Source organism: Clostridium sp. TJA085, assembly GCF_058310235.1.
In genome coordinates this window covers 865,073-922,743 of the sequence record NZ_JBZEEZ010000001.1, presented here as the reverse complement: position 1 = coordinate 922,743, position 57,671 = coordinate 865,073, and the positions used below count along the sequence as shown (strand labels likewise).

53 protein-coding genes, 1 pseudogene and 1 riboswitch (2 of these 55 running past the window's edge) are annotated in these 57,671 nt (G+C 25.7%); of the genes and pseudogenes, 46 read left to right on the top strand and 8 right to left on the bottom strand.

The window, feature by feature from the left end:
- The 3 genes from AC4FQW_RS04795 to AC4FQW_RS04785 all read left to right on the top strand — a co-directional run.
- Positions 1 to 151 carry the 3' end of an ECF transporter S component gene (locus tag AC4FQW_RS04795; RefSeq protein ID WP_303129292.1) on the top strand. Its footprint begins 377 nt before the window's first position, so the window shows 151 of its 528 coding nt (coding positions 378-528); its start codon lies beyond the left edge, outside the window; its stop codon occupies positions 149 to 151.
- A 20-nt stretch (positions 152 to 171) separates the two neighbouring features.
- The gene (locus AC4FQW_RS04790; protein WP_491147555.1) at positions 172 to 996 is read left to right on the top strand and encodes a pyridoxamine kinase; all 825 of its coding nucleotides are present in this window, start codon (positions 172 to 174) and stop codon (positions 994 to 996) included.
- Between the two features lie 134 nt (positions 997 to 1,130).
- Complete coding sequence (locus tag AC4FQW_RS04785; RefSeq protein WP_491147553.1) at positions 1,131 to 1,511, top strand: hypothetical protein; 381 nt, start codon at positions 1,131 to 1,133, stop codon at positions 1,509 to 1,511.
- Between the two features lie 78 nt (positions 1,512 to 1,589).
- Here the strand turns inward: AC4FQW_RS04785 and AC4FQW_RS04780 are convergent, their stop codons facing one another.
- Genes AC4FQW_RS04780 through AC4FQW_RS04770 form a run of 3 tightly spaced genes read right to left on the bottom strand, consistent with a single transcriptional unit; the run spans position 1,590 to position 3,627 of the window.
- On the bottom strand, positions 1,590 to 2,090 hold the full coding sequence (locus AC4FQW_RS04780; protein ID WP_491147551.1) for a hypothetical protein: 501 nt from the start codon (positions 2,088 to 2,090) through the stop codon (positions 1,590 to 1,592).
- Positions 2,091 to 2,112: 22 nt separating this feature from the next.
- Positions 2,113 to 2,727, bottom strand: coding sequence for a J domain-containing protein (locus AC4FQW_RS04775; RefSeq protein ID WP_491147549.1), 615 nt, complete (start codon positions 2,725 to 2,727; stop codon positions 2,113 to 2,115).
- Complete coding sequence (locus AC4FQW_RS04770; RefSeq protein WP_491147548.1) at positions 2,728 to 3,627, bottom strand: DUF5685 family protein; 900 nt, start codon at positions 3,625 to 3,627, stop codon at positions 2,728 to 2,730.
- Between the two features lie 299 nt (positions 3,628 to 3,926).
- On the opposite strand from AC4FQW_RS04770, the gene AC4FQW_RS04765 reads away from it, so the two are divergent.
- The 18 genes from AC4FQW_RS04765 to dhaM all read left to right on the top strand — a co-directional run bounded on the left by AC4FQW_RS04765 (position 3,927) and on the right by dhaM (position 28,096).
- On the top strand, positions 3,927 to 5,987 hold the full coding sequence (locus AC4FQW_RS04765; RefSeq protein WP_491147546.1) for an efflux RND transporter permease subunit: 2,061 nt from the start codon (positions 3,927 to 3,929) through the stop codon (positions 5,985 to 5,987).
- Between the two features lie 26 nt (positions 5,988 to 6,013).
- Complete coding sequence (locus AC4FQW_RS04760) at positions 6,014 to 8,623, top strand: hypothetical protein (RefSeq protein WP_491147544.1); 2,610 nt, start codon at positions 6,014 to 6,016, stop codon at positions 8,621 to 8,623.
- A gap of 302 nt (positions 8,624 to 8,925) precedes the next feature.
- Complete coding sequence (locus AC4FQW_RS04755; protein ID WP_491147542.1) at positions 8,926 to 12,684, top strand: phosphoribosylformylglycinamidine synthase; 3,759 nt, start codon at positions 8,926 to 8,928, stop codon at positions 12,682 to 12,684.
- Positions 12,685 to 12,700: 16 nt separating this feature from the next.
- Entirely contained in the window at positions 12,701 to 13,180 is a 480-nt protein-coding gene (purE, locus tag AC4FQW_RS04750; RefSeq protein ID WP_303129276.1) for a 5-(carboxyamino)imidazole ribonucleotide mutase, read from the top strand.
- Positions 13,180 to 13,887 carry a phosphoribosylaminoimidazolesuccinocarboxamide synthase gene (gene purC, locus AC4FQW_RS04745; protein ID WP_491147540.1) on the top strand — a complete coding sequence of 236 codons (708 nt, stop codon included), beginning with the start codon at positions 13,180 to 13,182 and terminating at the stop codon, positions 13,885 to 13,887. The genes purE and purC overlap by 1 nt, the downstream gene beginning before the upstream one ends.
- Positions 13,888 to 13,913: 26 nt before the next feature.
- Positions 13,914 to 15,353: an amidophosphoribosyltransferase gene (gene purF / locus AC4FQW_RS04740; RefSeq protein WP_491147538.1), complete on the top strand. Its 1,440-nt coding sequence runs from the start codon at positions 13,914 to 13,916 to the stop codon at positions 15,351 to 15,353.
- A gap of 10 nt (positions 15,354 to 15,363) precedes the next feature.
- Positions 15,364 to 16,365: a phosphoribosylformylglycinamidine cyclo-ligase gene (gene purM / locus AC4FQW_RS04735; protein ID WP_303129272.1), complete on the top strand. Its 1,002-nt coding sequence runs from the start codon at positions 15,364 to 15,366 to the stop codon at positions 16,363 to 16,365.
- Complete coding sequence (purN, locus tag AC4FQW_RS04730; protein WP_491147536.1) at positions 16,353 to 16,976, top strand: phosphoribosylglycinamide formyltransferase; 624 nt, start codon at positions 16,353 to 16,355, stop codon at positions 16,974 to 16,976. The genes purM and purN overlap by 13 nt, the downstream gene beginning before the upstream one ends.
- Before the next feature lie 4 nt (positions 16,977 to 16,980).
- Positions 16,981 to 18,483 carry a bifunctional phosphoribosylaminoimidazolecarboxamide formyltransferase/IMP cyclohydrolase gene (gene purH / locus AC4FQW_RS04725; protein ID WP_491147534.1) on the top strand — a complete coding sequence of 501 codons (1,503 nt, stop codon included), beginning with the start codon at positions 16,981 to 16,983 and terminating at the stop codon, positions 18,481 to 18,483.
- A 39-nt stretch (positions 18,484 to 18,522) separates the two neighbouring features.
- Complete coding sequence (purD, locus tag AC4FQW_RS04720) at positions 18,523 to 19,770, top strand: phosphoribosylamine--glycine ligase (RefSeq protein WP_491147532.1); 1,248 nt, start codon at positions 18,523 to 18,525, stop codon at positions 19,768 to 19,770.
- Between the two features lie 57 nt (positions 19,771 to 19,827).
- Positions 19,828 to 19,919: riboswitch (cyclic di-GMP riboswitch) on the top strand.
- A gap of 338 nt (positions 19,920 to 20,257) precedes the next feature.
- Positions 20,258 to 22,009 carry a sensor domain-containing protein gene (locus tag AC4FQW_RS04715; protein ID WP_491147531.1) on the top strand — a complete coding sequence of 584 codons (1,752 nt, stop codon included), beginning with the start codon at positions 20,258 to 20,260 and terminating at the stop codon, positions 22,007 to 22,009.
- Between the two features lie 184 nt (positions 22,010 to 22,193).
- Entirely contained in the window at positions 22,194 to 23,366 is a 1,173-nt protein-coding gene (locus tag AC4FQW_RS04710; RefSeq protein ID WP_491147530.1) for a class I SAM-dependent methyltransferase, read from the top strand.
- A 100-nt stretch (positions 23,367 to 23,466) separates the two neighbouring features.
- The gene (locus tag AC4FQW_RS04705) at positions 23,467 to 24,039 is read left to right on the top strand and encodes a hypothetical protein (RefSeq protein ID WP_303129265.1); all 573 of its coding nucleotides are present in this window, start codon (positions 23,467 to 23,469) and stop codon (positions 24,037 to 24,039) included.
- A gap of 218 nt (positions 24,040 to 24,257) precedes the next feature.
- A complete protein-coding gene (locus tag AC4FQW_RS04700; RefSeq protein WP_491147528.1) occupies positions 24,258 to 24,455 on the top strand; it encodes a hypothetical protein in 198 nt (65 codons plus the stop codon).
- A 122-nt stretch (positions 24,456 to 24,577) separates the two neighbouring features.
- A complete protein-coding gene (locus AC4FQW_RS04695) occupies positions 24,578 to 25,858 on the top strand; it encodes an L-cysteine desulfidase family protein (RefSeq protein ID WP_491147526.1) in 1,281 nt (426 codons plus the stop codon).
- A gap of 94 nt (positions 25,859 to 25,952) precedes the next feature.
- Positions 25,953 to 26,951 carry a dihydroxyacetone kinase subunit DhaK gene (dhaK, locus tag AC4FQW_RS04690; RefSeq protein ID WP_491147524.1) on the top strand — a complete coding sequence of 333 codons (999 nt, stop codon included), beginning with the start codon at positions 25,953 to 25,955 and terminating at the stop codon, positions 26,949 to 26,951.
- 60 nt (positions 26,952 to 27,011) lie between these two features.
- The gene (dhaL, locus tag AC4FQW_RS04685; RefSeq protein ID WP_491147523.1) at positions 27,012 to 27,632 is read left to right on the top strand and encodes a dihydroxyacetone kinase subunit DhaL; all 621 of its coding nucleotides are present in this window, start codon (positions 27,012 to 27,014) and stop codon (positions 27,630 to 27,632) included.
- 71 nt (positions 27,633 to 27,703) lie between these two features.
- Positions 27,704 to 28,096 (top strand): dihydroxyacetone kinase phosphoryl donor subunit DhaM, encoded by a 393-nt coding sequence (gene dhaM, locus AC4FQW_RS04680; RefSeq protein WP_303129255.1) that lies wholly within the window; start codon positions 27,704 to 27,706, stop codon positions 28,094 to 28,096.
- 33 nt (positions 28,097 to 28,129) lie between these two features.
- On the opposite strand, the gene AC4FQW_RS04675 is transcribed toward dhaM, so the two are convergent.
- Positions 28,130 to 29,587: a cation:proton antiporter gene (locus AC4FQW_RS04675; protein WP_491147522.1), complete on the bottom strand. Its 1,458-nt coding sequence runs from the start codon at positions 29,585 to 29,587 to the stop codon at positions 28,130 to 28,132.
- Between the two features lie 599 nt (positions 29,588 to 30,186).
- Between AC4FQW_RS04675 and AC4FQW_RS04670 the strand changes: the two genes are divergently transcribed.
- From AC4FQW_RS04670 to AC4FQW_RS04635, 8 genes are all read left to right on the top strand, one after another.
- Positions 30,187 to 31,389, top strand: coding sequence for a YgeY family selenium metabolism-linked hydrolase (locus AC4FQW_RS04670; protein WP_491147520.1), 1,203 nt, complete (start codon positions 30,187 to 30,189; stop codon positions 31,387 to 31,389).
- A gap of 73 nt (positions 31,390 to 31,462) precedes the next feature.
- Positions 31,463 to 32,656 carry a knotted carbamoyltransferase YgeW gene (ygeW, locus tag AC4FQW_RS04665; RefSeq protein ID WP_303130700.1) on the top strand — a complete coding sequence of 398 codons (1,194 nt, stop codon included), beginning with the start codon at positions 31,463 to 31,465 and terminating at the stop codon, positions 32,654 to 32,656.
- 109 nt (positions 32,657 to 32,765) lie between these two features.
- Positions 32,766 to 33,698, top strand: coding sequence for a carbamate kinase (gene arcC / locus AC4FQW_RS04660; protein WP_491147517.1), 933 nt, complete (start codon positions 32,766 to 32,768; stop codon positions 33,696 to 33,698).
- A 66-nt stretch (positions 33,699 to 33,764) separates the two neighbouring features.
- Positions 33,765 to 35,156, top strand: a complete 1,392-nt coding sequence (locus AC4FQW_RS04655; protein WP_303130697.1) for a uracil-xanthine permease family protein — start codon at positions 33,765 to 33,767, stop codon at positions 35,154 to 35,156.
- 102 nt (positions 35,157 to 35,258) lie between these two features.
- The gene (locus AC4FQW_RS04650) at positions 35,259 to 35,792 is read left to right on the top strand and encodes a nucleoside-triphosphatase (protein ID WP_491147515.1); all 534 of its coding nucleotides are present in this window, start codon (positions 35,259 to 35,261) and stop codon (positions 35,790 to 35,792) included.
- A gap of 8 nt (positions 35,793 to 35,800) precedes the next feature.
- The gene (locus AC4FQW_RS04645; protein WP_491147513.1) at positions 35,801 to 36,832 is read left to right on the top strand and encodes an ABC transporter substrate-binding protein; all 1,032 of its coding nucleotides are present in this window, start codon (positions 35,801 to 35,803) and stop codon (positions 36,830 to 36,832) included.
- Positions 36,832 to 37,809, top strand: a complete 978-nt coding sequence (locus AC4FQW_RS04640) for a FecCD family ABC transporter permease (RefSeq protein WP_491147511.1) — start codon at positions 36,832 to 36,834, stop codon at positions 37,807 to 37,809. Before AC4FQW_RS04645 ends, AC4FQW_RS04640 begins: the two co-directional genes overlap by 1 nt.
- Positions 37,772 to 38,584: an ABC transporter ATP-binding protein gene (locus AC4FQW_RS04635; protein ID WP_368410189.1), complete on the top strand. Its 813-nt coding sequence runs from the start codon at positions 37,772 to 37,774 to the stop codon at positions 38,582 to 38,584. Before AC4FQW_RS04640 ends, AC4FQW_RS04635 begins: the two co-directional genes overlap by 38 nt.
- A 45-nt stretch (positions 38,585 to 38,629) precedes the next feature.
- On the opposite strand, the gene AC4FQW_RS04630 is transcribed toward AC4FQW_RS04635, so the two are convergent.
- Complete coding sequence (locus tag AC4FQW_RS04630) at positions 38,630 to 39,730, bottom strand: amidase domain-containing protein (protein ID WP_491148156.1); 1,101 nt, start codon at positions 39,728 to 39,730, stop codon at positions 38,630 to 38,632.
- Positions 39,707 to 40,603, bottom strand: a pseudogene (locus tag AC4FQW_RS04625) (M15 family metallopeptidase); the annotation flags it as partial. The pseudogene AC4FQW_RS04625 and the gene AC4FQW_RS04630, both read right to left, overlap by 24 nt.
- Positions 40,604 to 40,719: 116 nt before the next feature.
- Here AC4FQW_RS04625 and AC4FQW_RS04620 point away from each other — a divergent pair.
- The 6 genes from AC4FQW_RS04620 to AC4FQW_RS04595 all read left to right on the top strand — a co-directional run bounded on the left by AC4FQW_RS04620 (position 40,720) and on the right by AC4FQW_RS04595 (position 45,644).
- Positions 40,720 to 41,064, top strand: a complete 345-nt coding sequence (locus tag AC4FQW_RS04620) for a hypothetical protein (RefSeq protein WP_491147509.1) — start codon at positions 40,720 to 40,722, stop codon at positions 41,062 to 41,064.
- An 85-nt stretch (positions 41,065 to 41,149) separates the two neighbouring features.
- Positions 41,150 to 41,692 carry a DUF5662 family protein gene (locus AC4FQW_RS04615; RefSeq protein ID WP_491147507.1) on the top strand — a complete coding sequence of 181 codons (543 nt, stop codon included), beginning with the start codon at positions 41,150 to 41,152 and terminating at the stop codon, positions 41,690 to 41,692.
- A gap of 274 nt (positions 41,693 to 41,966) precedes the next feature.
- The gene (locus tag AC4FQW_RS04610; RefSeq protein ID WP_303130685.1) at positions 41,967 to 43,028 is read left to right on the top strand and encodes an exonuclease/endonuclease/phosphatase family protein; all 1,062 of its coding nucleotides are present in this window, start codon (positions 41,967 to 41,969) and stop codon (positions 43,026 to 43,028) included.
- A 26-nt stretch (positions 43,029 to 43,054) separates the two neighbouring features.
- A complete protein-coding gene (locus tag AC4FQW_RS04605; protein ID WP_491147505.1) occupies positions 43,055 to 43,759 on the top strand; it encodes a hypothetical protein in 705 nt (234 codons plus the stop codon).
- Between the two features lie 69 nt (positions 43,760 to 43,828).
- Positions 43,829 to 44,284, top strand: coding sequence for a peroxiredoxin (locus tag AC4FQW_RS04600; protein ID WP_303130683.1), 456 nt, complete (start codon positions 43,829 to 43,831; stop codon positions 44,282 to 44,284).
- 271 nt (positions 44,285 to 44,555) lie between these two features.
- Entirely contained in the window at positions 44,556 to 45,644 is a 1,089-nt protein-coding gene (locus AC4FQW_RS04595; RefSeq protein ID WP_491147504.1) for a ribose-phosphate pyrophosphokinase, read from the top strand.
- 359 nt (positions 45,645 to 46,003) lie between these two features.
- On the opposite strand, the gene AC4FQW_RS04590 is transcribed toward AC4FQW_RS04595, so the two are convergent.
- Entirely contained in the window at positions 46,004 to 46,426 is a 423-nt protein-coding gene (locus tag AC4FQW_RS04590) for a hypothetical protein (protein ID WP_491147503.1), read from the bottom strand.
- Between the two features lie 273 nt (positions 46,427 to 46,699).
- On the opposite strand from AC4FQW_RS04590, the gene AC4FQW_RS04585 reads away from it, so the two are divergent.
- The 7 genes from AC4FQW_RS04585 (at position 46,700) to AC4FQW_RS04555 (ending at position 52,710) form a co-directional block, all read left to right on the top strand.
- Positions 46,700 to 47,179 (top strand): hypothetical protein, encoded by a 480-nt coding sequence (locus tag AC4FQW_RS04585; protein ID WP_491147502.1) that lies wholly within the window; start codon positions 46,700 to 46,702, stop codon positions 47,177 to 47,179.
- 10 nt (positions 47,180 to 47,189) lie between these two features.
- Entirely contained in the window at positions 47,190 to 47,867 is a 678-nt protein-coding gene (locus AC4FQW_RS04580; protein WP_491147501.1) for a cytochrome c biogenesis CcdA family protein, read from the top strand.
- A 13-nt stretch (positions 47,868 to 47,880) separates the two neighbouring features.
- Positions 47,881 to 48,468: a TlpA family protein disulfide reductase gene (locus AC4FQW_RS04575; protein WP_491147500.1), complete on the top strand. Its 588-nt coding sequence runs from the start codon at positions 47,881 to 47,883 to the stop codon at positions 48,466 to 48,468.
- An 81-nt stretch (positions 48,469 to 48,549) separates the two neighbouring features.
- Complete coding sequence (locus AC4FQW_RS04570; protein ID WP_491147498.1) at positions 48,550 to 49,233, top strand: response regulator transcription factor; 684 nt, start codon at positions 48,550 to 48,552, stop codon at positions 49,231 to 49,233.
- A 3-nt stretch (positions 49,234 to 49,236) separates the two neighbouring features.
- Positions 49,237 to 50,628 carry a HAMP domain-containing sensor histidine kinase gene (locus AC4FQW_RS04565; protein WP_491147496.1) on the top strand — a complete coding sequence of 464 codons (1,392 nt, stop codon included), beginning with the start codon at positions 49,237 to 49,239 and terminating at the stop codon, positions 50,626 to 50,628.
- 189 nt (positions 50,629 to 50,817) lie between these two features.
- Positions 50,818 to 51,786: an alpha/beta fold hydrolase gene (locus AC4FQW_RS04560; protein ID WP_491147494.1), complete on the top strand. Its 969-nt coding sequence runs from the start codon at positions 50,818 to 50,820 to the stop codon at positions 51,784 to 51,786.
- A gap of 135 nt (positions 51,787 to 51,921) precedes the next feature.
- Positions 51,922 to 52,710 carry a histidinol-phosphatase gene (locus AC4FQW_RS04555; RefSeq protein WP_491147493.1) on the top strand — a complete coding sequence of 263 codons (789 nt, stop codon included), beginning with the start codon at positions 51,922 to 51,924 and terminating at the stop codon, positions 52,708 to 52,710.
- Positions 52,711 to 52,747: 37 nt separating this feature from the next.
- On the opposite strand, the gene AC4FQW_RS04550 is transcribed toward AC4FQW_RS04555, so the two are convergent.
- On the bottom strand, positions 52,748 to 53,527 hold the full coding sequence (locus AC4FQW_RS04550) for a M15 family metallopeptidase (RefSeq protein ID WP_491147491.1): 780 nt from the start codon (positions 53,525 to 53,527) through the stop codon (positions 52,748 to 52,750).
- 504 nt (positions 53,528 to 54,031) lie between these two features.
- On the opposite strand from AC4FQW_RS04550, the gene AC4FQW_RS04545 reads away from it, so the two are divergent.
- From AC4FQW_RS04545 to AC4FQW_RS04530, 4 genes are all read left to right on the top strand, one after another.
- On the top strand, positions 54,032 to 55,360 hold the full coding sequence (locus AC4FQW_RS04545) for an ABC transporter substrate-binding protein (protein WP_491147489.1): 1,329 nt from the start codon (positions 54,032 to 54,034) through the stop codon (positions 55,358 to 55,360).
- Positions 55,361 to 55,433: 73 nt separating this feature from the next.
- Positions 55,434 to 56,345 carry a carbohydrate ABC transporter permease gene (locus tag AC4FQW_RS04540; protein WP_491147487.1) on the top strand — a complete coding sequence of 304 codons (912 nt, stop codon included), beginning with the start codon at positions 55,434 to 55,436 and terminating at the stop codon, positions 56,343 to 56,345.
- Between the two features lie 18 nt (positions 56,346 to 56,363).
- Positions 56,364 to 57,227 carry a carbohydrate ABC transporter permease gene (locus tag AC4FQW_RS04535; protein WP_303128158.1) on the top strand — a complete coding sequence of 288 codons (864 nt, stop codon included), beginning with the start codon at positions 56,364 to 56,366 and terminating at the stop codon, positions 57,225 to 57,227.
- A gap of 282 nt (positions 57,228 to 57,509) precedes the next feature.
- Positions 57,510 to 57,671, top strand: the beginning of a protein-coding gene (locus tag AC4FQW_RS04530; RefSeq protein WP_303128156.1) for an ABC transporter ATP-binding protein. It continues 948 nt past the right edge of the window; the window shows 162 of its 1,110 coding nt (coding positions 1-162); it begins with the start codon at positions 57,510 to 57,512; its stop codon lies beyond the right edge, outside the window.

The following is a 57,671-nucleotide window of genomic DNA, read 5'->3' as shown; positions in this document are numbered from 1 at the left end:
TTTTAATTGGATAATATTTAAGGGATGGCAAGGAGCTGTAACATCACTTCTAACATCAATAACAACAACTACCATAGGAGTAGCTATTGCAATACCTTTATCAATAGCTATAAAATCAGCTAGTAAAATATTTATAAAGCAAATGAATTAATCGGAACGGAGAGATAAATTTTGAAGAAACCTATAAATAGAGCTTTAGTAATACACAGCCTATGTTCTATTGGCAAAGCATCTATTACAAACATATTACCTATAATGAGTATTAGGGGAATAGAGGTTTGTCCTATTCCGACTGTAGTATTATCAAGCCATACAGGTGGTTTTAAAAGTATAGCAAAAATCGATAGTAAAAATTTTATTAAGCAATCACTAGAGAGCATGAATAAAAATAAAATAAATTTTGATTTAACTTTAATAGGTTATTTAGGTAATAAAGAAAAAATAGAACAAGTAGAATTATTTTTAAAAGAAAAAAAGGATGGATTAGTTATATTAGATACTATATTTGGAGATAATAATACTCTTTATAATGGGTTTAATAATGATTATGTAGAAAAGCTAAAGAGGATTTTAAAATATAGTGATTTAATTACACCAAATTTTACAGAAGCACTATATTTGACAGGAAGAAAAGAAAAAGATTTTTTAAATTTTCAAGAAGAAGATATAAAGGATATTTTAAAAGATTTAAGAAAAATTGGAGCTAAAAATATAGTTATAACTTCGGTTCCTTGCAATGATAAAATAGGAATTGCTATTTTAGAAGGAGAAAATTTAAGCATTATAAAGCATGAAAGATTAGAAAAATCTTATCCAGGAACAGGTGACATATTTACAGCAACTTTATGTACTGAATTACTAAATAAAAACACATTAGAAGATGGAGTTAAGAATTCAGCAGATTTTGTAAAAGGGTGTATAGAATATAGTATTAAATATGACTATGAAGCTAAAGAAGGTGTTTTGTTAGAAAAACAGCTTTATAAGTTATTATGATTTTTATAAAGATATACAATAATCAAAATTGTATATCTTTTTTTATATATTTGATTAAATTATTGCAATATATACAAAATAATTGGTATCATAATTATAAGCGAAAATATTTAAAGTTACAGGAGAATTTAATTATGGAAGAATTAAGAAAAATAGTTGCGGATTATATATTACCTACATTAGGTATAATTATGTTGCTTATATATATTTTTGCTTTTAGAAATGAATTAAGCGTTATTTTTTGGAGTATATTTATTATTGATAGAGTAATTGCATTTCTTTTTGAAGGTAAATTTCAAGGATGTATAGATAGTATAGATAATTTATCAAATCAGTTAAATAGGGATAGTACTATTTCTTTAAATAAAGTCACAATTTTATTAATTGGATATGCAGGAATCGGTTTAGTTATTTTAACATATATTTTATTTGTATATACAAGATTATTTGTAATAATAATTTTAGGAGAGGTAATTGATATTATACTTAAAAAAATATTAAATTCAATTAATTAAAAATGAAGTTTACATGATTAAATATAAATTTTTTGAATAACATTAAGCACTATTATAAAATAATAGTGCTTTGTTTTTTTACTTATTATGAAATTTAGAAATATAAAACGTTATTATTAATGTTAAGGCATAATCAAATATAAGAAATGCAATTTGAGCTAATATAATAAGAATCCATATAGGAATATTTAAATTTATAGGTGCTATAAATTTTGTGAATAAAATATAGCCTAAAATTAGCATTATATTTGAAAATGATAATTTTAATAATATTTCTAATGGCATATTTCTTAGTTTTTCAATATAAAACTTAACTAAACCATAAATTCCAAAGTAAAGTATAAAAGGAATCATTATATCTAATGGAACTAAAAAGAACCCTATTATAGATGAAGCTATATAAACAAAGATTCCAACCTGTACATTACTTCTAATAATTGCTATAGGAACAAAACAAGATGAAATTGTAAGAATAGCAAAAGTATTTATTGGTATAAGAATATTAATAAATAATACAATTATAGTTAATGAAGTTAGTATACCACCTAATGCTAAATCTTTAGCTTTTAAATTTTTCATAATAATAAGCCTCCAAAACTTATTAACAGCAACCTATAAGATCGCCACCAAAACATTCACAAAGACTATCTAAACACCAAAGGTTTAAACAACAATTGCAAGCATCTGCATTACCTGCACCAGATGTTCTGTATGGATTTCCATAATTACTAGCTCTCATGTTTATTTGATTTAATACTTGCCTGTATTCAAAGTTATTAGGATCCATATTTACAGCTGTTTGTAGATAATTAACAGCTGAATCATACCATCCTTTTTGAAGATGACATACTCCCATTAAGAAGTTCCATTCAGCATTTCTGTTAGATATTGAATTTAATTTATTTTCAGCTAAAGGTATGTTTCTACTTTGTATAAGTCTTCTAATTTCTTGAAAAGTATATATATCATTGTTACTTTGATTATTATAAGATGAATTGTTATAATTACTATTTGTATTATAGCTTGAATTATTATTTCCTTTTGTTAACATATCATAAGCTGCATTTATTTCTGTAAGCTTTTCTTGTGCTAAATCTTTTAGGGGATTATCACCATATTGATCTGGATGATATTGTTTTACAAGCTTTCTATATGCACTTTTAATTTCCTCTTGTGATGCTCCTTCTTTTAAGCCAAGTACTTCATAAGGATTCATTTAAATTTCACTACCTTTCTTTTTACACTTACATTTATTTGTTATATTAATGTATTTATCCATCATACCTAGGTCAATTATATTTTCTAAAATCTCTCTATTTTTATTAAGAGGAAGTTTAGATAAAATTTCTCTACAAGTATATGCTGAATTAAAAATACTAAATTCAATTCTTTTTTTTATTTCTTTTAGTAATTCATCATAAGTTAAGTTATTTTTGTTGTATAAAAAATTTATTGGATTAAATTTTTTTTCTTTCATATCTTTTTCTAAATCATCTAAAGCATCTATTAAATATATCCACTTACCTAAAGAATAGCCAAAAGTATAAAGATTTTCCCTTAAAGTTAATGAATCTTCTTTAAACTTATAAGGAAATTCTTTAAGAATAATACCTACAATTTTACTGAAAGGGTCACATATTTCATCTATAGAAACAAAGTTTCTATCATTTTCAAGTTTTGTGAGGTATTTTAAATTTTCCTCAATAGATAAGTTTATTTTTTTTATAGAAGATGGAAATTTTTTATGATAAGGTTTCATAATATTAAGGAAAAATTTACTCTTTAATGAATTATCATCATAAACATCATCTAATAATTTATAATAAACTAAAGCTACATTCATAGTAGCTGCATAGTTTAACGCAGTATTATTTAATAAAATTGGCTTTTTTTTTGTAGGATGAGCCATACATCTTTTTAATTTTAAATCTAATTTTTCATTCATTAATCCATCTAAAAGTAGTGCCAAGAAAGTCATATCATAATTTAAAGATACTCTAGGAATGTTTCCATAAAGATTTTTAATGCTTAAACAAACTCCGCAATAATAACTTTTAAATTGATTATATTCTCTAATTTTTAATTCTGGTTTTAGAGGAGTTACATAACCAAACAATAAAAACGCTCCTTTAAAAATATTTATTATATTTACTATTATTAATTTATAAATTTTATAAAGCAATATAGCTAATATAGATACTTCAAGTTAAATATTAAACTTAAAATTTAATATTATAAAGTTATTATACAATAAGTTTAATATTTAAAACAGTATTTATAATTCACAGAAAATTTAAATGGAAATTTTAAGTTTATTTAAAACTTTATAAAATTTTAATCAAAATATTTGGATGTTAATACATATAATGGTATAATAAAAATAAATGACTAATAGTCATATAAGGGGGGATAATATTGAAGAATTTTGGGAAGTGGATTTCTAATCACACAAAAACAGTTTTAATAGTAACTGCAGTATTAATAATTCCAGCTATTTTTGGTTTTATAAATACGAAAATAAATTATGATATTTTAAGTTACTTACCACAGAATTTAGATTCTACAAAAGGGCAAAAAGTACTTGATGATGTTTATTCAGATGCTGCAACTTCAATGCTTATAATTGAAGGCATGCCAAATAAGGATGTAGTAAAACTTAAGGAAAAAATTAAAAATATTGAAGGTGTAGAAAATGCTATTTGGATAGATGATGCACTAGACATATCAGTTCCTAAAGATATGTTACCAGATGATGTTAAAAAACAAATGTTTAATGGTGATTCAACTATGGTCATTATAAAATATAATGATTCAGTTGCATCAGAAAATACATTAAATGCAATTGAAAAAATAAAATCAGTAACAAATAACCAGTGCTTTTTAAGTGGTATGTCAGCGATTCTTAAAGATACAAAAGATTTAGCTGATAAAGAAACACCGTTTTATGTAATATTGGCAGTAATAATTTCTTTAGTAGTTTTATTAATTTCTATGGAATCTACATTTGTACCTATAATATTTTTAGTATCAATAGGAATTGGAATACTATTTAATCTTGGTACTAATATAATATTTGGTGAAATTTCCTATATAACTAAAGCTTTGGTGGCTGTACTTCAACTTGGAGTTACTATGGATTACTCAATATTTTTAATGCATAGGTATGAAGAAGAACTTACAAGGTTTGAGAATAGAAAGCAAGCTATGGCAGAAGCAATTCAAACAACAATGCTTTCAATATCAGGATCATCATTAACTACAATAGCTGGTTTCTTAGCTTTATGTGCTATGGATTTAACTCTTGGAAGAGATATTGGTTTAGTTATGGCTAAGGGTGTTGTAATTGGAGTTATATGTTCAGTAACAGTATTACCTGCATTAATCCTTACTTTTGATAAATTAATTCACAAATATAAACATAAAACTATAATTCCTAATTTTGATAATTTATCAAAAGTTGTAACAACTCACTATAAAGTTTTTATAGCAATATTTTTTATACTTTTAGTTCCAGCTATATATGGTTCAAATAATGCAAAGGTTTATTATAATTTAGATGAAACTTTGCCAAAGGATATGCCATCTATAGTAGCAACAAATAAATTAAAAGATAAGTTTAATATGATGACAACACATTTTATTTTAGTTAATGAAAATGTAAAACCATATAAGGTTAAAGAAATAACAAAGAAAATAGAGGATGTTAAAGGAATAACATCAGTAATATCTTATGATAAATTAATAGGTCCAGCAGTTCCAGAAGAATTTATTCCTAAAAATATAAGGGAGATATTTAAAAGTGGTGGATATAATCTTATACTTGCAAATTCAGAATATAAGGCAGCAAAAGATGAAGAAAATAAACAAATTGATGAAATTATAGATATCGTTAAAAGTTATGATAAAGGCGCTTTAGTTGCTGGTGAGGGACCTCTTACAAAGGATTTAATAACAACTTCAGATAGAGATTTTAAAATGGTATCAGTATATTCAATAATAGCAATATTCTTGATAATACTAATAGTATTTAAATCAATATCAGTACCAATACTTTTAGTTTCTGCTATAGAATTTGCTATTTTTATAAATATGGGTATTCCTTATTATACTGGAAATGAAATTCCTTTTGTAGCTAGTATAGTAATTGGAACAATACAACTTGGAGCAACAGTTGATTACGCAATTTTAATGACATCTAGGTTTAGAGAAGAACTTAGAAAGGGATATAAAAAACATGAAGCTATACTTATAGCGGTAAAAGGATCAGCAAAATCTATTGTTACATCTGGACTTACTTTTTTTGGAGCAACAGGAGCTGTAGCAATGGTATCAGATATGTCATTAATTAGAAGTCTTTGTTTTTTAATTTCTAGAGGAGCTTTAATTAGTATGGCAGTAATTCTTTTAATATTACCATCTTTATTATTAGTTTCAGAAGGAATAATAAACAAAACATCATTAAAATGGCGTGGTTAAAATTTATAAGTCAGGGGGAGATATTTATGTATAAATCAATGTCTAAAAAAGTAATAGCATTAGCAATAATAGGTTCTATGGCTACAAGTACAATTGCGGGAGCTAGTGAAATAAACAAAGATGAAAGTGTATATGTAAATCTAAGTTCTGATGGTAAGGTAGAGAAAACAACAGTTACTAACTGGATACACACAGATTCAGGAAATTTAGATATAGAAGATGAGACAAGTCTTAAAAATATAGAAAATATAAAAGGCGATGATAAGCCAATTAAAGATGGAGATAAGCTTAAGTGGAAGGTAAATGGAAGTGATCTTTATTATAGCGGAAATACTGATAAAGAAATTCCACTTGATGTAAAAATAAATTATTTTATTAATGATGAAAAGGTTAAGGAAAATGAGATTGCAGGTAAGTCAGGAAAAATAAGGATGGAATTAGAATTTAAAAATAAATCATCAAAAAATGTAAATATTAATGGAAAAACAAGAAAGATATATACACCATTAACTACAGCAACTATAGTTAAACTTCCTATTGATAAATTTAAAGATTTAAAAGTAAATTCAGGAACAATTATATCAGAAGGAAATAATAATATTGTAGCCTTTGCTGCATTTCCAGGTCTTAAAGAAAGTTTAAATTTAAATGATAAAGATTTAGAAATAAATCTTGAAGATAAGTTAGTAATAGAAGGATATGTAGAGAATTTTGAACTTGGACCTATAATGATAACTGCAACAACACAGTTGCCTGATTTAAGTAAATTAAAAGCTGCTGATTCAATAGATGAAATAAAAGATTCTTTAAATAAATTAAATGATGCATCAGATGAATTGCTTAAAGGAACTAATGCCTTAAGTGAAGGGTTACTTAAAGCTAAAAAAGAATTAGATAAAGGAAAGAGACAATTAAATAACAATAATCTAAAAGAAGCTCTTGGAATTATAAATTCAGATAAACAGGTATCAAAAGCAAATAAATTAATAGATGATGCTTATTTTGCAAAAAATATAAACACAGAAAAAACAAAAGAAGTATTATCTTTATTTACAGAGGATAATGTTGATAAAGTTAATACTTTAATAAAAGATGGAGAAGGAATATTACAAAACCAAAAGCTTTTAGAAGCTTCAATTAATACTTTTAGAGGGCTTTCAAAAGATGACAACTTTAATAAGCTTTTAAATGATATAACGAAGTTAAAAGAGGGATATGAAAATATAAATCCTGAAACTTTAAAAAAATTAAATAATATGACAAATATTGTAAGTGGACAAAACTTAAAAAGAGGTCAAAATTTAATAAATTCAGCAAGGAAAGCAAAGAATTCAATTGAACCAATGGAAAAAGTATTAGATGGGGCTATAAATTCAACACCAGGTGGAAGCTTAGATAAAAAGGCTAATAATTTTTTAGGTTATATAAATTCAAAAATAAAAAATACTCAAAAAATGTTGAGTAATGAAAATCTAAAAAATATGAATGTTATGGCATCAGATATGAAGGTTTATGGATCAAGTTATTTGATAATGAAATCAATGGTTATTGGTGAAATGAATCAAAATAAAATACCATTAGCAGAAGCAAAAGCAAAGGTGAATAAATATATTGATGGAGTCTACGGAAGTCAAGGAGCTCAATTAAAAAATGTAATAAATAGTCTAACAGAAAAAGATTTTACAAAAGATCAAATACAATTAGATGCTAAAAAAATAAATGGATATGGAGAAAATATGAAAGGCATTATGGCAAGTATAAAGGACTTAAAAGAATTAGATCCAATATTAAATTCAACTAGTAGTGTTCTTTCAAATGAAAGCTCAAGAGCTAATATAGCGAAATTTTATTCAAGCTATAAAGACAATAATAATCAAAAAATAATAAAAGGAATTGGAGATAGTATTTTAAGTTTAAATGAAAATGATATAAAAGCTATAGAAGGATTAAAGAATAACTTAAATTTATTATCAGAAGATATAAAATTAAATAAAAATAATATAGAATCAATAAATAAAATGATTAATGGAATAAAAGAAAATAAAAATTTAATAGAAAGTATAAATAAATTTTATAATGATTTAGATTCTTCACAAAAAACAATAGATAGTATTAAGGCTGTATTAAGTAGTGGAAATGGAGAATTAAATATTAAGGAAGTAAAATATTTGGGTAATAAATTACTTTCAATGCAACAGGATTTAAAAGATAGTGAAGATATACTTCGAATAACTAGATCATCATTAGAAAAAGGAAATGTACAAAGAGCAAGAGAGTTAATAAAGAGTTTACCACAATTAGAGGATGGAGTAAATCAACTTGCTGATGGAAGTCAAAAATTAAATAATGGTATGAAGGAATTTAATGAAAAGGGAATAAAAACTTTAAGTAATAAAGGAGAAGAGGCAACAGAAAAGGTTGAAGATGTAATTGAAGTTAAAGATGAGCTTGTAAAATTATCTACTGAATATGATACTTTTACAGGAAAAAATAATAAAATGGATGGTAGTGTAAAATTCATTATGAAAACAAATGAAATAAAGGCCCCAGAAACAAAGGAAGTTAAAGAAAATAATCAAGAAGAAGAAACAGGATTTATTGCATGGATTAAAAAGATAATTAAAAATATATTTTAAATTATCTTATTAGCATAAATAATTTTAAATTTGTTTATAATAAAAATGACCTTCTACATAAAGAGGAGGTTACGTAGGTTGAAACTTGCTGGTGATATCACCAGCTTTTTTTTATTTTAAAATAAAAAATGTATTAAATACGTATTTTAAAAAGAATATATTAAATTAATATACGGATTATAATACGAATATTAAAATAAATAAAATGAATAATGTTGACTTTTTTGCTGCGGAGTGATATTCTGAATTTACAAAAAGAGGTATTTATAAAAGGATTAATAAAAATATGGTGGAGGGATAAGATGGTTAATAATAAAATAATATTTGTTGAAAAAAAAGATGGCTTTGATATAGAGGCAAATATACTTTTAAAAGATTTTAAGGAAAATTTAAAAGTAGATAATTTAATTAATATAAGAGTATTAAATAAATATGTAATAGGAAATTTAGAAGAAATTTATTATAAAGAGGCATTAAACACTATTTTTAGAGAACCACCAGTTGATAATGTTTATGAAGATATTATAAAGTTAAAAGAAGATGAGATTGCTTTTTGTGTTGAATATTTGCCAGGGCAATATGATCAACGTGCAGATTCTGCAAAAGAATGTATAATGCTATTAACATCTAATAACAATTCAGAGGTTAAATCTTCAAAAGTTATTGTTTTAAAAGGAAATCTTTCAAAGAATGAAATAGAAAAAATAAAAAAATATTATATAAATCCAGTAGATTCTAGAGAAGTTTCTTTATATTCAAATGAATTGGTAAATAATACAATTATTCCTAAAGATATTGAAATATTGAATGATTTTATAACTAAAAAGGATAATGAATTGAAAAATTTTCATAAAACTCAAGGACTTGCAATGAGTTTTGAAGATTTAATTATGATTAGAGATTATTTTAAAGAAGAAAATAGAAATCCTAGTATTACTGAAATTAAAGTAATAGATACTTATTGGTCTGATCACTGTAGACATACTACCTTTGAAACATCTATCAAAAAAATCCAAATAGAAGAAAGTAAATATACAAACCCAATAAAAAAATCATATGAAAATTACATAAAATCAAGAGAATTTGTATATGGTGAAAATACAAATAGAAAAATAAGCCTTATGGATATAGCAACTTTATCAATGAAGGAGCTTAAGCTTAAGGGATTACTTGATGATTTAGATTTATCAGATGAAATAAATGCTTGCTCAATAAAAGTAAATGTTGAAACTGATAAAGGTATAGAAGAATATCTTTTAATGTTTAAAAATGAAACACATAATCATCCAACGGAAATAGAACCTTTTGGAGGAGCAGCAACTTGCCTTGGAGGAGCTATAAGAGATCCTTTATCTGGAAGAACGTATGTATATCAAGCAATGAGAATTACAGGAGCTTCTGATCCTACAGTTAGCATACAAGAAACTTTAAAAGGTAAACTTCCACAAAGAACTATAACACTAGGGGCAGCTAATGGATATAGTTCTTATGGAAATCAAATAGGACTTGCAACAGGTCAAGTTGATGAGGTATATCATCCAAATTATGTGGCAAAGAGAATGGAAATTGGAGCAGTAATTGCAGCGGCTCCAAAAGAAAATGTTGTTAGAGAAGCTCCAAATGCTTCTGATGTAGTAATACTTGTTGGCGGAAGAACTGGAAGAGATGGAATTGGTGGGGCAACTGGTTCTTCAAAGGAACATACAGAAGATTCAATAGAAACTTCAGGTGCTGAAGTGCAAAAAGGAAATCCAGTAATTGAAAGAAAAATACAAAGATTATTTAGAAATAAAGAAGTTTCTAAAATGATTAAAAGGTGTAATGATTTTGGAGCTGGTGGAGTATCGGTTGCAATAGGGGAGCTTTGTAGAGGTATTAATATAGATTTAGATAAAGTAACAAAAAAATATGAAGGATTAGATGGAACTGAAATTGCTATATCAGAATCACAAGAAAGAATGGCTGTTGTAGTAAAAAGGGAAAATGCTAAAAGGTTTATAGAGCTTTCAGAAGAAGAAAATTTGGAAGCTAGAGTTGTTGCAGAAGTTACAGATGATGAAAGACTTAAAATGACTTGGAGAGGTAAAACAATAGTTGATATAAAAAGAAGTTTTTTAGATACAAATGGAAAAACTCAAGAAACTAATATAAAGATTAATAAAATAGAAGAATATCCATATGATGTAGAAAATGTAGATATAAAAGAAAAATGGATTAATGTATTAAAAAGTTTAAATGTATGTAGCAAAAAGGGGCTTATAGAAAGATTTGATTCAACTATTGGTGGAAATACAGTTCTTATGCCACTTGGAGGGAAGTATCAAATTACTCCAGCAGAAGGAATGGCAGCAAAAATTCCAGTGTTAAATGGAGAAAGTAAAGATGCATCAATTATGACATATGGATTTAATCCTTATCTTGGAACTTGGAGTCCGTTTCATATGGCATATTATTCTGTAATAGAATCAGTTACAAAGGTTGTAGCTATGGGTGGAGATTATAAAAAAATAAGGTTAACGCTTCAAGAATATTTTGAGAAGTTAGGAAATGATGAAGAAAGATGGGGAAAGCCATTTAGTGCATTACTTGGGGCATTTAAAGCACAAAAAGATTTAGAAATTCCAGCAATAGGTGGAAAAGATTCTATGTCAGGAACTTTTAAAAATATTGATGTTCCACCAAGTCTTATTTCATTTGCAGTAACTGTTGAGAAAGCTAAAAATATTATTTCACCAGAGTTTAAGGAGAAAAACTCAACAATTATAATGTTAAAATCTAAAAAAATAGAAGATGGAACATTAAATATAAATATATTAAAAAATAATTTTAATAAATTACATGAATTAATATGTGATAAAAAAGTAATTTCAGCATATTCAATTAAGTTTGGTGGAGTGGCTGAAGGAATAACAAAGATGGCATTAGGAAATAAAATTGGAGTAGAATTTAGTAATGTTTCTAAAGATGAGTTATTTGGTTTTAACTATGGAAGTTTAATTTTAGAAGTTAAAAAAGATATAAATATAGAGAAAGATTTTGAAGGAACAAATTATAAAGTAATAGGTAAAACATTAGAAAGTAATTATATTAGATGTAACGAATATGACTTAGAATTTAATTTGAATTATTTACAAGAAGCATATGAAGAAAAGTTAGAAAATGTATTTAAATCAAAAATAAATAGTAAAAATAGCGATATAAGCGGTATAAAAATAGAAGAAAAAAATAATTTTAAAATAAAATCATCAAAAGTTAAAATTAAAAATCCTAAAGTTGTAATTCCAGTATTTCCTGGTACAAACTGCGAGTATGATTGCAAAAAAGCTTTTGAAAAAGAAGGAGCAATTGTTACTGAAGTACTTATAAGAAATTTAAATAAAGAGATGTTATTAGAATCTATTGATAAATTGAAAGAAGAAATTGATAAAGCTCAAATAATAATGATACCAGGAGGTTTTTCAGCTGGAGATGAACCAGATGGATCAGCTAAATTTATAGCAACTATATTTAGAAATGAAAAAATAAAGAATAGTGTTATGAATTTTTTAAATAATAGAGATGGATTAATTTTAGGAATTTGTAACGGCTTTCAAGCACTTATAAAATTAGGATTACTTCCTTATGGGGAGATAAGAGATATAGATGAAGATTCAGCAACATTAACTTATAACGATATAAATAGGCATATGTCAACTATAGTAAATACAAAAATAGTTTCAAATAAGTTTCCTTGGCTTAGTGAAGTAGAAGTTTCAGATATTCATCAAATTCCAATATCTCATGGTGAAGGTAAATTTGTAGCAAATGAAAATCTTATAAAAGAACTTATAGATAATGGACAAGTTGCAACTCAGTATGTTGATTTAAATGGAGAACCTACAATGGATATGCCATTTAATCCAAATGGTTCAGTTTTTGCAATTGAAGGTATAACAAGTAAAGATGGAAGAATCTTTGGTAAGATGGGGCACTCAGAAAGAGTTGGGGAAAATCTTTATAAAAATATATTAGGAAACTTTGATCAAAAAATATTTAAAGCAGGAGTAAATTATTTTAAATAAAAGAGGTGTTTTATAAATGAAAGTAGCTATATTTTTTGGGAGTAAATCAGATATAGAGATTATGAGAGGAGCTGCCAATGCTTTAAAAGAATTTAATGTTGAATATGAAGCGTTTATTTTATCAGCACATAGAGTACCAGAAAAGTTAATTGAAACATTAAAAGAAATAGAAGATAAAGGGTGTGAAATAATTATTGCGGGGGCAGGTCTAGCGGCACATCTTCCTGGAGTTATTGCAAGTCATACAACAATTCCAGTCATTGGAGTTCCGGTTAAGGCAGCACTTGAGGGGATGGATGCACTTCTATCAATCGTTCAAATGCCAAAGGGAATACCAGTTGCAACAGTTGGTATAAATAATAGTTATAATGCAGGAATGCTTGCTGTACAAATGCTTTCACTTAAATATCCTAATATAAAAGACGATTTAGTTGACTTTAGAAGAAGAATGAAAAAAAGGTTTATAGAAGAAAATTCAAAAGGAGTTGATTTATAATGGAAAAATTAGAAATGTTATATGAAGGAAAGGCAAAACAAATATTTAGAAGCAAAAATGAAAATGAAGTTATAGTTCATTACAAAGATGATGCAACAGCTTTTAATGGAGAAAAAAAATCTCAAATAAATAACAAAGGTATTTTAAATAATTCAATAACATCAAAAATTTTTCAAATGTTAAATGAATCTGGAATAAAGACTCATTTTATAAAAAAATTAAATGATAGAGATCAGCTTTGTAAAAAAGTTTCTATAATTCCACTTGAAGTAATAGTTAGAAATGTGGCAGCTGGAAGTATGGCAAAGAGATTAGGAATTGAAGAAGGATTTAATCTTAAAACTACAGTTTTTGAACTATCATATAAAGATGATTCTTTAGGAGATCCACTTATAAATGATTATCATGCAGTAGCAATTGGAGCTACAACTTTTGAAGAGCTTAATAAGATTTATGATATGACAAATAAGATAAATGACTTATTAAAAGAATTTTTTAAGAAACAAAATATAAATTTAATAGATTTTAAAATAGAATTTGGAAGAGATGAAAAAGGAGAAATTTTACTTGCTGATGAAATTTCACCAGATACATGTAGATTTTGGGATGCAACAACAGGAGAAAAATTAGATAAAGATAGATTTAGAAGAGATTTAGGAAATGTAGAGGAAGCATACAAAGAAATATTAAATAGAATTAAAGGGTAATTTTAAAAAAAGAGAGGTATTATTTTATGATTAATTCTAGAGAAGAATATATTATAGATCCTCAAAACGATAAATTTAAAGATGAGTGTGGAGTATTTGGGGTTTATTCAAAAGATGGGATAGATGTTTCAGAATTAACTTATTATGGTCTTTATGCACTTCAACATAGAGGGCAAGAGAGCACAGGAATTGCAGTAGCAAATGGAGAGGAAATTATTGCACATAAGGGGCTTGGAATAATCACGGATGCTTTTAAAAATGATGATATAGAATTTTTAAGAGAAAAAAAAGGAAATATAGCAATAGGTCATGTTAGATATTCAACTGCAGGAGCTAAAACAATTGAAAATTCACAGCCTCTTTTAAGTAGTACAAAATTAGGTCAAATAGCAACAGCTCATAATGGAAATATAGTAAATGCTAATGTTATAAGAGAACTTTTAGAAGATGGTGGACATGTTTTTCATACCTCAGTAGATTCAGAAGTTATTACAAGTCTTATAGCAAGAGGAGCAAAAAGAGGTATAGAAAAAGCTGTAATCAATGCTATATCAGCAGTTAGAGGTTCTTTCGCTATGGTTATTATGACAAAAGATAAGCTTATAGGAGTTAGAGATCCAAATGGAATAAGGCCTTTATGTATTGGTAAATATAAAGAGAATTATATATTATCTTCAGAAAGTTGTGCATTAGATTCAGTAGGGGCAGAATTTATAAGAGATGTAAATCCAGGTGAAATAATAATAATAGATAATAGTGGAATTAAAAGTTATAGATATTCAGAAAATACTGTTTGTCAAACTTGCTCATTTGAGTATATATATTTTGCAAGACCTGATTCTACAATGGATGGTCTTGATGTTTATAGTTGTAGAGTTAAGCAAGGAGAAAAACTTTATAAGGAGCATCAATTAGAAGCTGATGTTGTTATTGCAGTTCCTGATTCAGGAATACCAGCAGCTATGGGGTATGCAAAGGCTTCTAATATACCTTATAATATTGGATTTGTTAAAAACAGATATATAGGAAGAACTTTTATAACTCCTTCACAAGAAATGAGAGAAAGAGCTGTTGCTGTAAAACTTAATCCTTTAAAAGTAAATGTTAAAGGAAAAAGAGTTGTTCTTATAGATGATTCTATAGTTAGAGGAACAACATCAAAACATTTAATTGAATCATTAAGAAGGGCTGGAGCTAAGGAAGTATATTTTTTAGTTGCTTCACCAGTAGTTAAATATCCTTGTTATTTTGGAATAGACACTCCATATAGAAGTGAACTTATAGGCGCAAATAAATCTTTAGAAGAAATAAAAGATGATATTGGTTGTGATTATTTGGGATATTTAAGTTTAGAAGGAATGTATGATAGTTTTAATGGAAGAAGAAATTTTTGTGTTGGATGTTTTAATGGAATTTATCCAGTTTCAGCACCTATGGAAGATATAGAAGATAATCTTGAAAGGTAGGGTTTGAGCAATGATAACTTACAAAGAAAGTGGAGTAAATATTGAAGAAGGATACAAATCAGTTAAGCTTATAAAAGAATATGCAAATAAAACTATGGGGGAATTAGTTTTAAATGGTTTAGGTTCATTTGCTGGAATGTTTGAACTTCCTGAAGGATATAAAAAGCCTGTTTTAGTATCAGGAACAGATGGAGTTGGAACTAAACTTGATATAGCCTTTAAAACTAAAAAATATGATACTGTTGGAATTGACTGTGTAGCTATGTGTGTAAATGATATTTTATGTCATGGAGCAAAACCATTATTTTTCTTAGATTATATTGCTTGTGGAAAATTAGATTCTAGAGTTTCATCTGACTTAGTAAAAGGAGTTGCAGAAGGATGTATGTTATCTGATACTTCTTTAATAGGTGGTGAAACTGCTGAGATGCCAGGGTTTTATAGAGATGGAGAATATGATATAGCAGGATTTGCTGTTGGGATTGTAGAGAAAGACAAAATAATAAGTGGAAAAAATATAAAAGCTGGTGACAGTCTTATAGGAATTGCATCATCAGGAATACACTCTAATGGATATTCATTAGTTAGAAAATTATTTAAAGATTTAGATGAAAATTTTGATGGACAGTCTATATGGAAAACTTTACTTAAACCAACAAAAATATATGTAAGACCAATACTTTCTCTTCTTGAAAAATATGAAATAAAAGGTATGGCACATATAACTGGTGGTGGCTTTATAGAAAATATTCCTAGAATGTTTAATGGAAGAGAATTAACTGCTGTTATAAAAACTGACAGTTATCCATTACCTAAAATATTTGAGGAAATAATTAATCGTGGAGTAGAAAAAAGTCATATGTACAATACCTTTAATATGGGAATAGGTTTTGTAATTTGTATTGATAAAGAGGATACTGAAAATATTTTAAGAGATTTATTAGAGATGGGAGAAGTTGCTTATGAAATAGGAAGTATAACTTCTGGAGGTGAAGGGATTTGTTTAAAATAGCAATACTGGCATCAGGAAGTGGAAGTAATCTTCAAGCAATAATAGATAGTGTGGAAAATGGTTTTTTGAATTGTAAAATAGAGATGGTTATAGGAAGTCGTGAAGGTATATATGCAATAGAAAGGGCTAAAAAACATAATATAGATACGTTTATTGTATCTAAAAAAGAATTTGGAGATAAAGTTTCTTATAAAATATTAGAATTAGTAAAAAAGAAAGAAATTGATTTAATAGTTCTTGCAGGATATCTTTCTATATTGGAAGGAAAATTATTAGAAGAATATAAAGACAAAATAATAAATATACATCCATCATTAATTCCTTCATTTTGTGGTGAGAGAATGTATGGATTAAATGTTCATAAAAAAGTTATACAAAGTGGAGTAAAGATATCTGGATGTACAGTCCATTTTGTAAATAATGAGATAGATGGTGGAGAAATAATATTACAAGAAGCTGTTAAAGTTTATTTTAATGATACTCCAGAAATACTTCAAAATAGAGTTTTGAAGAAAGAACATAAATTACTTCCTTTAGCTATTAAATATATAAGCGAAGGAAAAGTGAAAATTAAAGAGGGTAAAGTAAATATTTTAAAAGGAGAGGAATAATTTAATGAAAAAGAGAGCTTTAATTAGCGTGTTTGATAAAGAGGGAATATTAGAATTTGCAAAGTTTTTAATCAATAGAAATGTTGAAATAATATCAACTGGTGGAACATATAAGTATTTAAAGGAAAATGGAATTTCAGTAATTGAAGTTAATGAAATTACTGATTTTCCAGAAATGTTAGATGGAAGAGTTAAAACATTACATCCTAATATACATGCAGGTATATTAGCAATAAGAGAAAATGAAGAACATATGAATACGCTAAACAAAAAAGAAATAAGTACAATAGATTATGTTGTTGTAAATTTATATCCATTTTTTGAAAAAGTTCGTGAAAATTTAGAGTTTGATGAAAAAGTAGAATTTATTGATATTGGCGGCCCAACAATGCTTAGAGCTGCTGCTAAAAATTTTAAAGATGTAGTAGTTATATCTGATAAAAATGATTATAAAATTGTAATGGATGAAATGGAAAAAAATAATGATGTTTCTTATAAACTTAGAAAAAAATTAGCAGGAAGAGTATTTAATTTAATGAGCGCTTATGATGCTGCAATTTCAAACTTTTTATTAGATGATATAGAATATCCGGAATATCTTTCAGTTTCGTTTATAAAAAAACAACAATTAAGATACGGTGAAAATTCTCATCAAAGTGCTGCTTTTTATGAATCAACTATGCTAGATGGGGCAATGAATACATTTAATGTTTTAAACGGAAAAGAACTTTCATACAACAATTTTAAAGATGTAGATATAGCTTGGAAATGTGCTAATGAATTTGATGAACCATCATGTTGTGCATTAAAGCATAATACACCATGTGGAGTGGCAGTTGGAAAAGATACTTACCAAGCTTATATTAAAGCTTATGAAGTTGATCCTACATCAATATTTGGAGGAATAGTAGCTTTTAATAAAAAAGTTGATAAGAGAACAGCTGAAGAGATGATTAAAATTTTCTTAGAAGTTATTGCTGCACCAGAATATGATGATGATGCATTAGAAATATTAAAGCAAAAGAAAAATTTAAGAGTTCTTGAATTTAAAAATCTTCCAAAAGATGATAAGTATATGGTTACAGTTGATGGAGGAATATTAGTACAAGAAGAAGATAAAAATCTTTTTAATGAATTAAAAGTTGTTACAGAAGTAAAACCAACTTCAGAAGAAATGAATGATTTAATATTTGGAATGAAGGTTGTAAAATATGTTAAATCAAATGCTATTGTAGTAGCACATGATGGAATTGCATTAGGTATTGGGGGAGGACAAGTTAATAGAATTTGGCCAACAGAAGATGCTCTAAGAAGAGGAAAGGGAGCAACAATTTTGGCATCAGATGCATTTTTCCCTTTTAGAGATGTTGTAGATAAAGCAGCTAAGTATGGAATAAAAGCAATAATACAACCAGGAGGTTCTTTAAGAGATCAAGAATCTATAGATGCATGTAATGAACATGGTATATCAATGGTGTTTACAGGTATTAGGCATTTTAAACATTAATTAAAGCTTTTTAGAATATAGTAAAAGGGGTTTTAAAATATGAATATACTTTTAGTTGGTTCAGGTGGAAGAGAACATGCAATAGCATGGAAAATATCAAAAAATAAAAAGGTAAATAAAATATATGTAGCTCCAGGTAATGGGGGTACTGCAATTGAGGATAAATGTGAAAATGTAAATATAACTGATATAGAAAATCTAATAAAGTTTTCAAAAGAAAATAATATAGATTTAACTATAGTTGGACCAGAAGAGCCTCTTATAAATGGAATAGTAGATAGATTTGAAGAAGAAGGATTAAAAATTTTTGGACCTAATAAGGCTGCTGCAATGCTTGAGGGGAGTAAAGCTTTTTCAAAGGACTTTATGAAAAAATATGGAGTGAAAACAGCAGAATATAATGTATTTTATGATGTGTATAAGGCAAAAAAATATTTAAATAATTGTAAATATCCAGTAGTAATTAAGGCAGATGGAGTTGCAGCTGGAAAAGGTGTTGTTATATGTAACAATAAATGTGAAGCTTTAAAGTCAATTGAAGATTTTATGGTATTAGATGTATTCAATGGAGCAGGTAAAAAAGTAGTAATAGAAGAATTTTTAGAAGGTATTGAAGCATCAATTCTTTCTATAACTGATGGTAATACTATTGTGCCATTTATATCAGCTAAAGATCATAAACAAATATATGATGAAAATAGAGGTCCAAATACAGGTGGAATGGGAGTTATTTGTCCTAATCCATATGTTACAGATGAGGTATTAAGAGATTTTAAAGAAAATATTATGGATAAAACACTAGAAGGAATAAAAGAAGAAGGATTTAATTTTAAAGGAATAATATTCTTTGGGGTAATGATAACTAATGATGGTGTAAAACTTTTAGAATATAATGTAAGAATGGGAGATCCTGAAACACAATCAGTTTTAGCTCTTATGAAAAGTGATTTTTTAGATATAATATATTCAGCTATGAATGAAAATTTAGAAAGTTTAAATATAGAATTTTCAGATGAAACTTGTATAAATGTAGTTATGGCGTCAGAAGGATATCCTTTAGAATACGAAACTGGATATAATATAAGTATTGGAAATGTTGATGATAAAGTGTTTATTGCAGGAGCTAAACTTGAAAGTGGTAACTTAGTTACAAGTGGTGGAAGAGTTTTATCTGTTTTAGGAATAGGAAATAATATTGAAGAAGCAAGATATAAAGCTTACAAAAATATAGAAAATATAATTTTTAAAGGAGCTTATTTCAGAACTGATTTAGGAATAATAAAATAATGTTAGTTAAAATAAATACTTGAAAAGCTTATAAAAATATAGTACTATTTAATAGTAAAAATAAATAGGCAAACTTAGAGAAATTTAAGGACGCAAAGCTATAGGGACTAAGGTTTTTATTTTAAAAACTATGTTAGCCAGTTGCCAAAAAGTAAACATACTTTTTGTTTTTAATTCAGAATATATGTAAATACACAATATATTTATTTTAGTTTAGATTTTGGCTACTCTTATTTTGAGTGGTTTTTTTTTATAATTTTTTAGATATGCCCAACAATTTAAATATTTATATATAATTAATAAAAGCGATAAAACTAATATTAATAGTTTTTATCGCTTTTATTATTAATGTATTATTTAAAAATATATACTTGATTAATATATGTATTAGTACGAAAATAAAATAGATTAGTAATTTTTGTATATTTTATTATTTAATTAAAAATATTATTTAATTAAATATAATAAGGAGATGTAAATTTAGTATATGAGTAAAAAAAGTCTAAAGAATATAATTAATTCTAAAGAGGCTAGAAAGTATTTAGAGAGAATTGAAAATATTGAAATATTACAAGAATTATATAAAGTAAAAAAGGATAAAAATAATTTGAATATTATAATAAAAAATATACCATTTGCTATTATCTTAAAAGATAATAATAGTTCAATACTTGAAGTAAATGATAATTTTTTGAATTATTATAATATTAAAAGAGAGGATATTATTGGGCAAAATTGGAGATATGAATTTAAAAAAGAACTCATAGAGAAAATAATATTAGAAGATAAAATGGTTATTAATAAAAGGGATAATATTCAATTTATTAGAGAAAAAATAATAAATGGAGAATTGAGAACAATAGAAGTTCATAAAATTCCAGTTTGGGACAATAAAAATAATGTTATAGGAATAGTTGTTATTTACATGGATATAGTTAATTTTGAAGGTTATAGTGATGAATTAAGAAAGTTAATATTTACTGATTCACTTACGGGATTAAATAATAGACGAAGTATATATACATATTTAAAAAAAATTAAGAAAGATACAGAGTATGCTTCATTAATTTCCATAGATATTGATGATTTCAAAAAGGTAAACGATACCTTTGGGCATTATTGGGGAGATAAAGTTTTAGTATTGATTTCTAATATATTTAAACGGGTTTGTAATGATGCTTTTGTAGCACGAATTAGTGGAGATGAATTTATAATTATTTATAAAGATGTAACTAACGAAAAGTTTTTAATAAAAAAGGTTAAAGAAATTATAAAGACTTTAAATTATCAGTTTAGAAAAAGAGAAAAAATAAATTCAATATCAGCAAGCTTTGGAATTTTAACGGATAAAATTAAAGATAATAAAATTGAAGATTTATTAAAAAAAGCAGATTTTGCTTTATATAAAGCTAAAATTAGAGGTAAAAATCAATATGCCTTTTACACTAAAGAATTTGAGAAAGAAAGATTATTTAAATTAGAAATAGAGAGAGAACTTAAAAGAGCTTTAAAAAATAATGAATTAGAATTATATTATCAGCCACAATATACTTATAATAAAAAAATAATAGGATTTGAAGCTTTACTAAGATGGAATAATGAAAAATTTAAGAATGTTCCTGTTGAAAAAATAATCAGTTATATAGAACAAGTTAATATGATAAATATATTTGGAAAATATATATTAAAAAAAGCATTAGTATTTTCAAAGGAAATAAATAAAAATAGAGAAGATCCTATAATTGTATCTGTAAATATTTCGGAAATACAAATAATGTATGAAAATTTTACAGATATAATTGAAAATTTATTAAAAGAAATAAATATAAATCCAAATCTTTTAGGTATAGAGATTACAGAAAACACTTTAATTAAAAATATAAAGTTTAATATAAAGAAACTTAAAAAGTTAAAAAAATTTGGAGTTAAGGTTTATTTAGATGACTTTGGAAAAGGATACTCATCATTAAATTATTTAATTAAATTACCTATATCGGGTATAAAAATAGATAAAGAATTTATACAAAATATGAGTAAAAGTGATGATTATAAAAAATTAGTAAAGTTAGCTGTAGATATAGGACAGTCATTAGAAATTAAAGTTGTTGCAGAAGGAGTTGAAACATACAAGCAACTTCACATATTAAAAGAAATGAATGTTGAATATATACAAGGATATTTATTTTCAAAACCTTTATGCGAAAAAGATGCTAAAAAATTAATTAATAAATTGAAATAAAAGCTTTGGATATAAATTTTAAAAAAGATGCTATAAATTTTTTGCAGCATCTTTTGTTTTATAATAAGACTTTATTTTTATATATTTTTTTCTTAGAGTGTTGTATTATTTTAATATAATAAATTTAATTATGTATAGACATAATTTATTTTAGAGAGAAAACAAAAAGTAAGGTGTGAACTTAATGGAAGAATTAAAAAGAGCTATAAAAGAAATTACAAATGAAAAAGCTTTTAAAATAGTTATAAGTAATAAGATGAACAAAGAAATAGAATATAAAAAGATAAATATTGAATTAAAAGAAAAAAACAATAAAGAATATTATCAAATAGAAAAATATACAGATAAACAAGTTTTTCATGAAAATATTGAGAAAGATAAGTTTGAAGGTAAGCTTTTAGAAATAATAGAAGAAAATTATAAGCAAGTTGATGCTTTTAGTGAAAATTGTAATATAAATATTAAGATTTCTAAAAAGGGAAAAGTATTTTTAGGAAAGAAAAAAGTTGATAATAAAAAGTTATGTGAATCATGTAATAAATCACATAATAAAGAAAAAAATTATATTCTTAAAGAAGGAATGATAATAGAACCTTTAATAGATTTAGGTATATTCACTAAAGAAGGAAAAGTAGTTAAATCAAAATATGATAAGTATAAGCAAATAAATAGATTTATAGAAATAATTGATGATGAGATAAAGAAAAATGAATATAAGGATCTTACAATATTAGATTTTGGTTGTGGTAAATCATATTTAACATTTGTACTTTATTATTATTTCGTAAAAATTAAAAATATAAATGTAAAAATGATAGGATTAGACCTTAAAAAAGATGTTATTAAAAAGTGTAATGATATAGCTAAAAAATATAATTATACTAATTTGCACTTTGAACTTGGTGATATAAATGGATTTAAATATAATAATAAAGTTGATATGGTAATTACATTACATGCTTGTGATACAGCTACAGATTATGCACTTTATAATGCAATAAAGTGGAATACTAAAATGATATTTTCAGTTCCTTGCTGCCAACATGAGTTTAATAGTCAAATAGAAACAGATAATTTAAAAATATTAACAAAGTATGGAATAATACAAGAGAGGGTAGCTGCACTTATGACAGATGCAGTAAGAGGAAATCTTTTAGAAACTTTAGGTTATAAAACTCAGCTTTTAGAATTTATTGATATAGCACATTCACCAAAAAATATTTTAATTAGAGCATCAAAGTCTAATATATCAAAAGATAAAAAGCTTAAGTCATTAAATGAAGTGGAAAAATTAATGAAAGAGTTTAATTTAAATCCAACTTTATATAAGTTATTAAAAGAAGATAAGTTAATATAATAAATTTTAGTAAGGTATTAATTAAAATAAATTATGGACTAAAATAGTTTAATATTATATAATAATTATTATTAAGTAACATAAGAAGTGAGGGTAATATATGGATAATAAAATAAGTTTAGTATATGAAAATGGAAAATACACTTTATATATAGATGAAAAAGTAATAAGCGTAAATAAATATATAGATAATGCAATAGATAATTTTACACAAACAATAAATAATAATGCAATATTAAAATCAATTCCTTGGGAAACTATAGAAAAAGATTTAGAAGAAATAAAAGATGATAGATTAGAAATAAATAATGAATTTAAAACACTTACATTTGGAGATATGAAGTACTTTTATAGCACAGATAAAGTATTTAATATGCATGGTGGAAATATGAAACAATTACTTGGAGGATATAACTTATTTTCTTTTGTTGTTAAAATGATAAGTGCAGGATATATAAAAAATTATTTAGAAATACTTAATTTCTGTGAAGAAGTGTTAAGTTATAAGGTAACTTATAGAACAACAGAATCAAGTATTTCTGTTTTAAGTCCATCTTTTAATTATGGTTCTGCAGAATATAACTTTGTAAGTGGAAAAGTTAATAAAGGTGCAACTATAGAAAATATGACTTTTAATGAATATAAACAATATGTTTTAGATAAAATTAAATAATTTTTATATGATTAAATTAAACTCTACTAATGATAATTAGTAGAGTTTTTGTAATAAAAAATAATTAAGGTTATTTAATAATATATTTTTAATAAAATAAAATTCTATAAAGGTTATAAAAATATTTTTTTTATTAAGATTGTAAACAATATCTTAAAGTAGTATATTAATTAAAATAAAAAATGTTAAAGTAATATCATGAAAGGGAGGACTTTAATATGAAAAGATGTTTATATTGTAAAAAAGAGATTAAAGATAATGGATATGAAAATAAAATAGGAAGTTTTTGTTCAGAAGACCATTATGATAAGTATTATAAATCATTATCAAAGGAAGAAATAATTGAAATTATGAATTCTATGTGTGTTTGCAGTGATGATTACAATAATTATAAATATAAAAAAAATTTGGTGTAAAACTTTATTTATATTATAAGTTTATAATAAAATATTAATGTAATTGATTACAAAAATTAAGATTATAATGATATAATAAAAATATAAAAGACCAATTTCTAATTTTAACTGGAGGGCATTTTATGAGAGACCTATATATAAAAACATTAAAGAGAGAAGTTATACCATCAGAAGGTTGTACAGAACCAATTGCTATAGCTTATGCAGCTTCTATAGCATCTGAAAATTTAGATGAAAAAATAAAATTTATAAACATAAAATTAAGTGCTAATGTAATAAAAAATGCATTAGGAGTTGGGATACCTGGAACTGGACAAGTTGGTATAGAAATAGCAGCAGCACTAGGTGTTGTAATAAAAAAATCTTATAAAAAGTTAACTATTTTATCAAATTTTAAAAAAGAAGAGCTTGAAGAAGCTAATAAAATAGTAAAAGAAAATATTATAAATATAACACAAAAAGATACAGATAAAAGTCTTTATATAGAAGTAGAAGTTATAGGTGAAAAATCAAAGTGTGTAGTAGTTATTGAGGACATACATACAAATGTAACTTTAATAAAAAAAGATGAAGAAATATTACTTGATAAGAAAATAGATAATTTAAATAATGAAGAAGATGAAGATTATAATTTATTTAAAATAGAGTCAATTTATAACTTTGCAAAAAATTGCAAGTTTGAAGATATAAAATTTATTTTAGAAAGTGCCAAGATGAATGGTAAAGTTTCAGCGGAAGGTTTAAAAGGCGGATATGGGTTAGAAGTTGGAAATAAAATTATTGAAAAAGGAAATTTTAATTTATTTTCAAATGATGCATCAAATAAAATAATTGCAGCATCAGCAGCAGCATCAGATGCCAGAATGGATGGTTGTACTATGCCTATTATGACAACAGCTGGTAGTGGAAATCAAGGAATAGCTTGTTCTATGCCTGTTGCAGAAACGGCATATATTTTGAAAAAGTCAGATGAAGAATTAGCAAGAGCTTTAGTATTAAGTAATTTGGTAACCATTCGTATAAAAAAGCATATGGGAAGATTATCACCACTTTGTGGTGCAGGAATTGCAGGTGCAACAGGGGCTTCATGTGGGATAACATATTTACTTGGAGGAAACTTGCAAAATATAAAATATTGTATAAATAATATGCTATCAGATGTTTCAGGAATGATATGTGATGGAGCTAAGCAAACATGCGCTCTTAAAATAGCTACTGGTACAAATGCAGCAATTCAATGTGCAAATCTTGCTATGAATGGAATTACTGCAACATCAAATGATGGAATTGTATCACAAGATGTAGAAAAAACTATTGAGAGTATAGAAAAGTTAATAAAAAATGGTCTTAAAAATGTTGATAATACAATATTAGATATAATGCTTAATAAGAAAAATGGTTAATAGATAAAATAAAAAATTTATAGTTTTTATATTTAAAAATATTTTTTAAAGTTAAATATTAAAATTTATAATATATAAAAAGGGGAGAATATATATGAAAAAGTTAATAAATGATCCAAGCAATGTTTTAGAGGATATGTTACAAGGAATTGTTTATGCGCATGAAGATTATTTAGAAAAATTAGATGGTTTTGATGTGTTAGTTAGAAAAAATTCTAAAGACAAGGGAAAGGTAGCTTTAGTAAGTGGAGGAGGAAGTGGTCATGAACCTGCACATGGGGGATATGTAGGTTATGGAATGCTTGATGCAGCAGTTTGTGGAGCTGTATTTACATCACCAACTCCAGATCAAGTATATGAAGCTATAAAAGCTGTAGATAATGGATCTGGAACATTACTTATAATAAAAAATTATACTGGTGATGTTATGAATTTTGATATGGCAAAAGAAATGGCTGAAATGGAAGGAATAAATGTTGATTATGTTGTTGTAAATGATGATGTTGCTGTTGAAGATAGTCTTTACACAGCAGGAAGAAGGGGAATTGCTGGAACTATTTTTGTTCATAAAATTGCTGGAGCAAAAGCTGAAAAGGGAGCAAGTCTTAAGGAAGTAAAAAATGTTGCAGAGAAAGTAATAAAAAATGTAAGAAGTATGGGAATGGCATTAACATCTTGTATAGTTCCTGCTGCTGGAAAAGCAAATTTTACTTTAGGAGAAGATGAAATTGAAATAGGAATGGGTATTCATGGTGAGCCAGGAACACATAGAGAAAAAATTTCATCAGCAGATAATATAGCTGAGCAGTTAGTAAATAAGATATTATCTGATATGCCTATAGAAAAAAATTCAGAAGTTGCAGTTATGGTAAATGGACTTTCTGGAACACCACTTATGGAATTATATATAATTAATAAAAAAGTTAGAGAAATGCTTAATGAAAAAGGAATTAAGGTTTATAAAACTCTTGTAGGTGAATATATGACTTCTTTAGAAATGGCTGGATGTTCAGTATCAATATTAAAGCTTGATGAAGAGTTAAAAGAACTTTTAGATTCAAAAGCAGATACACCTGCATTTAAAGTATTTTAAAAAATATTATAAAAACACTTAAGATAAATATATAATATAAGGTTTTATGGAGGAATAAAAATGAATGGTAAAAGGGTTATAGAAGTAATAGGAAAAATAAACGAAAAAATAGATTTAAAAAAAGAATATCTTACAGAACTTGATGCAGCTATAGGAGATGGTGATCACGGATTAAATATGAGTAAAGGATTTAATGCTGTTGTAGATAAACTTAAAGATGATGATGGAAGTAATATAGGCAATATATTTAAAAAGACAGGAATGGCATTAGTATCTAATGTAGGAGGGGCATCAGGACCACTTTATGGAACTGCATTTATGAAAGGTTCCATGATGGTTAATAATAAAGATAATATTGATATATATGATTTTATAAATGTTCTTAAGGCAGCTCTTGATGGAATTAAACAAAGAGGTAAAGCAGTAGAAGGAGAAAAAACAATGATAGATGCTTTAGAGCCTGCAATAAAAGCTATGGAAGAAGAATTAAAAAACTCTGACAATCCAAAGATTGTTTTAGAAAAAGGTAAGAATGCTGCAAAAAAAGGTGTTGAATTTACAAAGGAAATAAAAGCTACAAAAGGAAGAGCAAGTTATCTAGGCGATAGAAGTATTGGACACCAAGATGCAGGTGCAACATCAATGTATTATATATTAGAAACTATATATGAAGAAATATAAGAGAATTAGACAATTACAAAACAATTTTTTATAAATTTTAAATTAAGTTTTGAGAGGAAGATTAATAATATATGGTAGGATTAGTTATAATATCACATAGTGAAAATATTGCAAAAGGGGTAGTAGAAATGGCTGCTCAAATGGCACCTAATGTTCCTATTATAGATGCTGGTGGTACTTCTGATGGAAGAATAGGTACTGATATGGAAAAGATATCAGAAGGAATTAAAAAAGTATATTCAGAAGATGGTGTTTTAATTCTTTTTGATTTAGGAAGTGCTTATATGAATACTGAAATGGCAATAGATTTTTTAGATGAAGAATTTGATAAAGAAAAAATTCAAATTACAGATTGTGCTCTTGTTGAAGGTGCTATAACAGCAGCTGTACAAAGTAGTTTAGAAGAAAATATTGAAAATATAAAAAATGCTTTAAAGGATTTAAGTTTAAATAAAATTTTATAAAAAAAGATAAGGAGTTTTTAAACTCCTTATCTTTTAATTTTCAGGTAAATGAAGATCACAAACAGTAAGCATATTTAAAGTATCTTCAACAGAATTTTTAATTCCAGCTATTATGATAATATCATCTTTTTTTAGAATAGTATCTGCATTTGGCATAATTTCTTCGTTATTTCTAACAATAGAAAATATTCTACATCCTATAGGTAATTTACATTCTTTAAGTGATTTACCTATAAAATATTCACTACTTAAAACAAGTTCACGTATTATTATTTTATCTGATTTTTCAGATGTTTTAGCTGTATTTTTATCTAAAATTAAAAGTTTCTCAAATAATATAGGGAATATAATACATGAAATAACAGTAGTAACTATAAATGCAGAATAATCTGCTTCATTAATATAACCAAGTTGCATAGCCATTTGAGATCCAACTATAGTTAAACTAAGTTGTGCTGTAAGTATCATTGATGATGCTATAGCATTTCTTATACCATACTTTTTCTTAAGTAATAAGGAAGGTATTAATTTTACTAAAAATAATATTATTAAAAATACAGGTATTTTAGCTATAGAACTTGGGTTTTCAATTATAGAATGTAAATCTATATTTACACCAACCATTATAAAAAATATTGGAATTAAAAATCCGTAACCAATAACATCTAATTGGTGAGAAATTTCTTCTTTTGCTTTTCCAGCTAAAAGAGAAAATATTATTCCAGCTAAAAATGAACCAAGTATTATTTCACTACCAGCTTTTTGGGATATTGCAACAAGTACTAAAACAAGTACAAAAGCACCTCTAACACTTAAATGTAAATTTTTAAATGCTACTAAAGAAATATCTCTTTTTTTAAATATAAATTTAGTAAGTAAATATATAAATATAGCTGCTAAAAATATTATTAAAAATTCAAAGCTTTTTAAAGATAATCCATAAATAGAAACTGAAGAAATAAATGAAATTCCTATTAAACATACAAATTCAGCTATAATACCAAAAATCAATAAAGATTGACCAAATTCACTACTTATAATTTGTTTATTTTTTAAAATTGGAACAAGTAGTCCAGGAGCTGCTGCTGTAAATAAGAAGGTGAAAAATAATCTTCCGTTAGATATTCCAACAAATCTTAATATAAAACATAAAATAAATGATATAACAATTGAAATTACAAACATTTTTATACTTACAAAAATTTTGGAATCTTTTAAAGTTTCACCTTCAACCAATTTTAAGTCATCAAAGTTTATTTCAAGTCCACTTAAAAACATTAAATAAGCAAGACCTAAATCAGATAAAAATATAATCCATACATCTGGATGTATTATGTTTAAAAAACTTTTACCAAGTATTATACCTATAAATATTTCGCCAACTTGATAAGGAACTTTTAGTTTTTTTAATTTTGCCACTAAAAATGGCGTGAAGAAAGCTACGATAGCTAGAATCATTAAAGAATCATAATTAATTAAATGTTCTTCCATTTTAATGTCCTCTTTTCCTAAGTTTTATAATATTGTTTTGTTTAATTTTAATAATAAAAAATAAATTTATCAAGGAGAGTAGTACATTAAAATAATATTATATAAAAATATTAAATAAAATTAAAAGGTAACCTAGAAGAATATTCTAGGTTACCTTAAAACTAAAACAAAAATAAAAGAATGTAAAAATGAAAATAATCCTCAAATAATGAGAATCAAACAACAGGTTTATTTTACCACTAATAGAATAAAAAGTGAATATAAATTTTAAAATATATTATTTTTAAATGGTTTAACATAAAAATTTAAAGCAAATGCTAGAAATTTTAATTATCAAAATGATAAAAAAGTGATTTTTTCCATAAAAGTGGCTTATAAAATGATTTTTGAAGATTATCAAATTGAGAAAGAGATTATCAATTTGATAATCTTCATTTTTTTTATAAATAAAATATATAAATTTAATAAAAAATAGGTAAAAATTTGTGTTAAAACATATACTATAATCTTTTTTATAATAAAAAACTTGGCACAGATATTGCTGATATAAATAAGTGAGAAAAAAAGATAAAGATTTTTACGAATAAGGGGGAGAAATTATGGATTTCGAAAGAATTAAAAAATTATCAAAGGAATACGAACCTCAAATGACAAAGTTTTTGAGAGATTTAATAGCTATTCCAGGAGAAAGCGCTGGAGAAGAAGGTGTTATTAGAAGAATAGCAAAGGAAATGGAATCATTAGGATTTGATAAAGTAGAAATAGATGGAATGGGTAATGTTTTAGGTTATATGGGAACTGGAAAAAAACTAATTGCTTATGATGCTCATATAGATACAGTAGGTCTTGGAGAATTAAGTAACTGGGAATTTGATCCATATAAAGGATATGAAAATGATGAAGAAATTGGTGGAAGAGGTGCTTCTGACCAATTAGGTGGTATAGTATCAGCAACATATGGTGCAAAAATAATGAAAGATATGGGTCTTTTATCAGATAAATATACAGTTTTAGTAACAGGAACAGTTCAAGAAGAAGATTGTGATGGATTATGTTGGCAATATATCCATAACGAAGATAAAGTAAAACCAGAATTTGTAGTAATAACAGAACCTACAAATGGAAACATATACAGAGGTCAACGTGGACGTATGGAAATTAGAGTTGAAGTTAAAGGGGTTTCTTGCCACGGATCAGCTCCAGAAAGAGGAGATAATGCAATTTATAAAATGGCAGACATTCTTCAAGAAATTAGAGTATTAAATGATAACTTACATTATGATCCATTCTTAGGAAAAGGAACAGTTACAGTATCACAAATATTCTATAACTCACCATCACGTTGTGCAGTAGCAGATATGTGTGCAATTTCATTAGACCGTCGTTTAACAGATGGAGAAACATATGAAAGTGCATTAGAAGAAGTTAGAAGCTTACCATTCGTTAAAAAATATGGAGCAGAAGTAACAATGTACAAATATGAAAGACCAAGTTGGACAAACTTAGTTTACCCAACAGATTGTTATTTCCCAACATGGGTAATTCCAGAAGATGCACCAGCAACAAAAGCTATGGTTGAAGCATATGAAGGAATGTATGGAACACCAAAAGTTGATAAATGGACATTCTCAACAAATGGAGTTTCAATAATGGGAAGATACGGAATACCATGTATAGGATTTGGACCAGGAAAAGAAGAAGAAGCACATGCTCCAAATGAAAAAACATGGAAAGCTGATTTAGTAAGATGTGCAGCAGTTTATGCAGCAGTACCAACAATTTATTGTAGAGATAATAAATAATTTTTAAAAATATTAGTTTAAGTAGTTTATTAGAACAAACATATAATTTATTAGAGAAAAGGGGAAAAGAAAAATGGCTATAATGGAAAAATATATAGAAAAATTAAACAGCTTAAAATTTGATGAAATGTATAATAATGATTTTATGTTAACTTGGGAAAAATCAGATGATGAATTAGAAGCAGTATTTACTATTGCAGAAGCTTTAAAGGATTTAAGAAAACATAACATATCACCAAGAATATTTGATAGTGGACTTGGAATATCATTATTTAGAGATAATTCAACAAGAACAAGATTTAGTTTTGCATCAGCTTGTAACTTATTAGGATTAGAAGTTCAAGACTTAGATGAAGGTAAATCACAAATTGCTCATGGAGAAACAGTTAGAGAAACTGCCAATATGATTTCATTTATGGCTGATATTATAGGTATTCGTGATGATATGTTCATTGGAAAAGGTAATACTTACATGAGAGAAGTATCAAAAGCTGTAAAAGAAGGACATGAAGATGGTGTATTAGAACAAAGACCAACACTTGTTAACTTACAATGTGATATAGACCACCCAACTCAAGCTATGGCAGATACACTTCATTTAATTAATGAATTTGGTGGAATTGAAAATCTTAAAGGAAAGAAAGTTGCTATGACTTGGGCATATTCTCCTTCATATGGAAAACCATTATCAGTACCACAAGGTATTATAGGATTATTAACTAGATTTGGTATGGATGTTGTACTTGCTCATCCAGAAGGATATGAAGTAATGGCAGAAGTTGAAGAAGTAGCAAAAGAAAATGCTAAAAAATCAGGTGGATCATTTACAAAAACTAATTCAATGGAAGAAGCATTTAAAGATGCTGATATAGTATATCCAAAGAGTTGGGCTCCATTTGTAGCTATGGAAAAACGTACAGAATTATATGCTCAAGGAGACCAAGAAGGTATAGATAAATTAGAAAAAGAATTATTAGCACAAAATGCTAATCATAAAGACTGGGCATGTACAGAAGAATTAATGAAATTAACTAAGGATGGAAAAGCACTTTATATGCACTGCTTACCAGCTGATATAACTGGAGTAAGCTGTAAAGAAGGAGAAGTTGATGGATCAGTATTTGATAGATACAGAGATCCTCTATACAAAGAAGCAAGCTTTAAACCATATATTATTGCAGCTATGATTTTCTTAAGTAAAGTAAAAAATCCACAAGAAGTTTTAGCTAAATTAGAAGCACAAAATAAAATGAGAGAATTTAAGTAAGAAATAAGTCATTTAGGCTCTTATTAAATCAATTAAAAAAGAATTAGTAAGGGCCTAAATTTACTTTTAGGCTATAAATTTTAAATGGTATCAATTAGGGGGATAATTTATGAAAAAAATAGTAATAGCATTAGGCGGAAATGCATTAGGAAACAATTTAGAAGAACAAATGGTATCAGTTAAATCTACTGCTAAAGCAATTGTGGATTTAATAGAAGAGGGAAATCAAGTTGTTGTATCTCATGGTAATGGTCCACAAGTTGGTATGATAAATATTGCTATGAATGAATTTATTAAAAATAATCCTAAATATACTGCTTGTCCAATGTCTGTATGTGTAGCAATGAGTCAAGGATACATAGGATATGATTTACAAAATAGTATAAGAGAAGAACTTTTAAATAGAAATATAAAAAAGGCTGTTTCTACAGTAATTACTCAAGTAGAAGTAGATCCTAATGATAAAGCTTTTGAAAACCCAACAAAACCAATTGGAAGCTTTATGACAAAGGAAGAGGCTGATATTGCTATAAAAAATGGAGAAAAAGTAATAGAAGATTCAGGTAGAGGCTATAGAAAAGTTGTTGCTTCACCAAAACCAGTAAGTATTGTAGAATTAGATACAATTAAGGCATTAGTTGAAGATGACCAAGTTGTAATAGCTTGCGGTGGTGGTGGAATTCCAGTTGTAAGAGAAGGAAATAGCTTACATGGAGCAAGTGCTGTAATAGACAAGGATTTAGCAAGTTGTACTTTAGCTAAAGATTTAGATGCAGATTGTTTAATTATTTTAACAGCAGTAGAGAAAGTTGCTATAAACTTTGGAAAAGAAAATGAAGAATGGCTTGAAGATGTAAATATTAATGATATGAAAAAATATTTAGATGAAGGTCATTTTGCTCCAGGTTCTATGAAACCTAAGGTTGAAGCGGCTGTTGATTTTGCTGAATCTAAACAAGGAAGATATTCATTAATTACCCTTCTTGAGAAAGCTAAGGATGGAATAGAAGGAAACACAGGAACTAGAATAAGAAATTTATAAACATTGATATAATATACATGTTTATGTAAACGTATAATATGTATATTAATTTATGGGGGGACTCTTATGCAATTAAATGAAAAATCTTTACTTTTCCAATTTAATGGAAGACCAAGTTTAAAAGAAATAATACCATTAGGGCTACAACATGTTGTAGCTATGATAGTAGGATGTGTTACGCCAGCAATTATAGTAGCAGGTGTATGTAATTTAGCACCAAATGATAAAATATTACTTATTCAAACATCACTTATATTTTCAGGAATTGCAACTTTAATTCAATTGTTTCCTTTATTTAGAAAGATAGGTTCAGGACTTCCAATAATAATGGGTGTTAGTTTTGCTTATGTACCAACTTTAACAGCAATAGCAGGTGAATTCGATATAGCTACTATATTTGGCGCTCAAGTAGTAGGTGGAGCTGTTGCTATTATATTTGGTATTTTTGTTAAGAAATTAGCCAAATTTTTCCCGTTAGTAGTAACAGGAACTGTTATATTTTCAATAGGATTATCACTATATTCTGTTGCTATTAAATATATAGCAGGTGGTGCTGGAAGTCCAGATTTTGGATCACCAAAAAACTGGGCAGTAGCCATGATTACTTTAGCAGTAGTTGTTTTTTTAAATCATTTTACAAAAGGTACATTAAAACTTGCTTCTATATTAGTTGGAATAGTAATAGGTTATATTGTTGCATTATGTCTAGGAATGATTTCATTTGATTCAGTTACTTCTGCTGGATATTTTGCAATGCCAAAATTTATGCATTTTGGTATGACATTTAATGCTACAGCGATTATTTCCATGGTTATAATGCATATTGTAAACTCAGTACAAGCTATTGGAGATCTTTCAGCTACAACAGGTGGTGGTATGGATAGAATGCCAACAGATGAAGAATTATCAGGTGGTATAATTGGAAATGGAGTATCAAGTATATTAGGATCTTTCTTTGGATGTATGCCAACAGCTACATTTAGTCAAAATGTTGGTATTGTAACTGTTAATAAAGTTATAAATAGATCAGTATTTGTTTTTGCATCTATAATAATTATTATATCAGGTATAGTACCTAAGTTTTCAGCTATATTAACTAGTATACCTCAATGTGTACTTGGAGGAGCAACTTTATCTGTATTTGCAACTATAACAATGACTGGTGTTAAGATGATTTCACAAAGTAAGCTTACTAACAGAAATGTTGCAATAGTTGGATTATCAGTTGCACTTGGTGTTGGTATAGTACAAGTTCCTGATTCATTAGCATTATTCCCAAGTTGGGCTATTTCTATATTTGGTAAATCATCTATAGTTGTAACAACATTAGTTGCTATATTTTTAAATTTAGTTTTACCAAAAGATAAGGAGGAAACAACTCCAGAAAAAGATATAGAAAGTGCTGAAGAATTTGAAAAAGAACTTGAAGAGGAAAAAGAGAAAGTTATTCAAAAATAAAAATTAGTTTACATTTTAAATATTAGGTGTTAGTAAAGTGAATTGAATAACTTTCTAACACCTATTTTTATAAGAATAATTAATTATCAAGGAACTTGAAATATGAAGAATATATTTTTAACAGGAATTAGTGGTTGTGGAAAAAGTACTTTAATAAATAAAATATTAGATACTTTAAAAATTAAATATAGTGGTTATAGAACAAGACCTTATTTTATAAAAGATATAAATAAAGGTTTTTACATGGAAGGTTATATAAAATCTAAAAATAACTTCAGTCCTATTTCTGTAAAATTTGAAAGTGAAAAACCTATTCCTATATTAGAAACATTTGAAGTTTTAGGGTGTGAAATATTAAGAGAAAGTATTAAGTATTCAAATACAAAATTAATACTTATGGATGAAATAGGTATATTAGAAGATGGCGCATTAGAATTCAAGAAGGAAATTATAAATTGTATTGAATCTAAAAAAATAGTATTAGGAGTTATTAAAAAGAAAGATAATAGTTTTTTAAACTATTTAAAGAATAGGAAAGATATAATCGTTTTTGATATAGAAAATAAAAATAATCAACAATTAGATGAGATATATTTTTATATTTTAGAAGAAATAAAAAAATATATGGGAAGGTGATGAGTATTATGAGGAGATATAAAAAGTTTACAGCGTTATTATTATGCATGATATTTTTTATGGGAGTTTTAGGTGGATGTAGCAGTTCTTCTAAAGATAATAAAGAAAGCAAAAGCAATATTGTAGTTACTGATGCTTTAGATAGAAAGGTTGAAATAAAAGGAACACCACAAAGAATAGCATCATCTTATTATATATCAACTGCTTTATTAGTTTCACTTGGAGTTCAAGATAAGTTAGTTGCAGTAGAAGGAAAAGCTAAAACTAGAGAGCTTTATAAAATGGCAGCTAAAAATATACTTGATTTGCCATCAATAGGAAATGCTAAAAATATAAATGTTGAAGAAATTGCAAAGCTTAAAGCTGACTTAGTTATAATACCAACAAGATTAAAGAATTTTATTCCTAAACTTGAAAAACTAAAGATACCAGTAATAGCTATTGAGCCTGAAACATTAGATGGGTTTATTAATACTGTAGATATTATTTCTAAGGCTGTAGGAAAAGAAGAAAGAGGAAAAGAGTTAGTTGATTACTATAATAAAACTATAGATAAAGTAAAAGATTTAACAAAGAATATTAAAGATAAAAAATCAGTTTATTTATCAGGAACTAGTAATGTATTAAGAACTTGTACAGGAAAAATGTATCAAAATTATTTAATAAATACTTGTGGTGGAATAAATGTAACATCAAACTTAAAGGATGGATATTGGGCTAACATATCAGTTGAAGAGCTTATAAAATATAATCCTGATAAAATTTATATAGTTGAGTATGCAAAATATTCAAAGGATGATGTTTTAAAAGATAAGAGACTTCAAGGTATAAAAGCTATAAAAAATAAACAAGTATATGTATTCCCATCAAAAATAGAACCATGGGATTATCCAACACCTAGTTCAGCACTTGGTATGTTATGGACTGTTAATAATTTATATCCTGAAGTATATTCAAGTAAAGATTATGAAAAAGCAGCAAAAGATTTTTATAAGAAGTTTTATGGTATTGAAGTAAATAAGGAAGACATAGGTTTATAATGAAAAAGCATAAAAAGATAATATATATAACAGTATTATTTTTACTTATATTTATTACTTTATTTACAGGTAGATATAAGGTTGATTTAAAAGATATTATAGTTAATTTTAGAGATAGCCAAGATTTTATGATTTTATTCAACATAAGGTTACCAAGGTTAATTTTAGTTGTTATAAGTGGGGCTGCTTTGGCTTTGGCTGGAATGGTATTTCAAAATATATTCCAAAATCCATTAATTTCACCAGATGTGTTAGGATTAACTTCAGGGTGTTCATTAGGAGCTGTTATTGCAATACTTTTTATGGCAGCAAATCCTATAGCTATACAATTAAATTCTTTTGTTTTTGGAATTTTATCGGTAATATTTTCATTAGTCTTAGCTAAAAATGTTAAAGAAAATAGAATGTTAGCTTTAGTTATATCAGGAATTGTAACAGGTGCATTGGCATCTGCGCTTATAATGATATTTAAGTATTTTGCAGATCCATATAAGGAATTACCATCAATAGAGTATTGGCTTATGGGAGGTTTTCATAATAGTACATGGAAAGATGTTTTTTATGTACTACCAATAGTTGTAATTTGTGTAATTGCAATAAATTTAATTAAGTGGCAATTAAAGGTTGTTACTATGGGGGATACTCAAGCCAAACTTTTAGGTGTAAATTTAAAAAGAATTAGAATATTAGCTATATTATTTTCTACATTACTTGTATCTTCAGTAGTTTCTGTTGCCGGTATAGTTAGTTGGATTGGACTTTTAGCTCCACATATAGTAAAGCTTCATTCAAGCAATGATATAACAAAAACAATATTTTTAACTCTTTTAATGGGAGCAATTTTACTTCTTGTAGCTGATACTTTGGCAAGATCAATAAGTAGTACAGAAATACCTATAAGTATATTAACATCTTTAGTTGGAGCGCCATTTTTAGTGTATCTTATTAACAAAAGGGGCGATAAAAATAGAATTTAATGATAAGTTAATATTAAAAAATTTAAATGTTAATTATGGAAGTTTAAAAGTTTTAAAAGATATAAATATGATTTTAAAGCCAGGTGAAGTAAATACGCTTATAGGATTAAATGGAGCAGGTAAAACAACTCTTTTAAAATCTATATGTGGAATATTAAATAATGTATCTGGAGATATATTTTTCAATAATATAGATTTAAGAAAATTAAAAGATAAGGAACGAGGAAAAATGATATCTTTTATTCCTCAAAATATTCATAGCAATCAGGATTATTCGGTAGAAGATATAGTTACTATGGGTGTTACTCCTTATTTAAGCATGTTTGAAATGCCGTGTAGTGAACATTATGAAAAAGCTAGGGATATTTTAAAAGAATTGAATTTATATCATTTAAAGGATAAATGTATAGGCGATTTAAGTGGTGGTGAAAGACGTATGGTTTATTTAGGGCGCGTACTTATGCAAAGAAGTAAAATTGTACTTTTAGATGAACCAAATACATTTTTAGACTGCGTAAGGCAACATGATTTATTTAAGTTTATGATAAAGTTAATTAAAGAGAAAAACTTAATATCTTTATTTACATTACATGATATAAATTTAGCTCTTAGATATAGTGACAAAATATATATATTAAATGAAAATACAATTACACAAGTTATAGATTGTAGAAAAGAAGGGTATCAACAAAAACTTATTAATGAGCTTAGAAGAGTTTATTCAAAGGATTTTTCTATAATGGAAACAAAAGTAGGCCCCATGCTTATATATTAAATAAAAATTACCTCGTAACCTTAAATTGTTACGAGGTAATTTTTATTAATAGTGAACTCTTATAATCCAAAATTTCATATTTTTATCACTCCAACCTAAATCCCAAGGAACATCATTTCTATCAGTGTTATGACAAGTTACTAAAGGATATCCTTTAGAATCCAATCCTGTAACGACAGAAACATGTGTAATATCACCTTTTTTTTCGTATGCAACAAAATCACCAGGTAATAATTTAAATGAGAGTTTATAAACATTTTCATAATTTCCTCTAGCAATTAAGCTAGCTCTTCCGCTATAAAGCATATAGTTAGTAAATGTTCCAGCATTTATCCAAGGGGCTGTTGCACTTCCTTTTTCATCATAATTCCAAGTACGATTTTTAGGAAATTTTCCGCCTTCATATAAGGTTTGAGAAGCAAAATTTGCACAATCTCCACCTTCTGCATTGAAGTCTCTATAATTTTTGTTATATATTAATCCAAGTTTAGTATCATGAGCTAATCCACAATATTCTTTAGCATAAGCAATTGCACCTTTTCTTTTTTCGTTAAGATTAGAAAGATCTTTTGGAACTTGACTAGTAATATATTTAGTTATATCGTTGGTTTTTAAAGATTCTAATTTTAATGAGTCTGCAAATGGATCTTTATACCACTCCTTAACAATTGACCATTTATTATTTTTTCTAACTATTTTAAGATAGTGATATGTTCCTATTTTAGATTTATTTATTTCCTTGGGAATATCTTTATAAACATAGTTATATTCTGTATTACATATTATAGCAAAGGAAGCTTCATCTTTTTTTATTGTAGATTTTTTTATTAGTATTTTTGGATTTATAATGGTAAATTCAACACCTTGTTTCTTAGCCCAATTATCTATATATTTAACTTTTTTTTCTTCGTATTCATATGCCCATTTTCCATATTTAGTTGATGTATCATATAGAGATTCTATTCCTTTTAAATCTTTTGTAAGTGTTCCTTTGCTTCTAGTTAAAAATATATTTTTTACTAATTCATTCATTTCTTCTTTAGATGGCATATTTTCTAAGGAATTATTATCAGTTTTATTATGGTCATCTTCTAAAAGTTTTGAAAAAGTAGTTGTATTATTTAATTTGTCTTCAATTAAGGAAATATAATTTTTATTTTCATCAGTTAAAGGAACTCCTTCAAACCAATTATCAGAAGAATTATTGTTTGCAAAGTACTTAGCTTTTAATATTATTTCAGGTCTATATTCAAAGTGAAGTATATCAAAGTATCCCCACTTTCCACCCCAAATAAAATTATTATCTTCAAATATTTTAACTAATCCTCTTGGATATTCAGATAATCTTTTTTCACCATTTTCTTTTGAAGTCCATTTCCAATAATCTCTATCATCACGTTTTAAATCAATAGCTATTCCATAAGAATGAGGACTTAATCTTGAAGTGCCTGATATAACTCTATAATTATAAGTTCCACTTGCAGGATATAATATATTATTTATATCAGTTCTTGTTTTACCAAGATTTATTGCTTCTCTAAGAGCATTTTCTAAAGATTTATTTGCATTATTTTTTTTATTGAATTGATAATTTGGATATCCATATTTTAAGTTAATTAAGTTTTTTTCAATAGAAGCTTTAGAGGAGCCATAAACTTCATTTAAGAGGCCGTAATGTCTTATTCTACCAGGATTAAATTCTTTAGATATAGTATCAGTTTTATCAAGTGGATAAACTTGTTCTAACATATCTTGTATATCAGGATTATTAAGTTTTTCATTTGGAGATTTTTCTTTTTTATCATCATAAATTATTTTTTTACCTGATTTTAAAATTAAATAAACTTTACTATCTTTAAGCTCTAAATCTTTTATATATCCTGGATAAGCTAACATTATAGATAATATGTCTTGTTTCATTTCTGTTAAATAATCTTTATTTTCTGAAGCTTTTGGTATAAGTTCAATGCTAAGACTAATGAATAAAAATAAAATAAATACTCTAAAAATTTTCTTCATATTATTACCTACCTTTTTTTAAAAGTATCAAAAATAGTTTAACCTTAATCAAATATTTTTATATATGGTAAAATAATAATAAAGTTAAAAATTATAGATGAAAGAGAGAAAAGATTATGAATTTACAAAATGTATATGAAGAATATAACAATACAAGTAAGGAATATATAAATTTAATTAATAATATACTTAAGGATGATTTAAAAGAATTTAATTATGAAACATTAGTTAGTCTAAAAGAATATAAAGAAAAGTTTGAAGTTTTAATGGAACGAGCTAGTGAAATTATAACAGGGGATGAAAATGAAATGAATTTAAAGGATTTAAAATATTTAATTTTAGATACAATATTTTTATCTTCAGATCTTATGTATTTTTATGATTTAAAAGAAACTGAAAGATTTAAAATGAGATTTGCTAATTTTTTAAATAAAAGAAGAAGAGCAGAGTTTGGCTTTTAATAAAATATATATAAAGAAATTATAATATGAATAAATAGATTTTAAATTGAAAATTAATAATATAAAGTAATTTAGGGGGATTTAAATGAATGCTATAAAACACTTTAAAACAATAACTAATCATAAATTATTAGTTATGAAATATTGTTTTAAAATTGGACTTTATAAGCAAGGAATACTACATGATTTATCAAAATACTCATGGATAGAATTTAAAGCAGGAATAAAGTATTATAAAGGAATTGAAAGTCCAAATGGTATACAAAAGAAGGTAGAAGGGGTGTCTACTGCATGGTTACATCATAAAGGAAGAAATAAACATCATTTTGAGTATTGGATAGATTACGGTGTTAATCCTAATGATGGATTACAGGGAATGAAAATGCCTAAAAATTATGTAGTTGAAATGTTTATTGATAGAATGAGTGCTTCAATGAATTATCAAAAGAAAAAATATACTGATAAAAGTGCCTTAGAATATTATGAAGCAAGAAAGCAATATTATTTATTACATGAAGATACTAGGATTTTATTAGAACTTCTTTTAAAGAAATTAGCTAATGAAGGAGAAGATAAAACTTTAAAATATATAAAAAATATAGTTTTAAAAGATGATTTTGTAGTTTAATTTTACAAATAAATTTATTTTTTAGGAGATATATTTATGAGATATGGTATACTTTCCTTTATTTAAGGAAGCTTTTAATTGTTTTAATGAAAATCCTTATAAATTAATTGCTATCTTGATAATATATGTATATATAAATGGGAAGATAACACTTAGAATTTACATAAAGAGTTTATTATAAAAAATAAATTTAAATTTTAAAAATAATTTAAATATGTTTTTTTATTACCGCAAATTATGTATAATAGTATAATCATAATTTAGGGGGAACAGCATGAAATTATTTTTAAAATCGTTATTAGGAATATTATGTATTTTATTAATATTAGTTATAGGTTATGTTATATTTATGATTGTATCTGATTACAGACCAGAAGCTGAAGAAAAGGTACAAATAGATAATAATCAAAAGAAAATATTAGAGTTTAAGAAAGAATATACGTTAACAACATTTAATGTTGGCTATGCAGGAATGGACAAAAATGTTGATTTCTTTATGGATGGTGGTACTATGTCAAGGGCCATAAGTAAAGAAGCAGTTTTAGAAAATTTAAATGGCATAGAAAATATAATGAAAAATTTAAATTCAGATTTTTATTTTTTACAAGAATTAGATAAAAAAGCAACTAGAAGTTATAAAGTAAATGAATATGAAAGTATAAAAGATAAATTCACAGATTATAGTACTTCTTTTGCAAAAAATTTTGATGTAGCATGGGTTCCGCTTCCATTAACACATCCACATGGTCAAGTTTTAAGTGGAATAATGACTATGTCAAAATTTGATTTTAATTCAGCAACAAGATATGACTTACCAGGAAAAGAAAGTTTCTTTAGACAATTAGGTGATCTTGATAGATGCATGTTAGTAAATAGAGCAAAACTTTCAAATGGCAGAGAACTTGTTTTAATAAATGCACACCTTTCAGCTTACGATAAAGGTGGAAAAGTTAGAAAAGTACAATTAGGATTTATTCAAGATTTTGTTGTTAATGAATATAAAAAAGGAAATTATATAATTCTTGGTGGTGACTGGAATCATGAACTTCCAGGAACTAATGCATTTAATTTTAAAACAACAGAGTCACATCCAGATTGGCTTCAAAAGATACCAAATAATTTTGTACCTTCAGGTTTTAAGATTTATGCAGATAAAGATACACCAAGCAATAGAACTGTTATGAATCCATATGTTGAAGGTAAAAACTTAAGATCAGTAATTGATGGATTTATGGTGTCAGATAATATAGAAGTTAAAAGTGTTAATGGAAAAGATTATAATTTTAGATATAGTGATCATAATCCAACAACACTTACATTTAGTTTAAAGAAATAATATAAATAAAGATAAAGAGGATATTTATGTTATTTTTTAAGTATGAAAAAAATAAAAGATTAAAAAGATTATCTATATTTGGATTTATTATATTATTAGTTGGAATATTTGCTCCTAAACTAGATAGATTTATTTATGAAAGAGATAGATATTTAGATTTGGTTTTAGATGATAATATAAATAATATAGATTTAAACTTAGAATTTAATAAAATATTAGATTTATTAAAAATTAATAATATCCCAAAAGTAAGGGAATTTTTATTGAATTATGATAAGTATGGAAAAATAAATAGTTTAAAAATAGATTTAATTGAAGAAAATAATAATGAAAAAGTTAATTATATTATAGAGTACTTACCTAGTGAGTCAAGATGTTATGTTAAAAAAAGTATATTAGATTATTGTGATAATAATCAGTATATGTATTTAAATAATTTTTTAGATGGAATAATGATACTAAAAAATATAAAACTTAAAATTGATAGTGATTTATATGAAATCAAATGTAGTGATGCAAGTTATATGTGTAGAGAAATAAATGATTCTAATATAAAGGGGGTAAGTATTTATGGGAAAAAAGGAGTTTATGATTTATATAAAGAGTATGAATATTTAAATGGTATAATTATTAATCACTATGGATATGATGATGAAATTATAAATGAAGATGGAATGATTATTAGACCATTTAGTACAAAAGTTAGAGTAGAATATATTATGTATATGTAAAAGTGTTGATAAATTCAATGGGTTATTATATAATAATTATTATTAAATAGTAATTTGGAAGGTGATAAAATGGAAAACAAAGTTTTAGAAGTTGGAATGATGGCACCGGATTTTTCTTTAATGGGTTCAGATGGAAAAGAACATAAATTAAGTGATTATAAGGGAAAGAGAGTAATACTATATTTTTATCCAAAAGATAATACACCAGGTTGTTCACTAGAAGCACAAGATTTTAAAGCTCATCATGAGGCATTCTTAAATAAAAATACAGTTATTTTAGGTGTGAGCAGAGATTCATTAAAATCTCATGATAAATTTATAACAAAATATGATTTACCATTTATACTTTTATCAGATGAAAATGAAGAAGTTTGTAAGTTATATGATGTTTTAAAAGAAAAGAATATGTTTGGGAAAAAAGTTTTTGGAATTGAAAGAAGTACATTTGTTATAGATGAAGATGGAAAAATTCAAGATATTTTTAGAAAAGTAAAAGTAAAAGGACATGTTGAAAGCTTATTATAAATTTATAAGGTTTAATTAAAGTTAAAAAGCTAAGTAATAAAATTTAATTTTATTACTTAGCTTTTTAAATAATATTATAATAAAATGGATTATAATAAGGGTATATTTTTCTATTAAATTTATTAAAAATATATAAAATCGTAAAAAAATATTAATTTTATTATTATTTATAGAAAAATATATTTATATATGTCCTTTTTTGATATATACTATTAGTGGTATATATTTTATTAGTGTACTATATTCAAATAATGGAAAAGGGGATAAATAGATGATCGAATTAAAACATGACCTTGGATTAATAGCATTAAAAAGTTGTACTGAGCTAGGTAATGCTGTAGATAAATATATCCAAACTAAAACAAATACTAGCGAATCTTTTCTAGTTCCACTTGATGAAATAAGATTTGCAAATGGTGAAGGAAAAGTTAAAATTTCTGAAACTGTTAGAGGTAAAGATATTTATATTTTATGCGATATTGGAAATTACAGCTGTACATATAAAATGAATGGATTTGTAAACCATATGGGACCAGATGAGCACTTCCAAGACATAAAGAGAACTATCTCAGCTATAAAAGGAAAGGCTGCAAGAATTACTGTAATAATGCCTCTTTTATATGAATCAAGACAACATAGACGTAAAGGAAGAGAATCTCTAGACTGTGCATTAGCACTTCAAGAACTTGAAAGATTAGGTGTAGATGAAATTATAACTTTTGATGTTCATGATCCTAATGTACAAAATGCAGTTCCTTTATTATCATTTGAAAATATATATCCAACTTATGATATAGTTAAATCACTTGTAAGTAATGAAAAAACTTTAGAACTTCATAGTGAAAATTTACTTGTAATAAGTCCTGATACTGGAGCTATGGATAGAGCTATTTATTATTCAAGTGTATTAGGAGTAGATGTAGGTTTATTCTATAAGAGAAGAGACCATTCATTAATAGTTAATGGAAAAAATCCTATAGTTAAACATGAATATATGGGTAGAGATGTTGAAGGAAAAGATGTATTAATAGTTGACGATATGATAGCATCAGGAGAATCAGTTCTTGATATAGCATCAGAGCTTAAAAAGAGAAATGCAAGAAATGTATATGTAGCAACAACATTTGCATTCTTTACAGAAGGACTTGAAAAATTTACTGATTTCTATGAAAGAGGAATAATAAGTAAAGTTTACTCAACTAATTTAACATATGTTCCACAAGAATTAAGAGATTCTAAGTGGTTCCAAGCTGTAGATCTTTCAGAATTCTTAGCAAGAATTATAAATAGATTAAATCATGGAAAATCAATAGCTAAATATATGGATGCAACTGAAATAATACGTGATTTATTGGATTAGTTTAAATATAAATTAAAATAAAACTACTATAATTTTTAAAATTATAGTAGTTTTATTTTGTTTAAGGTAATATTTTAGTATGGAAAAATACAAATATTAAAATATAGCATTACTTAAATAATGTAAAAATATTAACATAATAATAGGAATGAGAGTAATAACTTATTATATATATTTATTAGAAGATTGAGGAATATGTAAATGAAATATATATTTATAATCTAATGTTATAAATTATATTGGAAGAAAACTTAAATAAAATACAACTAAAATATTTAAAAAATTATAATTTATTAAGATAGAATTAATATAAATTTAAATATAAAATAGGAGCTTTAAATTTAAGCTCCTAATAAATACTAAACTTTTGCCTTAAATTCATTAGAACATTTTTTACATGTAACAATAACATTTTTATGAATTCTAGGTAAGCGAAGCTTTTGTCCACATCTAGGACAGGAAATTATTTTAAATTTTCTTTTTTGATTTAATTTATATTTAAGCATATTAAAAGCTTGAGGTATATAATCTAGTGTCATCCTAGGTAAATTATAAGGAATACTTTTATTAAATTTACTAAGTATTTTATTTATTATAGAAAGAAATTTATTTAATTCATTTGTTCTTTTAAATATATTTTTTGAAAAAGTTCTATAAATTACAAATATATTTAAAATTAAACCTAAAAAATTAGTATAGTAATTAAATCCAAGAAAAAAACTTATAATAAGTAGAAAGATTGATAACAAATCAATACCATATGCACCATAAAATATATTCATATATATTCTCCTTTTATATAAAATTATAATATGTTCAATTTATAATAGGTATTTTAACATATTATAATAAAATTTGTAATAATTATTTAAATACAAAGAAAAAGCTATTAGTTAATTAAATCTAATGGCTTTTTTGTATTATTTTTTATTCTAAATTTTTATATTTAAAAGAATATTTTGTATTTAAAATATATGATTATTTTAAAATCTTCATAAAATCTACAAAATTCAAATTTAAAATTAAATCATAATTTTAGTGAAGGGATTGGTGTTTTGAATAAATTTAAATTAATATCAATACTTATATTTATATTTTTTACAGGAATTTTTATTGGAATAAAAGCAAACTTTTATTTAGGACAAAATGAAAAAAAGAAAGAAGTAAAAGAAAATTCAATTTATGAAAGAATTAAAGCAGAGGGAAATATAATAAATAAAAGTTTTAAAAATGATAAATTAGACCCTTTAATAACTATTGTTGAAAAACAAAGTAATTTTAATATTAAATTAGATGGAATAAAAAAAGATGAGAAGGTTGTTTTAATAAATACGTATACTGGAGAAAAAGTAGAGTTTAATACTGATGGAGAAGGAATTTTTTCAGTTGATACGAGTCTTGAAACGGGGAAAGATTATGGAATTCTTATGAATAATAAATTAATTGGTTCTATAAAGGTTATAGATAGTTTTAAAAATATTAATATAGAAGAAGTTTATAATCAAAGCTTAAAATCAATTAGTTGTGGCCTTTAGGAGGGAGTATATGAATTATATAATATTATTTTTAGAAGGAATAATAACCTTTATTTCACCTTGTATATTACCTATGGTACCTATATATATTTCATATTTTATGGGAAGTAATACTGATAACGGAAATAATAAAAACAAAGGATTTATAAATTCTTTAGCTTTTGTAATTGGATTTGCATTTATATTTACTTTATTAGGTGGGATGGCTGGTAAGTTTGGAAATTTAATTAATGAATATATGAATATTTTTAATATAATATCTGGAATATTATTGATAATATTTGGACTTAATTATATAGGAATATTAAAAGTTAATATTCTTCAAAGAACTTTTAGAATAAATAATGTACTAAAAAGCAAGTCAATAATCTCATCACTATTATTTGGTTTTGTATTTGGAGTTGGTTGGACTCCATGTGTTGGACCATTTTTGGGGTCAGCAATGATATTTGCAGCAAATTCAAGTCATACATTACAAGGAGTTAGTATGCTTTTAGTATATAGTTTAGGTCTTGGAATTCCATTTATATTATCAGCATTATTAATTGATACTTTAAAAAGCACATTTAATTTTATAAAAAGAAATTATAAAGTTATAAATAGAATTTCTGGAACAATACTAATTATTATAGGAGTCTTAATGATGACTGGATACTTAAATAAGGTATTAGCATTATTAACATTTTAAGGAGGAAGTTTTTTTGAATAATAAAAGTAGGCTTATATATATAGTTTTGACTCTTTTTATATTAATTATAGGTAGTTTTATAGGTTATAAATATTTATCTAAAAGTTATGAAAGTACTCAAGAAGGAAAACAATTTGTAGAAAGTGGATTTACAGAAAAAGTTAAAGAAGAAACAGTAGAAAAGGCTCCAAATTTTATTGCTTTTGATAAAGATGGAAAAGAAGTGAGGCTTTCAGATTTTAAAGGTAAAAAAGCTGTTGTTGTTAATTTTTGGGCGAGTTGGTGTCCACCATGTAAAGCAGAAATGCCATATTTTAATAATGCAGCAAAGAAATATAAAAATAATGATTTAGAAATATTAATGGTTAATCTTACAGATGGAATGAGAGAAACTAAGGATAAAGCTCTTGAGTATGTAAAAAAAGAGGGGTATAATATGAACATATTGTTTGATGAACAGTTAAATGGCGCATCAGCTTATAATGTTCAAGCATTACCAAGAACATTATTTATAGATAAAAGTGGAAATATACAAAATGATTATACAGGTCTTATAACACAAGAAATACTTAATGATAATATAGAAACTATTATAAGTTAATCATAAATAATAAAAGTCAGTGCTAACTTTTAGTAGTGCTGATTTTTTTTATTTTAAAAATATAATTTAAAAGGTGATTTTATGAATAAAAATAAAATACTTGTTGTTGATGATGAAATTAAAATAGTTGAAGTAGTAAAAGCTTATCTTGAAAAAGATAATTATGAAGTTTTTATAGCTACTGATGGGAAAAGTGCATTAAAAAGTTATGATGGTAATAAACAAGATTTAATAATTTTAGACTTAATGTTACCAGATATTACTGGGGAGGAAGTATGTAAAATATTAAGGGAGAAATCAGATGTTCCAATAATAATGCTTACTGCAAAAGTTGATGAAGAAAATATATTAAATGGATTTAATATTGGAACTGATGATTATGTTATTAAGCCTTTTAGTCCAAAACAGCTTATAGCTAGAGTAAATGCAATAATAAAAAGAGTTAAGAATAATAAATCAAAGTTATCATTTAATAATGGAGATTTGATAATTGATAAAGATAGTTATGAAGTATTTAAAAATAATAATCTAATAACTCTTACTCCATCAGAATATAAAATACTTCTTCAATTAGCTGAAAATAAAAATAAAGTTTTTACGAGAGGGGATATTATAAGTAAAACTATGGAAGATGACAGTTTTGTTTATGATAGAATAGTTGATTCTCATATTAAAAATATAAGAGCAAAAATAGAAGATGATAATAAAAAACCAAAATATATTTTAACTGTACATGGAATTGGATATAAGTTTGGTGGTGATTAAATTTTGAATAAATTAAAATATAGATTTACATTAATATTTATAGCGTTTTCTTTGATTTTAGTTTTTATGATTAGTATAATTGCTAATATTTTTATAAAGAAAAATTTTAATAGTTACATAGAAGATAGTATAAATGAAAAAAAGTCAGATATTATTTCAAATGTAACAAGTTCATATAAAAATGGAAGTTTTAATAAAGAAAATATAAAAACTATTGGTTTAAATGCTGCAAAACAAGGTTTTATAATAAAACTCATAGATAATAATAAAAATGTAATATGGGATGCAAGAAAAGTAAATAAGCTTCTTTGTGAATCAGTTTTAGAAAAAAATAAAGAAAATACAAATAAAATAAATCCTAATATAAATGGTGAGAATACTATAGAAAAAATAATTATAAAACATAATAAACAATCTTTAGGAATTTTACAAATAGAATATATAGGGCCATTTTATTATAATGATTCAGATTTAATCTTTTTTAATACATTAAACAATGTTTTAATTGGTATTTTAATATTAGCAATAATTTTTTCTGTAATTATTGGAATACTTCTGTCACATACAATAAGTAAACCTATAATAAAAGTTATAGATGCTACCAAACTAATTTCGGAAGGAGAATATTCAAAAAAGATTATTTGTAAAAATAAAATTCAAGAAATAAATTCAATGGTTAATTCAATAAATAAATTAGCATATAAATTAAGTGAAGAAGATAAGCTTAGAAAAATATTAACTAAAGATATATCACATGAATTAAGAACACCATTAACTACAATACAAGTACAAGTTGAGGCTTTAATTGATGGTATTTTAGAGCCAACAGAAGAAAGACTTAAAAGTATTTATGAAGAAATCCAAAGGCTAAATAGATTAGTTAAATCTTTAGAGAATTTATGTAAATATGAAAGTGATTTAATAAAGTTAAATAAAGAAAAAATTAATATAAAAGAACTTATAGAAAATTTATGTATAAATTTTGAAAAGCAAATTTTAGACAAAAATATAAGTTTAAAATTAAACTTAGAGAATAATTTTATAAATGCTGATAAAGATAAATTTAGTCAAGCTATAATAAATATACTATCAAATAGTATAAAATATACAAATGATTACGGTCATATAAATATATCATCTTATGAAGAAAATAATTATGTTTATATATCAATAAAAGATGATGGTATTGGTATAAGAAATGATGACTTAAAATATATATTTGAAAGGTTTTATAGAGTTGATAAATCAAGAAATAGTAAAACTGGTGGGGTTGGAGTTGGATTAACTATAGCAAGAAGTATAATGGAAGCTCATGATGGAGATATAAAGGTTATTAGTAAGTTTAATAAAGGAAGTGAATTTATATTAACTCTTAAAAAGGATAAGTGTTTTTAAAAGTTGAAATGACTAGATAAAAATAGTATCATAATCATATAATGGAAAATAGTGAGTTAATATACATAAGTTTATTAACAATTTTAAATTGTATTAATTAAATTTAGAAATTAATATAAATTATTTTTTAAGAGGAGTATATTTGTTTAATCTCCTCTTATTCTTTATAAAAAGGGAGGAGAGATTATAATGAATGGATCAAAAATAAAATATTTTAATAATTATGGAAGTAGTGAAAAAGATATAAAAGAATCAACTACCCTTTTAAATAGTGTAAAAGAGATAGGATATTTTAAAGGAGAAAATAATAAAGATATTTATTATGAAAAATATATTTTACCAGATGAAAAAGGAAAAATAGTAATAAGTCACGGATTTACAGAATTCTTAGGTAAATATGAAGAGATAATTTATTATTTCTTAAAAAATGGATATTCTGTTTTTGGGTTTGAACATAGGGGGCATGGGAGATCAGGATGTTTTGGTAAAATTGATAAAACTCAAGTAACTGTAGAAAAATTTGATTATTATATTGAGGATTTAAAGAAATTTCTTGATGAAATAGTTAAAGGAAGTCCAGAAAATACATATTTATATGCTCATTCAATGGGTGGGGCTATAGGTTGTATATTTCTTGAAAGATATAATGGATACTTTAAAAAGGCTATATTAAGTACTCCTATGTTTAGAATAAAAACAGGAAAAATATCTAATAAGCTAGCAAAATTAATATCTGGGACTATGGTTAGAGTTGGAAAAGGTGAAGACTTTATATTTGGACAAAAATGTTTTGATGAAAAGTTTGATTTAGAATCAGCAGCAACTTCAAATGAACACAGATATAGAAATTATCATAATAAATTAATGGAAAATGCAGAGCTTAGAAGAGGTGGGGGTTCATTTACATGGTTAAGTGAAGCTATTAAAGCAACTGAATATTTAATAGATAGAGAGAATATTTCAAATATAGATGTTCCAATATTACTTTTTCAAGCTGGGAGAGATGATTTTGTAGAGGCTGAAGGTCATAATAAGTTTAATGAATTATGTAAAAATTGTAATTTAGTTAGATTTGATAATGGTAAACATGAATTATATTTAGAAATGGACGAGATATTGCACGAGTATTTAGATATTATATTTAATTTTATAGGATAATGTATTAAAGAGAAATTTGGGGAATAGTCAATTGGATTTTTTGAAAATTAAATGATAAAGTTAATATATAGATAAAACCGCACACTTATTTTAGTGTGCGGTTTTATCATATAATTTATATAGGAGGGATTAAATATGAAAACAAATTATCATACTCATAATTATAGATGTAATCATGCAGTTGGAACAATTAAAGAATATGTAGAAGAAGCTATTAAAGAAGGATATGATGTTATTGGATTATCAGATCATTTACCGCACCCTGGAAAAAATATAGATAACGAAAATAGAATGAAATATGAAGACCTTCCAGAATATTTTAAAGAAATTGATAAAGTAAAAGAAATGTACGGTGATAAAATAGAAATAAAAAAGGGAATTGAGTGTGAGTATTTTCCAGATTTTTTATGGCTTTATGATGAATTAAAAGAAAAATTTAAGGTAGATTACTTAATACTTGGAGCACATTTTTTTCCATACAACGGAAAATGGTTTTACATAGGTAGTTATTTAACACCGGATAGTTTAGAAAAGTATGTTGATTTTGTATTAGAGTCAATGGAAAGTGGACTATTTGCATACATAGCTCACCCAGATTTATTTGGAAGTGGATATAGAGACTGGGATGAGCATTCAATAAAGGCGTCAAGGAGAATATTAAAAAAAGCAGAAGAACTTGATATGCCTATAGAGATAAACATAAATGGATTTAAAAAAAGAAAAATAAAATATAATAATGGTGAAAGATATATGTATCCAATAAGAGAATTTTGGGAACTTTCCAAAGAATATAATGTAAAGAGAATAATAGGTGTAGATGCACATAAACCTGAAGACATGAGAGATTTTAAAATAGCTGTAGATTTTGCAAATGAATTAGGATTAAAAATAATTGATAAAATAGAATTAAATAATAAAATATAGAGTAGATATTTTTATCTACTCTATATTTTATTAAATTTTATTTTTTATTTAAATATTCTTCTAAAGTTATATTTTGGCTATTTATTTCTTTAGCAACATCTTTACCAACGTATCTTAAATGCCATGGCTCGTAATTATATCCAGTTATATTTTCCTTTCCTTTAGGATATCTTAAAATAAAACCAAATTTAGTCATATTATCTTTTAACCATTTGAAGGTTTTGGTATTTTCAAAACCGTCATTTAAGTTACTATATTCATTTGATAATACATCAACAGCAAGTCCGGTTTGATGTTCGCTATGACCAGGCTTGGCTACATATTTTTCTGCATGTTCAATTCCATTTCTTTCTTTACTACTATTAAATACTGATACTTGGTAATCATAAGATCTATAACCTGATATACCTTTAAGTATTATTCCATCTTTAGCAGCAGCTAAAAACATATTTTCAAGAGCATTAGCCGCATCTTTTCTAAGTGGTTGTTTCATACTAAGAGAATAATTATTGTAAGTAGCTTTAGGCATTACAAGGTCAGAAGGCTTATATGAACTATCTATAGAATATTTTTTGTTTACTAATAAAATATTAGCTACAGATGAGGATGTCTTTATATCTTTTTTCTTTGACTCTGTTTTATTATTTTGTGCTATTTCAGTTTTTGGGAGTTTTATTATCTCTGGAGTTTCATTATTTTTATTTATGTTATTTTTATAAATATATCCACTTATTAAAGTTGTTAATCCAAGAGTTATAAAAAATATTAATATTAGAATTATAAATTTATTTCTTTTTTTATATCTTTTTCTTCTCATAAATGTTCAATCCTTACTGTTTATATTTTTCACAAAGAGAAATTTAATAAAGTTTATATAATATTAAGTTAAAATCAATAAACAGTTAAATTTTTCTAAATCCATATCTTATTTTATATTATAGCACTTAATAATAAAAGTATTTTTATCATTTTAAAAATATTTTAAATATATATTGTAAAAATATTGTAAAAATAGAAATGAAATGATAATATTTAATTGTAGGGTGAAAATGTTTTCAAATTTTCAAAAAAATGAAAAAAATATTCATTTATCTATTTGTATAAACATAATAATATTTTTGAGAATAGTTTTACTATATAGATTATTAAATTTTAAAATAATTAGAAAAACAGTCTTTAAGATAAAGGCTACTTTAATAAGTTAAGAATAGAGTAGTTAAAAGTATTTAATTATAAACATTATTTATAATTTTTAAATTAATTATGATATTTAATAACATTAAAATATGTTAATTAAATAAAAGATGAAGGGGGATTTTTAATGAAAAAATTAAAGTTATTATCAACTGTACTTCTAGCTACTCTTACTTTAGGTATGTTTGCGGGTTGTGGCGGAAGTAAAGATAATGCAGAAGGAAATGCTAGTACAAATGGAAAGCAAACAGAAATAACATGGTGGGCGTTTCCAAATTTTGAAACAAAAGATGGAGTTGTAGGTAAATATGAAGAAGAAATAGCGAAAGCTTTTATGGAAAAAAATCCAGATATAAAAGTTAATGTTGAAATGTTATCTTTTAATGGTGGGGGAGAAAAGATAAATGCAGCTATAGCTTCAAAATCAGCACCTGATGTTTTATATGATGCACCTGGAAGAATAATTGATTATGCAAGAATAGGGGCTTTAGCACCGGTAGATGATATGATTAAAGAGTTAAATGGAGATGTATCAGAAGCAATATTACAAGGTTGTAAACTAGATAATACTTATTATATGTATCCTTTTAATACTACAAACTTTATGATGGCAGCAAATAAGCAAATGTTTGAGGAAGCTGGAGTATTAGACAAGCTTCCGCTTAATAAAAAAGATAGATTATGGAATGTTGAAGAATTTGAGGAAGCATTAAAAGCTATAAAAAAAGCTAAGCCAGATGTAACACCTTTAACTTTCTTTAGTAAAAGTACTGCAGGAGATCAAGGTACAAGAGCATTTGTTGCAAATCTTTTTGGAGGAAGTGTTATGAATGAAGATCAAACTGCATACACTTTTGATAGCAAAGAAGCTATAAAATCTATGGAATGGGTTAAAAAAGCTATAGATGAAGGATTAATAGCAAAAGGATCAGAAGCATTAGCTTCAAATGATTCAATTGATTTATATCTTCAACAAAAAGCAGCAATTACAATTCTTTCTTCAACTGGATTAGTTAAGAGCAATGAATCAAAGAAATCACAACCTTTTGATGATATATTATTACCAATACCAGCACCTGAAGGAAAGCTTGCTTTAGAATCACTTATAGGTGGATTATGTGTATTTGATAATGGTGATGAAGATAAAATAGCTGCTTCAAAGAAATTCATAGATTTCTTATGTAATGATAAAGAATGGCAAGAAAAGAATTTAAAAGCAACAGGAACTTTCTCTGTTAGAGATTCTGTGAAAAATTTATATGATGATGAAGAAATGAAATTTGCAGAAGCAATGGGAAATTATACAGCTAAATATTATAATACTGTAAATGGATTTGCTGAAATGAGAACTCATTGGTTCCCAGCACTTCAAGAAATAACTTTAGGTCAAAAATCACCTGAAGAAGCTTTAAAAGAGTTTAATAAAAAGGCAAATGAAACTCTTAATAAAAAATAATAAAAATAATTAATTTTAGGGAGTGAAAACACACTCCCTTATCACTAAATGTGAAAGCAAGGGGGTTTCTTAAGTGAGTGCTGAAGTAATCGAAAAGAAAAAGGTTAAGCATAGTAAATTAGCAAAAAAAGAATGGGTTGCAGCTTATATTTTTTTATTACCTGCAGCTATATTTTTTATAGGTTTTGTAATAATTCCTATGATAGGTGGAATAGTGATGAGTTTCTTTGATTATAATCCAAAGAGTGCTACCTTTATAGGAATAGAAAATTATATAAATATATTTAAAGACGAAATATTTAGAAAATCATTATGGAATACTTTAGTTTTAGTTATAGGGAATGTTCCTATAGTAGTAGTTTTTTCATTATTTGTTTCAATGACAATATTTAAAAAGTCAGCAAAGATAAGATCTTTTTTTAGAGGAGTTTTTTATTTACCAGCCATAGCATCAGTTGTTAGTATAACTGTTGTTTGGGGATGGATTTTTCATCCTAATTATGGAATATTAAATTATGTTTTAGGTTGGTTTGGGATAGATCCTCAAGTTTGGCTTGGAAATCCAAGTATAGCAAAGTGGGCAATACTTATGGTTTTAGTTACATTATCTGTTGGACAACCTATAGTTTTATATATGGCATCTCTTGGAAATATACCTAAGGATTATTTAGAAGCAGCAGAAATAGATGGGGCTAATTCAAGTCAAGTTTTTAAAAATATAACATGGCCATTATTAAAACCAACAACATTATATATCGTAATAATAACAACAATAAATTCATTCCAATGTTTCTCATTAATTCAACTATTAACAGCAGGAGGACCTAATTATGCAACTACAACAATTATGTATCAAGTATATGAAAGATCATTTACTTTAGGTCAATATGGACTTGCATCATCAATGGGAGTAGTTTTAGCAGTTATAGTAATGTCGATATCAATAATTCAATACAAATATTTAGGTTCAGATGTAGAGTATTAGTTGGAGGTGATTTAAGCTATGTTTGGCAAAAAGAAAGAAAAAGAAGTTTTATATGATTGGAGAAATCAATGGACTCCAAAAAATATAGTAGCTTTTATAATATTGTGTTTATTTACAGTAATTTTTATATTTCCATTTTATTGGATTATAACTGGAGCATTTAAAGATCAAGGTGCAGCAATTGCGATACCACCACAATGGTTTCCACTAGAGCCGACATTTGCAAACTGGGAAAGTCTTGCAAAACAACCATTAGCTAGATGGACTTTCAATAGTTTTTTTATAGCCATTGCAACAACATTTTTAGTGTGCTTAACTTCAGCTTTAGCTGGTTATGTTCTTGCTAAAAAAAGATTTCCAGGAAGACAAATTGTATTTTGGTTATTAATAATAGCTATGGCTCTTCCAAAACAAGTTATAATGGTTCCTTTATTTAACATATTAACTAGTTTAGATTGGATTGATACTTATAAGTCACTTATACTTCCAGCTGTGGGATGGCCATTTGGAATTTTTCTAATGAAGCAATTTAGTGAAACTATACCTAGTGAACTTATAGAAGCATCAAAAATTGATGGATGTTCAGAAGTTGGAATATTTAAAAATATTGTTATTCCAATTGTTAAACCAGGTATTGGAGCACTTGCAATTTTTACATTTATAAGTTCATGGAATGATTATTTTATGCAGTTAATTTTAATAAGAAGTAAAGATATGCAAACACTTCCTTTAGGAATAGCTACAATGCAATTAGAGTTTGCAACAGACTATGGTTTAATGATGGCTGGAGCAGCACTTGCATCAATACCTATGATTATAATATTTATAATGTTCCAAAAATCATTTACTCAAGGTATAACAATTGGAGCTGTAAAAGGTTAAGTTATAAGATGTGTAAAGAGTATAAATAAAAGATTTTTATAAAAAGAAAATTTATTATATGAGGATAAATTATACTATTTAAATTAAAGTTACGAAATTAATTTTGTTATTAGTTATATTTGGGGAGGGATGAGTATTTTATTTGTATGACAAAATTAGTTTAAATAAAGATATTATTATATTCCAAGAATTTTTTATTAATCCTATATAAGATAGGTTGAATGATGGAATTTATAATTGAAAAATATACAATTTAAATTTATTTATTAAGGGGAGAGGTTTATGTCAGGATTAGTATTAAAAAATATTGATAAGGTTTATGAAAATGGGTTTAAAGCAGTTGATAATTTTAATTTAGAAATAGAAGATAGGGAATTTATAGTTTTTGTTGGACCATCAGGTTGTGGTAAATCAACAACTTTAAGAATGATTGCAGGTCTTGAA

What these genes read in the sequence shown, in the direction of transcription:
- purC (WP_491147540.1), top strand. Translation starts at nt 13,180, where the DNA reads ATGGAAAAATTAGAAATGTTATATGAAGGAAAGGCAAAACAAATATTT.
- AC4FQW_RS04670 (WP_491147520.1), top strand. Translation starts at nt 30,187, where the DNA reads ATGGATTTCGAAAGAATTAAAAAATTATCAAAGGAATACGAACCTCAA.
- AC4FQW_RS04570 (WP_491147498.1), top strand. Translation starts at nt 48,550, where the DNA reads ATGAATAAAAATAAAATACTTGTTGTTGATGATGAAATTAAAATAGTT.
- purD (WP_491147532.1), top strand. Translation starts at nt 18,523, where the DNA reads ATGAATATACTTTTAGTTGGTTCAGGTGGAAGAGAACATGCAATAGCA.
- AC4FQW_RS04655 (WP_303130697.1), top strand. Translation starts at nt 33,765, where the DNA reads ATGCAATTAAATGAAAAATCTTTACTTTTCCAATTTAATGGAAGACCA.
- purF (WP_491147538.1), top strand. Translation starts at nt 13,914, where the DNA reads ATGATTAATTCTAGAGAAGAATATATTATAGATCCTCAAAACGATAAA.
- AC4FQW_RS04640 (WP_491147511.1), top strand. Translation starts at nt 36,832, where the DNA reads ATGAAAAAGCATAAAAAGATAATATATATAACAGTATTATTTTTACTT.
- AC4FQW_RS04560 (WP_491147494.1), top strand. Translation starts at nt 50,818, where the DNA reads ATGAATGGATCAAAAATAAAATATTTTAATAATTATGGAAGTAGTGAA.
- AC4FQW_RS04595 (WP_491147504.1), top strand. Translation starts at nt 44,556, where the DNA reads ATGATCGAATTAAAACATGACCTTGGATTAATAGCATTAAAAAGTTGT.
- AC4FQW_RS04780 (WP_491147551.1), bottom strand. Translation starts at nt 2,090, where the DNA reads ATGAAAAATTTAAAAGCTAAAGATTTAGCATTAGGTGGTATACTAACT.
- AC4FQW_RS04535 (WP_303128158.1), top strand. Translation starts at nt 56,364, where the DNA reads ATGTTTGGCAAAAAGAAAGAAAAAGAAGTTTTATATGATTGGAGAAAT.
- AC4FQW_RS04620 (WP_491147509.1), top strand. Translation starts at nt 40,720, where the DNA reads ATGAATTTACAAAATGTATATGAAGAATATAACAATACAAGTAAGGAA.
- dhaM (WP_303129255.1), top strand. Translation starts at nt 27,704, where the DNA reads ATGGTAGGATTAGTTATAATATCACATAGTGAAAATATTGCAAAAGGG.
- AC4FQW_RS04755 (WP_491147542.1), top strand. Translation starts at nt 8,926, where the DNA reads ATGGTTAATAATAAAATAATATTTGTTGAAAAAAAAGATGGCTTTGAT.
- AC4FQW_RS04705 (WP_303129265.1), top strand. Translation starts at nt 23,467, where the DNA reads ATGGATAATAAAATAAGTTTAGTATATGAAAATGGAAAATACACTTTA.
- AC4FQW_RS04605 (WP_491147505.1), top strand. Translation starts at nt 43,055, where the DNA reads ATGTTATTTTTTAAGTATGAAAAAAATAAAAGATTAAAAAGATTATCT.
- AC4FQW_RS04545 (WP_491147489.1), top strand. Translation starts at nt 54,032, where the DNA reads ATGAAAAAATTAAAGTTATTATCAACTGTACTTCTAGCTACTCTTACT.
- dhaK (WP_491147524.1), top strand. Translation starts at nt 25,953, where the DNA reads ATGAAAAAGTTAATAAATGATCCAAGCAATGTTTTAGAGGATATGTTA.
- AC4FQW_RS04610 (WP_303130685.1), top strand. Translation starts at nt 41,967, where the DNA reads ATGAAATTATTTTTAAAATCGTTATTAGGAATATTATGTATTTTATTA.
- AC4FQW_RS04775 (WP_491147549.1), bottom strand. Translation starts at nt 2,727, where the DNA reads ATGAATCCTTATGAAGTACTTGGCTTAAAAGAAGGAGCATCACAAGAG.
- AC4FQW_RS04590 (WP_491147503.1), bottom strand. Translation starts at nt 46,426, where the DNA reads ATGAATATATTTTATGGTGCATATGGTATTGATTTGTTATCAATCTTT.
- AC4FQW_RS04700 (WP_491147528.1), top strand. Translation starts at nt 24,258, where the DNA reads ATGAAAAGATGTTTATATTGTAAAAAAGAGATTAAAGATAATGGATAT.
- AC4FQW_RS04650 (WP_491147515.1), top strand. Translation starts at nt 35,259, where the DNA reads ATGAAGAATATATTTTTAACAGGAATTAGTGGTTGTGGAAAAAGTACT.
- AC4FQW_RS04550 (WP_491147491.1), bottom strand. Translation starts at nt 53,527, where the DNA reads ATGAGAAGAAAAAGATATAAAAAAAGAAATAAATTTATAATTCTAATA.
- AC4FQW_RS04695 (WP_491147526.1), top strand. Translation starts at nt 24,578, where the DNA reads ATGAGAGACCTATATATAAAAACATTAAAGAGAGAAGTTATACCATCA.
- AC4FQW_RS04555 (WP_491147493.1), top strand. Translation starts at nt 51,922, where the DNA reads ATGAAAACAAATTATCATACTCATAATTATAGATGTAATCATGCAGTT.
- AC4FQW_RS04760 (WP_491147544.1), top strand. Translation starts at nt 6,014, where the DNA reads ATGTATAAATCAATGTCTAAAAAAGTAATAGCATTAGCAATAATAGGT.
- AC4FQW_RS04710 (WP_491147530.1), top strand. Translation starts at nt 22,194, where the DNA reads ATGGAAGAATTAAAAAGAGCTATAAAAGAAATTACAAATGAAAAAGCT.
- dhaL (WP_491147523.1), top strand. Translation starts at nt 27,012, where the DNA reads ATGAATGGTAAAAGGGTTATAGAAGTAATAGGAAAAATAAACGAAAAA.
- AC4FQW_RS04715 (WP_491147531.1), top strand. Translation starts at nt 20,258, where the DNA reads ATGAGTAAAAAAAGTCTAAAGAATATAATTAATTCTAAAGAGGCTAGA.
- purH (WP_491147534.1), top strand. Translation starts at nt 16,981, where the DNA reads ATGAAAAAGAGAGCTTTAATTAGCGTGTTTGATAAAGAGGGAATATTA.
- AC4FQW_RS04675 (WP_491147522.1), bottom strand. Translation starts at nt 29,587, where the DNA reads ATGGAAGAACATTTAATTAATTATGATTCTTTAATGATTCTAGCTATC.
- ygeW (WP_303130700.1), top strand. Translation starts at nt 31,463, where the DNA reads ATGGCTATAATGGAAAAATATATAGAAAAATTAAACAGCTTAAAATTT.
- purM (WP_303129272.1), top strand. Translation starts at nt 15,364, where the DNA reads ATGATAACTTACAAAGAAAGTGGAGTAAATATTGAAGAAGGATACAAA.
- AC4FQW_RS04580 (WP_491147501.1), top strand. Translation starts at nt 47,190, where the DNA reads ATGAATTATATAATATTATTTTTAGAAGGAATAATAACCTTTATTTCA.
- AC4FQW_RS04645 (WP_491147513.1), top strand. Translation starts at nt 35,801, where the DNA reads ATGAGGAGATATAAAAAGTTTACAGCGTTATTATTATGCATGATATTT.
- AC4FQW_RS04600 (WP_303130683.1), top strand. Translation starts at nt 43,829, where the DNA reads ATGGAAAACAAAGTTTTAGAAGTTGGAATGATGGCACCGGATTTTTCT.
- AC4FQW_RS04785 (WP_491147553.1), top strand. Translation starts at nt 1,131, where the DNA reads ATGGAAGAATTAAGAAAAATAGTTGCGGATTATATATTACCTACATTA.
- AC4FQW_RS04615 (WP_491147507.1), top strand. Translation starts at nt 41,150, where the DNA reads ATGAATGCTATAAAACACTTTAAAACAATAACTAATCATAAATTATTA.
- arcC (WP_491147517.1), top strand. Translation starts at nt 32,766, where the DNA reads ATGAAAAAAATAGTAATAGCATTAGGCGGAAATGCATTAGGAAACAAT.
- purE (WP_303129276.1), top strand. Translation starts at nt 12,701, where the DNA reads ATGAAAGTAGCTATATTTTTTGGGAGTAAATCAGATATAGAGATTATG.